Below are 57671 nucleotides of genomic sequence, written 5' to 3'. Positions count from 1 at the left end.
GAGTTTGTAATTGGTCTAATTTCTTCAAATGAAAGGTCAATTTTTCTAATAGAGTTTATCGTATTTTTATTATCAGTGTAAAATCCATAATCACCTTCTGCCATTCTAAATAACCAACTATTTAGTTCATTATTTTTATCATTAATTTTTACTTTATAATTACCTTTCAATAATATATCAACTAAGTAATTAGGAATATACATGTAAGAATTTCTCTGCAAATCACAGATTGTACTCCTCTTGAAACCTTTTACAGGAATGCAACATGAGTATAAACAAAAATATTTTGCTGAATTCATCTAATTCTTGCTTAAAATTTAAAAATTATTCCCCTGTAATTTTACACTTATCTAAATCAAAAGTTCTTGAAATATACTTATTGAATAGATAAATATCCATCCTATCATCATTGTAAATTGAACACTTTACTAATTCGTTTTCTCTATTGTGATACTCTTCCAATTTAGAAAGGGTGTCTTGGTATTCTGTTTCATCAAATGGTAAAAAATCGGCTAATAGAATATTCACTGAGTGAATTTCATGTATTGAGGGATCAATACTATCTATATACATGTTATCCATTGTCAAATTTGATTAAAGTTTGTGCTACTTTTTTGTGAAGTCCATAATTGCAACTAAAGTCAATCATACCAAACTGACCAGCTGGATTTATTTCTAAAAAGTAATATTTCCCATCTTCTCCACGCATAAAATCTATTGAACCAGTATTTAAATTTAGAGATTTCATAAGTTTCTTTATTTTCATTTCTATTTCACGAGGTAATTTATATGGAATAAATCTGTTTGGATTAGCCCATTCATACCTACGAAAGTCTAGTTCAGTTTGCTTAGATTTTTGTGAAAAAATGGACATACTATAACAAGTGTCAATTAAAAAAAAGGTTCTTATTTCATACATTTTTTTAACTTCTACTTGAAGTAGAGAGGGGAAAAAATCATCAGGGACTTTCTTGAAAAAGACTTCGCTTAATCGGTTTGTATACATTGAATATAAACCATTTAATCTTTTTAAAAAAATTACCTCATATACTGATTTAGAAATCAAAGGGGTTTTTGCATGTATATTTTTTATATCCAGTTTATTACTTAGTATGAAAGTTTCTGGAATATCTAAACCTATTTTAAAAGCCATATTCAAAACATCAATTTTATTAATATTTGTAGATAAAGCATTTAATAACCATTTTTTATCTTTAAATAGTCTAACAAATCCAGATACAATTGATGCGTTTTCTCTCAAAATTTGCTCTGCAACATCATAACCTGATGATTCAACTAACAATTTAAATTGTGGAGTGTAAGAAAAAAAACCAATTTTTCTATTCCAGATAGCATTTATTTCATCAATTTTTATTGTTTTATCACCAATAATTAATATTTGTTCTTTGAGAGAAAAAAAAACTTTTTTTTCAACTATCTCCAAGGGATTAAGTCGAATATAAGGATGTCCATAAAATTTCAACCAGTTAATCACAACATCAGTTGATAAATCTCCATCAATAGATAAAATTAGTATCATTAGAGTTTTATTTAAAAATTAATGTTGGGAGATTACTCCCAACATTACCAACAAAAAGACTACTGTTCTCCTGGATAAGAATCACTACCGTCATTTGATGTCGTGTTTGTTTTCTTCTTTTTACTGTAAGTTACTGTTGTAGTACTACCCGTCGCTCCTCCAAAAAGAAGTGCTAACTTACGATTCTCAATTACATTAAACATCGAATCATCAATACTGGATAATTTATTACGTGTCTTCATAGTTTTTTTGCCTTTCCTTAAAACACTCTTGCACCTGCAGAGCTTGGAATAGCGAAACAAATTTTATCACTTATTCTTATACATCCAATCTGAATTCAGATAGTTTCTATCTATTTTTAGATATTTTGAAAATTTATAGTTTTTCCTTGTAAAATACAATAAACACGCATAATTTTGGTTTATCCAAAATATACGTCACTATTGTAATTAATAGGCTCTTACAACTAAACAAATACCTCAATGTCAACCTTAGGGAAAACTATCAGAAATCTCCGTCTGAAAAATCGCCTTTCGCAAGCAGCTTTAGCTGATTTAATTAACATTCCTTCACAAAGTAAAATATCAGCATGGGAAAGTGACCAGAGTCTTCCTGACGTATTCGAAGCTCAAAAACTTAGTCAGGTATTCGGAGTATCTCTAGATGAGTTATTGAATAAATAATCACGATGATTATTTATTCAATAACTCATAAAAAAATCTAGCCGTTTATCGCAATGCAACAAACGGCTAGATTTCAGCTAAAGTATATAATCAACTAATTCTTATTAATCACCACTGGAACTACTTTTACCGCATTTTCAGCAATAATTCTCAAAAAATACGTACCTGAATTTTGTTTTGATACATCGAATTCAGCACTATACTTACCATCATTTTTCACTAATTCTTTAGAAGAAACCGTTACTCCCATGATGTTTATCATTTCTGCATAAACATATTTTGGATTATTGGGCGTGCTAAATTCTACTTTGAATGATTCTGGTGCTGGGTTTGGATAAATCCTTGCAGTTTCTACCGAATTTATTTCTTCATCAGTGGCTGTTACTGTGAACGTATAGCCTTCAGAGAAAACAGAACAACCGTTTACATCCGTTACTTTTGCCATGTAAACTCCTGTTTGAAGTGGAACAATGGTATTAGTTGTTGCATCAGTAATAATATTCCCGCTCAAGTACCAAACAGGATTTGAACCTGACGATAAGCTTAATGTTGTGCCATCTAATTTTATGGCTGGAATTACTGGCGTAATTACTGTACCCGTAATTGCCGTAGAAGTAGCCGAGCAAAAGCCATTCTCTGTAACTTTTACACTGTAATTACCTGTTTTCCCTACTGAATAAGTTGTTGATGTTGCACCAGTAATATTTTGTCCATTCAATAACCATTGATAGGTATAATTTGTACCTGTGCTGGCTGTTAATAATTTTGAATCATCCTGACAAATACTGAATGAACTTGAAGGCGTAATGCTTACTTTCGGAGCAGCTTGCGTTGTAATTGGCACTTCTACTCTGTTACTCGGACAACCATAAGATTTCACTTTCATATCGTACAAATAATAATAACCCGTCTTAATCGTCGAACCATTGAATACTGCACCAGTAATACTGATTACGTTAGGAATCGTGAATGGATAACCAGTAATGTCAGCCCCAGAAACAGTTGAATTGGCATTTAGGTTTGTTCTGTAAATTGATGCTCCGTCTGTACATTCTTGTGATAAAATATAAGTTCCCGCTGCTGGAATTGATAAATTCAAAGGCAAGACAACCCCTTGGTCTGTTGAATCATCTATCAACTGATTATTCGAACGTGTTGAATTGGCGGTAGTACGAGTTGGCGTTACATCTAACGTTACTGACGAAATTGGACTCGAATCCGACTGACGATAAATTGTAAAAGTAATTTTTCCAGCTGTTCCGATATATACTCTAGCACTTTCAATTACCAAAGGAGTTTGTGTAACGATAATTGGTTCTGGTCCAAAGGTTTCATAATAAGTACCTCCACCAAAAACATATTTATCTTTAGCTCCCACCGAACCCGAAATATCATTTACTCCAACATAAATTTTAGAGGCTGTAGTCGGCTTATTAAATGTACCAGTATTTCCTGTGAATAATAAATTTCCAGCCGTTTGGGCATCATACCAAAGCAAAGTAGAAGTTTCCGTTCCTTTTACATTCAAAGCCGTTGCACCTTCACAAACAATTGCTTGGGCTGTTGTTGGTGCTGTTGAAGCGGTTACTTGTCGCACAAAACTTTTGCTATTATTAGTAATATCTTGGTCGGTTGATAAATTTACTTTTACCTCAAAAGTATAGCTAGCACCCACTTTTGCCGTGAAACTTCCATCTAATACAAGCGTTCCTTCGCTAAAGGTACTTAGTTGATTTTTGTATGTACCTGTAAGTGTTGCTACAATACTTGTTCCATCTAAAACATTTACTGTAACAGGAATATTTTGTTGAGCCGTTGTTCCGATATTTCTCAAAGAAACAGAAACCGTACCAGACGATGAAGCACAGAAAGTATTTGTTTCAGGTTTGATTAAATCAACTAAGGCAATATCAATACTTGGGCGAATAAATTCAATTTTATAATCTTGCGTAACTCCTTGAGAGTAAGTTCCGCAGCTACTAATATTGGTAGTTCCTGAGTTTTCAGCAACAATCACTCTTACAAGTGTACTGTTTCCAACGGTCAAACCCGAAGGGGCAGTTATTGTTGATTTGAAAGTAGTTACTCCTACAAGTTGTCCAGAACTTGTCGCTAATTCTGTAGCTTCTTCAAATGTCCCGTTGGCATTCCAGTCAACATAAACATTTACTTTTTTTGTTGAAGTGCCTTTTAAATTAATTTCTAAAGGAATACTTTGTGAAGAAGCAATTTTATAATCAGCCGTCAAGTCGCCTAATTTTACACTTTCAATATTGTTTTGAATCGTTGTTGGTGTAGAAGCACAGTATTCTGTACCACCAATCCCGCTGAGAATCAAAGCATAATCTTGTGTATTATTTTTTAAAGTACTTTTATGACTAACAGTAATGGTATAACTTTTTCCAGGAATCGCATTTGTAATCAGAATTTGTTCAACGTTATCTCTGATGTTATCTCCTCTTGTAGCCACCGCACTTGGCTGGTCGGGATTTAAAATAAAAGGCAAAGAAGTATTCGTTCCATCCGAAATTCTAATGTCTAAATCATTAATCAATTTTGGCGTACGATTATTCAAATTAGCAACACTTGCAGCGGTAATTGTTCCTTCTGGGTCTGTCCAACAAATAGTTGCTGTTAATGCTCCTTTTCCAGAAGCTGTTACTTTTTGTGTAAAAGTAGCTCCATTCGCCAATGTTCTTTCTGAAATATCATAAGATTTATCAGTATTCAGAATTACTTTCGCTGCTTTTTCCATGTTCAACAAACCCCAACCATAAATATAATCTGGACCAGCATTTCCAGCATCATCAGCCGTGTGCAATACTAAACCCTTTAATGTTGAAGAACGCATTACTAATCCATCATTTTTCTGTGCATATAATTCTTGTAGCAATAAAATACTTCCAGCAGCTTGTGGTGAAGACATTGAAGTACCACTTAAAATAGTATAACTTGAATTAGAAGCATTAGAACTTGAAAGCAGATTTACACCAACCGCTACAATATCAGGTTTAATTCTTCCATCATCTGTTGGCCCCCAACTACTAAAAGATGAGATTTTTATTTCAGAAGATTGCTGAGGTGCTTTTCCATTTGTTCCACTAACAGCACCAACAGTTAAAATATTTTTAGCTGTACTGGTTGTTGCTAAAATATCATATCCATCATTCTTACTTCTTGCTACAGAACTCGTATCACTTGAAGTGCCTAAATAATAATATTCTCCCGCAGAAGGGCCTGTTTCATTACGATTATTTCCTGCTGATTTTACGATAAGATAATAGGGAGCACTATTAGCAATTTTATCCCATGACTGTGTATTGCTGTCGTAAAATCCAAATTTATAATCTTCTGTTTGGCTAATGCTTGTGTTACCATACCATGACCAACGACTACGAGTATCATCATAACTCCAACCTGCTAAAAAACCATAAGAGTGATTAGACACTAATAATCCTGTAGCAGCAGCAGTCATTTCAGCGTTATCACTGGTAAAATCCCAAGCTTTTAAACTTGCTCCAAAAGACATTCCTCTGGCAAGTGGCGAAACTCCCTGTGCAATCAACGTACCCGCTACGTGTGTAGCATGAATATTCGTACCTGTTGTTTTATCTTGTTGAGTTACCCTCGATGTTAACTCTTGATGGGTTGAAAGTACTCCACCACCATCCCAAATACCTAATTTATTTTTTACAGAAGCACTGCTTCCATTCAAGGATAAGCCCAAAGAACCTCCTGAATAAAGCTGGTCGGTACGAGTAGTGGTTGCTGCTTGAGCATTACTTTCTGTTGCTAAGTAAAGTGGGTGACCCGTTTCATCAATTCCATACAATTTAAAAAAACGGTTGTTCTTTAAATTACCACTCAACTGCCATTTCTTTTCTGTAGCTATTTTTACGGCTTTTTGGTAGTTATTCTCTTGAACTGTAGATAATTCCGAAGATAAACTTTGTAGTCTTTTTTGTTGAGAACTATTGTACAATTCTCTTTCTTGCCCGAAGGAAGTAAACGCTAAAAGCAAGAGTGTCAGTGTAAGCAGTTGTTTCATGATATTTACTTGTTAATGGATAGGTAACGATTTGCCGAAAATAAGGATTCTGTGTTGTTAGACAACCACAATCTGCGAAGCGTTGCGTTGTTGTTAGATTATCTTTTACTTAATCTTTATAAACCTACGATTATCAAGTGATTATAGCTTTATGGATGAAAATGTATAAAAACAAAAAGGAAATTACTCTTTTTTTGGTAAAGTAAAAACTACATAAAAACAAAGCTGTACCAAGAAGCCCAAAAATAGGGTTTCCTTGTACAGCTTCATAAATAAAAAAATCATCAATCCTTAGCTAAACAACTAAGACCTGATGATTTTCTTTATAGTTTCTCGAATACGCAAGAACATTGTCTATGCTTCTTTCGGAAGGTTGTTGAAGGCTTTTATCCAGACCTGCTTTCACATCAAGCATATCTAAATAAAATTCCAGCATCTCAGAATCATGGACTAGTCCGTCCTGAATCATAAGATTTTCTTCTTCCGTTGTTTCTTGATAGACGTAACGGATAACGTCATGCTGCGTAAAGGTTTGTATCATAGCTCGGAGAATGTTTACTCATCATTTTGCGTAGATTTATCAACGCATAACGCATTCTTCCTAGTGCCGTGTTAATGCTTACGCCTGTAGCGTCTGCAATTTCCTGAAAACTCATATCTTCGTAATGACGCATCACAAGCACTTCTCTTTGCGTGTCAGGAAGACGTTTAATCAGATCTCTTAGATGTGCGTGCGATTCTTCACGAATTTGCAAATCTTCATAAGAATCTTCTGCAAAATCTAATGTATTAAACACACTGCTACCATCTTCGAATACGACATTTGGATAGCGTTTATCACGACGGAAATAGTCAATTGCCATGTTGTGTGCAATTCTAAGCACCCAAGGCAAAAACTTTCCTTCATCATTGTATTTCCCCGAACGAAGCACATCAACAGCTTTAATGAAAGTATCTTGCATTAAATCTTCGGCTACGAAGGTGTCTTTAACAATTAAGTAAATCGTAGTATAAACTTTGGATTTGTATCGGCGAACAAGAGTTTCAAATGCCTTTTCGTCACTGTTTTTTATATAGCGTGATACAAGCTCGCTGTCGTTAACATGGATTTTTTCCATTTTGATAAATCTATTTAGTTAACGTAAAGCTTTATATCATATTATATCTCCTATATTTTTATTTTAGTGAATTTTAGAAACTCTTTCTAGTAGTTAGAAAGAAAGGGTAATTCAAAGATAGTTGTTGTAATATTAATTCCAAAAAAAATGCTAAAATTTTTAAAAGCGTTAACAAATATTAACAACATGGTTTTCGTTTAGGCATTCTTTCTTGATTATGTTATAAATATATACAAAATTAAAATATTGCTGGCAGTTTTTTGACAAAATTTTATTCATTTGAGCAAAAATGCCTACTTTATCACTAACTAGTATCTCTTAAATTTTGTTAAAAAATATAGCTTTTTTCTTTTCTAATATCATCAAAACAATTCCGTTTCTCTCGTCAGAAAGGTACTGTCCTGAGCCTTCACCAATATTTTTTGTGTAAATTGCAGTATCAACTAATCTTAATTTCTGTATGAAAAAATTCAGCTTCATCACTTTTATACTTTTCCTTTCTCTGATTTCTCAACTTAAAGCCCAAAATCTTTTCCCAAATGCCAATCAGCGTTGGGTGGATTCTGTTTTCAATAAACTTTCTGTTGATGAAAAAATCGGACAATTAATGATGCCTCGTGGCAATTATAGTTATGAATACGATACAGCTCGTTTATATAAAATTGTAAGAGATTATCATGTAGGTGGCTTTGTGTTGTTTCGTAACCGCCCAACAGCACAAGCCTTACTTGTAAATAAACTACAATCTATGTCTAAAGTACCTTTGATGATTGGAATGGATTTGGAATGGGGACTAGAAATGCGTTTAGACAGCACAGTTCGTTTCCCATATCAAATGACTTTGGGTGCAATGCAAGGTAACGAGCAATTATTAGAAGAAATGGGCTTGCAAATTGCCCAACAATGCAAGCGAATGGGCGTACATGTAAATTATGCCCCAGTAGTTGATGTCAATAATAATCCTAATAATCCTGTTATCAATTTCCGCTCTTTTGGCGAGAATCGTGAAAAAGTTACCTCAAAAGCTTTAGCTTATATGCGTGGTTTGCAAAAAGGAGGTATCATTACTTCTGCCAAGCATTTCCCAGGGCATGGCGATACAGGCGTTGATTCACATACAGATTTACCCGTTATTCCTCACAATCGTACTCGTTTAGATTCTTTAGAACTTTTTCCTTACAGAACATTAATCGAAAATGGTTTGCAAGGAGTAATGGTGGCACATTTAAGTATTCCTTCATTGGATACAACTAAAAACCTTGCTTCTACTTTATCTAAAAATATTGTTACCGATTTATTACGAAAAGATTTAGGCTTCAAAGGATTGGTTTTTACGGATGCTATGGATATGCAAGGAGCCGTAAAATTTTTTCCCGAAGGCACTGCGAATGTAAAAGCTATTTTAGCTGGTAATGATGTTTTAGAAACTTTTGTTGATGTCCCTGCCGCTTTTAATGCCATCAAAAAAGCCTTAGAAAAAGGAGAAATCTCACAAGCTGATATTGATTTAAGAGTAAAAAGAATTTTGACAGCCAAAGCTTGGGCTGGTTTAGACCAGTACAAACCTATAGAAATAAAAAATCTGATTACGGATTTGAATCCTAAAAAATCAGAAGTATTGAACCGTACTTTTGCCGAAGAAACTATCACATTGTTGAAAAATGATGAGAATATTATTCCATTAAGAAATTTAGATACTTTAAAAATTGCATCATTGAATATTGGAAATCCTACTTTCGGTAGTAAAAAACCTACTGATTTTCAGAAAATGCTTTCAAATTATACAGATGTTCAGCATTTTAATTTAGACGAAAACTCAAGTAATGAAGCCATTCAAGCGGTTAGAGATTCTTTAAAGAACTACAATTTGGTATTAATGGCTGTAAATGGGCAATCGGTTCGTCCTGCCAAAAATTACAGTATTCATCCTAAAATAGAGGAATTGGTAAAAGAGTTTGCCAATTCGACTAAAACCATCGTTTCGCTTTTCTCAAATGCTTATACATTATCTAAATTTGAGAATCTTGATAAAGCCAAAGCTTTAATGATTACCTATCAGGAAAGCCCACAAATGCACGAGTCTGTAGCAATAGCCGAATTAATTTTTGGAGCGATCGGTGCTAAAGGAAAATTGCCTGTAGGTGTAAGCATGGCATTCAGATATAACGATGGTATCAAAACGGAACCTTTGAAACGTTTTCAATATGCTGTACCTGAAGCGGTAGGAATTGACACAAAATTCTTAACAAGCAAAGTTGATTCAATTGTTAATGAAGCTATCAGACAAAAAGCTACTCCAGGGGCAGTAGTATTAGTGGCAAAAAATGGCAAGGTAATTTTGCATAAAGCCTACGGAAAACAAACTTACGAAGGCACAGCAGTTACAACCAACGATTTATACGATTTAGCTTCTATTACCAAAATTAGTACTTCTGTACCTTCGATGATGAAAATGGAAGACGAAGGAAAATTTACCTTGAATACTACCATGGGGGAATTGATTCCAGAATGGGCAAATTCAAACAAAGCTCCTTTAGTGTATAAAGATGTCTTTACACATCAGTCTCGTTTAAAAGCTTGGATTCCATTTTGGATGGACTGTCTGGATTCTACCAAAATGGTATTAGCCAGTAAAATTTATAAAGAAAAATATTCTGATAAATATGCGATTACTTTCTGGGATAAATTATTCCGTCGTAAAAAGGCTTTAGCCAGAATGTGCCAAATTATTCAAACTGATAAAGCACTTTGGAAAGATTGTATCAATTTGGTAAAAGCCCCAACCATTTGGAAACCAAAGACGTTCTCTTATACCAAATCGGGCGATTATTCTGTACAAGTAGCCGATAATTTGTGGTTGCATAAAGACTACAACAAAACCGTTTATAAAGCCATTGAGGATTCACCTCTCAGAGAGAAAAAGGAATACGTTTATTCAGATTTATCTTATTATATGTATCCAAAAATTATTCCTCGCCTAACAGGAAAAGATTTTGAATCATTCTTGAAAGATACTTTCTATAAACCTTTGGGGGCAACTACACTGACTTATAATGCTCGTGAGCATTTTCCATTGTCAAGAATTGTTCCTTCTGAGTATGATTCGCTATACCGTAAAACACTTATTCATGGACGTGTACACGATGAAGGAGCATCTATGCTGAATGGTATTTCGGGACATGCGGGGCTTTTTGGTACTGCACAAGATTTGGCTAAATTGATGCAGATGTATCTTCAAAATGGATTTTATGGCGGTACACAATTTATCAAAGAATCTACCATGAAAGAATGGACTGCTTATCCTTTTTCGGTAGAAGAAAATAGTAGAAGAGGCGTAGGTTTTGATAAACCAGACCGTAAACGTGCTGGTATTAGTGCAGCAGCCAGTGCTAGTCCGTCGAGCTTTGGACATTCTGGCTTTACAGGTACTTATACTTGGGTAGATCCTGAGCATCAATTGGTTTATGTTTTCCTTTGTAATAGGGTGTATCCAACCAGAAACAATTCTAAACTTTCTGACTTGAATGTAAGAACAAATATCAACGAAGTAATTTATCAGGCGATTAAGAGAGGGATATAATTGATTTGAAAATTTGAAGATGAGCTGATTTGAAGATTGATATTTTCAAATCAGCTCATCTTTTTAGTATTTACAGATTTTTCAATTTGATAATTAATATTTTTAAATCAAGGCATCTTTCAAGCATCTTCTGAAGATTTGGTGATTTCAAAATTAACATTTTGAAATCACCAAATCTTCAAATTTTCAAATTACATACTTTACAGCTTCATTAAAATATCTTTAATTTCTGCTCTTTTCTGATAGTTTTCGTCGAAGTGAACGAACTCTATTTTGCCATTCTTGCCAATCACATAAGTAGCAGGAACGGGCAACATCCAATCTCCTTGTTGTTTTTGTAAATCTAAACCATAGCCTTTATATTTTGTCTGTAAATCTGGAGACATTTCATAAGCCACTTTCCATTCCTTCATAATACTTCTTTCTTTATCGTAAATGATAGAGAAAGTGGCTTTTGTTTTTCCAACGGCTTTGCTGATAGATTCTTCTGGTTCAGGCGTTATAGCAACTACAGTGGCATTTTTCGCAGAAAAATCTGGTAAGGCTTGTTCTATCTCACTCATGTACTTATTACAGTACGGACACCATGCTCCACGATAGAACATCACGACTACCTTTCCTTTTTTAGTTAATTCTTTTAAACTAACGATATTTCCTGCATGATCTTTCGCTTGAAAGTCTGGAGCTTTATCTCCAATCTTTAAGGCTGTTGGGGCATCTTGTGCTAAAACTGATAATACACTGATTGTTAGCAGAATTGTCAATAACTTTTTCATTTATGCTGTTGATTTTAGTTGAATTTTCATCACAAATTTCAAAGATTTTACTTTATTGAAAGGTAAGCTTGCTGACATTTAGAAAAATGTTTTTACAATCCATTTTTAAGCAGTATTTTTACCGATAAATTATCACATTGTTGATGAATTTATAACAATTTGTTGATTTTCTTTAACAGAACCAACCATGTACGGCTTAAAATTCGTGCAATCTTCTAATAAAATGGCAACAGCAACTTTCACGCTCGAAAGAGATACCGAAATTTTCAACTTGATTAATCAAGAAGCTCACCGTCAGGAGTACGGTATCGAATTGATTGCTTCAGAAAACTTTACTTCAAAGCAAGTAATGGAAGCTCAAGGCTCAGTTTTGACAAACAAGTATGCAGAAGGACTACCGGGCAAACGTTATTATGGCGGCTGCGAAGTAGTAGATCAAGTAGAAACAATTGCAATCGAGCGTGCAAAAGCATTGTTCGGTGCTACTTGGGCAAATGTTCAACCTCACTCTGGTGCACAAGCAAACGCAGCGGTTTTCTTATCTTTCTTGAATCCTGGCGATAAAATTTTAGGTTTCAACCTTTCGCACGGTGGTCACTTATCGCATGGTTCTCCAGTAAACTTTTCTGGTAAATACTTCCAAGCGTTTTTCTACGGTGTAGAACAAGAAACAGGTTTAATTGATTGGGATAAAGTAGAAGCTACTGCTTTGAAAGAACAACCTAAATTGATTATCTGTGGTGCTTCAGCTTACTCTCGTGATTGGGACTATGTACGTTTACGTGCTATTGCTGACCAAGTAGGAGCAATTTTATTAGCAGATATTTCTCACCCATCAGCTTTGATTGCTAAAGGTTTGTTGAACAATCCAATGCAACATTGCCATATCGTAACGACTACCACTCACAAAACTTTAAGAGGCCCTCGTGGTGGTTTGATTATGATGGGACAAGATTTTGAAAACCCATTCGGTTTAAAAACCTTGAAAGGTGAATTAAAAACAATGTCAGCTTTATTAGATGGCGGTGTTTTCCCAGGAACGCAAGGTGGTCCATTAGAACACGTAATTGCTGCTAAAGCAATTGCTTTCGGAGAAGCCCTTACAGACGACTTCCAAATTTATGCTGAACAATTGCAGAAAAATGCCAAAGTAATGGCTCAGGCTTTTGTTGATAAAGGTTATAAAATTATTTCTGGTGGAACTGATAACCACTTAATGCTTATCGACTTACGTCCAAAAGGTTTGACTGGTAAATTAGCTGAAAATACTTTGATTAAAGCTGATATTACTATCAACAAAAACATGGTTCCATTTGATGACAAATCTCCATTTGTTACTTCTGGTATGCGTGTTGGTACGGCAGCGATGACTACTCGTGGTATGAAAGAAGCAGAGATGTTACATATCGTAGAATTAATCGACAGTGTATTGATGAATCACGATAACGATACTTATTTAGGTTCGGTAAAAACAGAAGTAAACAAATGGATGGAAGCATTTCCATTATATGTTTAATTCCAATATTGAATAAAAACAAAACCCTGATAGTTTTAAAATTATCAGGGTTTTGTTTTTATTTGTTTAGTATTTTCATTTTAATCTTGGATAAGGGAAACTGAAAATCTATCTCTAAATCATTCCTCTTGATTTTAGTTCTAAATACTTATTTACGGTATTCACAGTTAAATTTTGCGGAGCAGTTAATAATGCTTGAATACCATATTGAGCCAATTCTCTTACAATTTGCTGTTTTTCATAAAAGTACTTTTCCGCAATCGTTTTATGATATATTTCTTCTGTTGTTTCGGCTGGTTTATCTAACAATGTTTTCAAGGCTGTATTTTCAAAGAAAACAACCATCAGTAAATGGTCTTTCGCTAATTTTCTGAAATAAGGTAATTGCCTCCGCATAGAAGCCACAGTTTCAAAATTTGTGAATAGTAACAAAAGACTTCGTTGGCGAATATGTGTTTTGGCATGAATATACAAAGCCTCATAGTCTGTTTCCATATAACGAGTTTTTTGTTTATACAATAAATCCAAGATTTTGGTCATTTGCCCAGTCTTTTTATCGGCTGGTAAAATTTGACCGATTCTATCCGAAAAAGTAATTACACCAGCTTTATCTTGTTTATTGATTGCAATGTTCGAGAGAATAAGCGTGGCATTGATGGCATAATCAAGTAAAGAAAGTCCATCGAAAGGCATTTGCATTACTCTTCCTTTATCAATCAAACAATAAACATTTTGTGATTTTTCTTCTTGATAAGCATTCACCATTATATCATTCCGACGAGCGGTAGCTTTCCAGTTGATACTCCGAACATCATCACCTTGAACATACTGACGAATTTGTTCAAACTCTTGGCTTTGTCCAATTCTACGAATTTTCTTGATGCCCAATGCCGTCAATCGGTTTGATATTGCCATCAATTCGTAAGCTCTCATTTGTAAAAATGATGGATACACTGCCACCATTTTATCTTGAGAAAACTGAAAACGACGTTGTAACAAACGAATGGGACTTTTTACATAAACATTTACGGCACCAAAACTATACTCACCTCTTTTGGTAGGACGAAGTTGATATTCAATAATTTGTTGTTCCGCAGATTTTAGGGAAGTGTAAAAGAGTAAATCTCGTTTCTGAAATTGAAAAGGAATTTCATCTATGATTTCAAGTAAGATTGAGAAGCTGTAATGATTTTCAATAAAAATTGAAATCGGGTTTTCATCACCATTTGAAAGCCTTTCGGGAACATCTCTTCTACAAAAAATACTTTTTTTAGCCATGAAAAGAATAATGCCATCTGCCAACAAGAGCAATATAAAAATCATAAAACACAATTGTGCTATTCCCAACAACCAAGGAAACACAAAAGCAAAAACAAATAAAATGACAATCCCGACAACGAAGTGGAATACCACTTTTGAAAAATACAAGGATTTAAAAAGATGGATCATGGTTGTTTTATAGATTGACTAGCGGGTGCTTTCTTTAGCGTATCACTTTTAGCCACTTTAGGTTTCACTGTTTGTACAGCTTTGCGTCGGTTTTCTAATATTATTTTTACATCCTCGTACATACTTTTAAAAGCAGGTGGATGCGTAACATAATATTTCAAACTCACTCTAAATGTAGCAGTATCAGTTTGATGTTGCTTCATGATTTTCCATCGCAAACGTTGATATGCCAACAAGGAAGAATCTTGTCCGCCCAAGTGCATATTATTGACACGAGCTTCCGCTTCATGAACATCTGCCAAGATTTTTGACATTTTATCTTGCTCTATCAAATTTGCGGGCTTATCTTCCGAACCGCAAGCTATCAACAAAGTTGCTAACAACAGAATTATTAATCTCATATTTCAAATTTACAGGGAATTTGGGTAGTTTTAAACTTGTGAAAGTTTTTTAAGTAAAATTATGAAATGATTTTTGTTTGAAGGAAGCTTCGACGAATGAAACAATAGATGACTCCCAACGAATTTTTAGCCAAACTTTACAAATATGAAATTAAAATCCGCAAGGCTGTTACTTCGCAGATGCGGGGAAATTTTCATTCTATTTTCAAAGGTTCTGGGCTAGAGTTTAGCGATTTGCGTCAATATCAATATGGTGACGACGTTCGTTTGATTGATTGGAATACTTCAGCCAAAGGACATGGAACTTATGTTAAAATTTTCAAGGAAGAAAAAGAACAATCGGTCTTTTTTGTGATTGATGTAAGTGCTTCGCAAGATGTAGGTCGATCTGACCGTTCTAAACTAGATACTACCAAAGAAATCTGTGGTGTGTTGGCTTTATCGGCAATTAAAGAAGCCAGCCATGTTGGTTTACTTTGTTTTTCTGACCAAAAAGAAAAATATATTAAACCAGCTAATACTTTAAAACATGGCTATCAAACCATTTTAGAATTATTCAAACTCAAAACAGAATCTACAGGTACAAATTTGAAGAAAATGATTCTTTTTACTTTAGATGTTTTAAAAAGAAGAAGTTTGGTCATTTTAGTCTCTGATTTTATTGATACAGGTTATGAAGAAAACCTGAAAGCCTTGGCTCGAAAACATGATTTAATCGTGATTCACTTATTCGACCAACGAGAAACGAATCTTCCACGCTTGGGAATTATTCCTGTTTATGATACCGAAACCCGAAAAACAATTTGGGTAAATGCTTCATCAAGTTGGTTTAGAAATCGCATGAAGATTTTATTCGATAAAAATTCACAACAAGTAGAACAAGTATGTAAACAACATCGAGCCAATTATTTAGCCATTGATGCTTCGGAAGATTATGTTCCTAAATTGATAAAGTTATTTAAAGTAAGAAAGTAAGAAGCTATTGCTCATAATATTCATGAACCCTTTTTTAATGAAGTCCACCATCATCAAATTTTCTGATTCATTAAAAGAAATATCAGTACAGTTTCATTCCTGCAAAGTTTCAACAACATTACAGGCAAAAATCTACAGCTTAAAAACTAGGATTGGACTACATTCAAACGTTTATAACTCAAATCTCTTTTCTGTTAGTCCTTTATCTTTTAGTCGAGAATCTTCTCGTCCTGTTTCTTCAAGTCTTGTGTCCTCAAGTCTTGTATCTTCAAGTCTTGTATCTTTTGTCTTACTTTTTGCTTCTTTACTTTTCTTTCCATCCAATACTAATGCACAAAACCAGAATTGGCGACCACCGAAAGGACAATTTTTGAGTGATAGTTTAAAAGTGGGTTTACCGATAAAGTATGCTTTGAGTTACAGACACAAACCGACTGCAGATATTTTCTTTCCAGATTCAACCTATAATTTTGCACCATTTGAACTTGTTTCGAGAGAATACTTTCCGACAATTACCAATCCCAAAGGCAGCCTTGATAGTGCCATTTATACTTTAATTTCGTTTGAAGTATTACCAGTTCAAGAACTTAGTTTGCCTGTTTTTGTAAGAGATAATCTTGATTGTACTCGTGTTTTTGCACCGATAGATTATGTTCGCTTACAAGGTACGATTTCTGCAAATGGCAACATCGACACGATGTCGTTGAAAAAAGATACTCAAGTAATTCCGCTATCGCAACAGCCAAACTATCCTTTAATTTTTTTATTCCTTGTTGGTTTTAGTTTTTTAGGAGTATTGACTTTCTGGTTTTTTGGTACGCCTATTAAAAGGCAAATTAAATTATTCAGGTTTAAACGTCGTTACGATGAATATCTAAGGCTTTTCCAAAGGTTAAGCAGAGCAACCGATGATAAGAAAAGGGGTTTAGAAAATGTAGAAAAAGCGGTAATTCTCTGGAAAAAATATGTGGAACGTCTTGAAAACAAGCCATTTACTACTTTTACCACAAAAGAGATTTTAGACAATTTACAAGACAATCGTTTGTCTGAAGCACTCAGAGAAATAGATGCCACAGTTTATGGCGGAATTTATTCTAAAACAACAGCAAGCTCCTTGAATATTCTTCAAGAACTCGCTGAAAGCCTTTACAAAAAACACAGACAAATATTAGTACAAAGCACTTGATGGCTGTTAAATATTTTTTTTATGGAAGATTGGTTTTCAAAATATTGGTTTTTACCCTCTACCCTTTCAAGTTTCGACTGGGCAAATCCTTTCTTTTTGTACAGTTTACCCATCATCCCGCTATTGTTTTTAGTCAGAAGTTGGTTGCGTGGCAATGCGATTCAAAAATTAAATATTGCTTTTCCAGCCAATGATATTCAATCTAACTGGATTAGTTATTTACGATTTGTCCCTGCTGTATTTTTGTTGTTATCAATTACGATGATGCTTTTAGCCTTGGCTCGTCCGCAAAGAGTAGTTTCGGAAACAGAAGAATTTTCGGATGGCATTGATATTATGTTGGCTTTGGATATTTCAAAATCAATGGACAGCAAAGATATTCCGCCATCAAGGCTGGTTGTTGCACAAAATGTAGCTAAGAAATTTATCAGTGGCAGATTATACGATAGAATCGGAATGGTTATTTTTTCAGGAGAACCTCGCTCATTATGTCCATTAACTACCGACTATGAAATGTTAAATGAGCTTGTAGATGAAGTTTCTTCTGATTTGATTAAAACATCAGGAACAGCCATTGGTAATGCTTTGGGATTGTGTATTAATCGTTTAAGAGAAATTGACTCTAAAAGTAAAGTAGCCATTCTGATTTCTGATGGTGATAATACTGCTGGAAATCTCGACCCAGTAATCTCGGCACTATTAGCCAAAACATTTGGTGTTCGGGTTTACACGATTGCAGTAGGAAGTAACAAAAACGTAACCGAAAAAGTAGATGAAGGAACGCTTAGAGAAATTGCAAGAGTAGGGGAAGGAAAATTCTTTAGGGCGAAAGATGCTAAATCTTTAGAGACGATTTTTGAAGAAATTAACCTTTTAGAAAAAGTTGAAATCAAGCAAAATAAATCTAGAAATGTTCGTGATTTTTATCATTCATATTTAAGATTATCAATCGCTTTTTTGTTAATATCCTTTGCTTTTAAGAATACCTTTATGGGAAATATTTTAGAAGATTAAGCTAATCAATTCATAATCATCACAATACACAACATCAAAGTGCTATAAAAACTATGATAAGTATAAGTATTGTCGATTATTATTTACAAAAATCAGATTTAATAATTCCTTAACATTGCGGTAACTAAGTATTTATACCTTTGTGGCGAAATTACCAATATGAAAAACCACGATAATTGAAGATTTACTTATTACTGTAAAAGTTTTTGTAAATTTTCATATTAACATTAGAGTGATTCCTCGCTCTTCAAATCAATAAAAATAATGTTCGGATTAGAAACTTCACTATTCATTTTACTTTTCCTATGTTTGTTTTTGGCTTGTGCCTTTGAGTTCGTCAATGGCTTTCATGATACAGCAAATGCCGTAGCTACTGTAATTTATACAAATTCACTAAAACCTACACAAGCAGTAGTTTGGTCTGGATTAATGAATTTCTTAGGATTACTTACCGGTGGTGTTGGTGTAACGATGTCGATTATTGGTTTACTGCCTACAGAACTCCTCATAGACCCCAATGTTTATCATTCTATGGCAACGGCATTAGCGATGTTAATTACTGCCATTCTTTGGAACTTGGGAACTTGGTATTTTGGTATTCCAGCTTCTTCTTCTCATACTTTAATTGGTTCTATTATCGGTATTGGTGTAGGTTATGCTCTTTTACCTGAAAACAAAGCGGGTTTAGAAACCGTAAACTGGGACAAAGCCATTGAAATTGGTAGAGCACTTTTACTTTCACCATTATTTGGTTTTGCAGTAGCAATCGTATTGATGTATATCATGAAAAAAGGTATCTCTAATAAAGATATTTTCAAAGAGCCTAAAAAAGATACCCCTCCCCCAATGTGGATTCGTGCTATATTATTTACGACTTGTACTTTAGTAAGTTTCTTTCACGGACGTAACGATGGGCAAAAAGGAATTGGTTTAGTAATGATGATTTTAATTGCTTTTTTACCAGGTTATTTCGCCATCAATACAGACGTTGACCCATTCAAACTGCAAGCAGAAGTAAATACTGTACAACGAGTAATTACTAAAATTGATACCACAAAATTATCAGCGACAGAGAAGGAAGGTTATCATAAAATCATTAAAGCAACTACTGGTTTAACCGCTATATTAGAAGATAAAACACTTACAAACGATAATTTATCTGTAGAGAAAAAATTAGAAATTCGTAAAGATGTTTTATCAATCAATAAATTCGCTAAAAAACTTTCTGAAAGTGATGCTGTGACTTTGAGCAAAGACGATAAAAGTGCTTTGAAAAAAGCTACTGCTGGTTCTTCGCCTGCTTTCTTTACTTTTGGAAATTCTGGTTCTGGTTTATCATCTTTAACAGACTTTGCACCGACTTGGGTAATGTGGATGATTGCACTTTCTTTAGGTTTAGGAACAATGATAGGTTGGAAACGTATTGTAGTAACAGTAGGTGAAAAAATCGGGAAACAACATTTGTCGTATGCACAAGGTGCTTCTGCGGAATTAGTTGCGTCGTTTACCATCGCATTGTCAACAATTTATAAATGGCCTGTATCAACTACTCACGTACTTTCTTCGGGTATTGCAGGTTCGATGGTAGCTTCAAAAGGTATTAAAAACTTACAAGGTGGTACTGTAAAAAGTATTGTAATGGCATGGATACTTACTTTGCCAGTTACAATTTTAGTATCTGCTACAATATTCTATTTACTCCGTACAATTATCGGATAATATTAAAGATTTCAGAAGAGCGTATGGGAATAATTTCATACGCTCTTTAAGTATCCACTTACATTGCAATTACCCCAACTACCAATATAGAAAATCCATAAATTAATGAAAACTTTCAAGGGACTTTTTGTTCTGGTGACTTTGTGTGTCGTCAGCTCCCAAACTATTGCCCAAAATCCAATAAATGAGCCTAAAAAAGAAGCTCAAGCCCCCAAAAAATGGTATGATAAAATCTCATTAAGAGGTTATGCACAAGTTCGATATAATCGTTTACTAGAAACAAATGAAAAATTGAAGTGCGAACAATGTGATAGGTCTTGGGGCGAAAATGGTGGATTTTTTATCCGTCGTGGACGATTAATTTTTTCAGGAGATATTTCAGATAGGTTATATATTTACGTTCAACCAGATTTTGCGTCGAATGTCAGTAATTCTTTTCAACACTCTTTTCAAATTCGTGATGCTTATTTTGATTTAGCACTTGATGCTAAAAAGGAATCTCGCCTTCGTATTGGGCAAAGTAAAGTACCTTATGGTTTTGAAAACATGCAATCTTCACAAAACCGTTTAGCTTTAGACCGTGCTGACCCAACAAACAGCCCAGTTTCAAATGAACGAGATTTAGGAATATTCTTTTATTGGGCAAAAGCCGAAATCCGTAAGCGTTTCGCTTACTTGGTTAGTTCAGGTTTGAAAGGAAGCGGTGATTATGGCGTTTTTGCTTTTGGACTTTATAACGGACAAAATGCTAACAAAGCTGAACAAAATAACGAACCACATGTTGTGTCGAGAATTACTTATCCGTTTCAACTAAAATCAGGTCAAATCATTGAAACAGGGATTCAAGCTTATACTGGAAAATTTGTCATTGAAAAAAATACTAAAAACAAAGCTGCTGAATCTTCTTTTATCGACCGTCGTGTAGCGGCTACTTTGGTAGTCTATCCTCAACCTTTTGGTTTTCAAGCAGAATATAATGTTGGAGAAGGGCCAGAGTTTAATCCAAGTACGATGACTACAGAAGTAAAAAAGCTAAATGGTGGTTATGCTCAGGTAATGTATCGACAAAAAATTAGAGAAAATCATATTACACCATTTATCAAGTATCAATATTATAATGGTGGGAAAAAACATGAAATTGATGCTAGAAGATACATTGTAAAAGATTTAGAAATTGGTGCAGAATGGCAATTGAAAGATTACTTTGAACTTACAGCAATCTATACCATTTCAGATAGAACATTTGAAGATGTGGCTTTACCTGTGAACAGACAAACAGGTAATTTACTTCGCCTTCAAGCACAGTTTAATTTCTAATAAACATGAGTCATCCCGAATTTTCTCCTAGAATAGCGAGTTTTAGAAGATTTAAAAGTTTTTTGGATTTGTTCTCGTCCTTACTTTTTGTCTTGATACAAAAAGTAACCGTAGCGACGGCCGCAAAAAAATCAAGAATTCCTAATCGGAGTGGCGAACCACCTCGCTTCGCTCAAACAGTAGGAATTCGTTACCCATCAATCACAAAAAAGCGGTCGAAATTAGTTTTTCGACCGCTTTTTTGTGATTTTAAAATTCGGGATGACTCATGTTATTTTATGCTCTCTTTAATTCAAAAACGGTAATTTCTGGTGGCATTCCAATTCTGCCTGGATAACCGATGTAACCGTAACCACGGTTTACATATAATTTTTGGTCACCTTCCTCATACAAACCTCCCCATTGTTTATAAACATATTGTGCTGGCGACCATGTTTCGTTACCAATCGTAATGCCAAACTGTGTTCCGTGCGTATGCCCCGAAAACATCACGTCAATATCTTTGAATTTAGTATTTACTTCCTTATCCCAATGTGTTGGGTCATGCGAGAGTAAAAGTTTAACAGGAGCTTCTTCTGTACCTTTTACGGCTTTTGATAAATTGCCATAAGTATGAAAACGATTTTGTCCGCTGATATTTTGAACACCAATGATAGCTAACTTTTCCCCTCCTTGTTCAATGAATCGGTTTTCGTCCATTAATAAATCGTAACCCATAACTTTGTGTGCACGCTGAAGGTCACTTAAATTTTTCTGTTTTCCTATCATATCATTTCCCCAATTCACATAATCGGCATAATCATGATTCCCCAAAGTACTATAAACACCCAAAGGAGCTTTCACTTTATTGAAAATATCAATATACTCTTGTACTTCTGAGGCTAAATTATTCACTAAATCACCCGTAAAGAAAACCGCATCTGGTTTTTCCTTCATCAACATCTCGATACCGCCTTTCACAGCAACACGATTGAAAAAAGAACCAGAGTGAATATCTGAAATTTGGGCGATAGTCATTCCATCAAATTGCTTTGGTAAGTTTTTTAAAGCCAACTTTACTCTACGCACTCTATAATCATGCGCTCCCGAAATAATTCCCCATGTTAAGCCTAAAGCAGGAACAGCACCTGCAATGACAGCCGTTTTCATCAAAAACTCGCTTCTTGTAATAGGAGTATTCAGTGCTGAAGGTTGGCTAGTTGTAGCAACTGAAATTTCAGAAGTACTTGAAAATTTAGAAACAACCAAGCGGAATAAACGAATGATATCGTCTATTAATAAAAAAAGTACAACAAATATTTTAGAAAAGTAATTAACAAAAACGCCTACCATAATAATGGTTCTGAGGTTTTTACCTAGCCATTCTGGAGGCGTAAAATTATAAAGCCACATGCCAAGCATAGTGATTGAAGTAAGTCCCCAAAAAATATATTTTGTAATGTTCTGAGTATTAGCTGAAGTATTTTGAATAGATACTTTTACGGCTTGCCAAACGTACCAATCAATCAGTAAAAGTATAATTGATACAATTGGAATAATAATTAATTTATTCATTGAAGTATGATGATATTTTTATCAGAAAAGAGTATTCAATAGTTTAACTATTTGATTAAACCCTAATTCAACGACTTGGGTTCTGGATGAACTTGTTTTTATGATAAACGGCAAAAACCTTTCAGATTTTTACTTTTGTCGATATAACCTTTGATAAGCCTGTGGTTTCATTTGCATCAAAGACTTAAAAGAACGATTGAAGTGTGAAAGATTATTAAAGCCACTTTCAAAGGCTACTTGCGAAATACTGAGTTTCTCGCCAGCCAATAATTTACAGGCGTGACCAATCCTGAGTTCTTGTAAAAACTGGAAATAAGTTTTTCGAGTATGCGTCTTGAAGTAACGACAGAATGAGTTTACGCTAATATTGGCTACTTCGGCTACTTCCTCTAAAGTGATTTCTCGGGCAAAATTATTTAATGAAAAAGAGTAAATCATGTCAATTCTTCTAGTATTATACTCATCTAAAGAAACATTAAATTCTGTTTTTGATAAGTCTGTAACATCTTCGGAACTGGCTATATAACTCAATATATTCAACAATTGGATTACTTTGTCGATACCCGTTGTATGAAGCATTTCCTCCATTAATACACCAACTTTTTCACGAACTGGCCCACCAACCAATAATCCTTTTTTAGCTTTTTGGAATAATTCATTCAAAGAAATTGATTCAGGTATTTTCATAAACCCATCTCCCAAAAAGTTTGGGTTGAAGTGAATAACAACTGAACGAGACATTAGCGTAGAATTTTGCTCAAAGTAATGTGGGTCACTTCTAAAAAAATGTGGCACATTTGGCCCAATCATGATTAAATCATTTTCTTTAAAACTCCTCACCCCGTTTCCAACCAGAAGCGTTCCCGTTCCTTCGAAAATATGAACAATCTCAATTTCAGGATGATAATGCCAGTGATTATAAAAAAACGGGACGAAATCTTTATTTACACTGAACGATTGTTCAGGCATTATCTGAACTTTTCTGAATAATGGCTTCATTGTATGTAAATTATTACCGAAATAGTGTATTCATTAAAATTAATGCTAATATAGTATTAAAATGTACTAATAACGGAAAAGTTTATGTAAGAAAAATACACTCTCTTTGTAATGAAGTTTTTTAATAATTTATTGTAATAAAAATAGATTTAAAGATGATTAAGCGTCAGCATTACGATAATTTTGAGCTTTGGCAAAGATTTAAGAAAGGAGATCAGCAGGCTTTTCACTTGATTTATAAATTAAATCATAAAATTTTAGTCAATTATGGTAGTAAAATAACACAGGACATAGAGCTTGTGAGAGATACTGTACAAGATTTGTTCGTAAACTTATGGCTTAGAAAACACAATCTTGCTGATACAGACAATATTGAACCTTATTTAAAAACTTCTTTGCGTCACGATTTAGTCAGAAAAATTACTGAAGCAAGAAATGGCGTTCCGTTCGATAATATTTCAGAACTTGCTCATCAGCTTGAGAAGTATCATTTTTCGTATATCCATGAAAATGAAGAGCGTGAAGAAATGTTCGTAAAACTTGAAAATGCATTATTATCGTTGCCAAGTAGAGTATCACAGGCTTTAAAGATGAGATATTTCGATAAAATGGGGAATCAAGAAATTGCTACAAAAATGTCCATCAATTATCAATCGGTCAATAACAATATTCATAGAGGTGTAGAAACCCTAAGAATCGCCATGACTCAGTAATATAATACTTGTCTGTCTATTTATTAAACACTTATTAACAAAATAGACCGACAAGTATCATTTCAATTTACCTACTTCCCTCGCCATCATTTTCCAGCCTCAGCAAATTTATTTTCCTTTTTTTATTGCTATTACATTTATTTCTACAGATTCTATCTCCATTTTCTGTCAAATAAATCCAAAATCCATCACTGATTGAATATTTATCTTATTTATTTTGTTATCCTTTGATAATACGTGTTCATACACATATATTTGTCTCAATAAATAACTAATCACAATTACCCACTAAATTACTGTATCAATTATTCAATCGATATAGTATATTAAATAATTACTAAACTCCTGAATTTTAATCTTCTAAGTCTCAAAAATCATAGTGGCGGCTTTGGTTTTTCTGACAAAGATTATCACAGGAGTTTTTTTATTCTTTGGTTCCAACTAATTCTTGTCCTTGAACCAGCACTTTGATGCCAGTCACTAAGCCATCCGTACGTACAAAAAATATTTGAGCACCAAAATTACCTTCTTCAAATTCATCTTCTTTTTTTCGAATTAACTTTGTTTCAGGATAGTCCGAAGCTTGACCAAAAAGCTCCCCTGCTTTGAAGTAAACTTTCATTTTTTGAACATAAGGATTATCAGCCATTTTATAGCTTCCATAATAATCTTTAAAGTCTAAAGAATCTACTAGACTTACACGTACTTCTGATTTTAATACTTCTTTCCCTGAAGTTTTTGCCTGAGCAACAAAACAAAACGCCGACAACATCATGCCGATTAATAAACTCTTTTTCATAATCATCTGTGTGCTTTAAAAGTGATAAATCTACTACATTAACTTTTGTAAATTGTTAATGTTTGATTTTTCAAATTTAATCTAAATATTTTACCGAAATAGTATGCAAGCATAATGAATTTATTAAATTCGTAATAACATTATGAACATTTATTAAATCATCTTCAACATGAATGTAGCCTATATTTATGATGCCGTTCGTACTCCTCGTGGGCGAGGAAAATCAGACGGTTCATTGCATGATATTCAACCTGTTCAACTGGCACAACAAGTATTACAACAACTCCGAGAACGAAATCAATTAGATACTTCGCTGGTCGATGATGTGATTCTTGGTTGTGTTACACCCATCGGCGAGCAAGGTGCAGACATCGCTCGCACAGCAGTTTTGGCTGCTGGTTACGACCAAAGCGTAGCAGGCGTACAAATCAATCGCTTTTGTTCTTCGGGACTTGAAGCCGTAAATATGGCAGCTGCTTACATCATGTCGGGACAACAAGAGTTGATTATTGCGGGAGGAATCGAGTCAATGTCGAGAGTTGCCATGGGTAGTGACGGTGGAGCGATGATGATGAATCCAGCATTAATTGCTGAACATAAATTTGTACCTCAAGGTATTTCTGCCGATTTAATTGCCACAAAATATGGCTACTCTCGTGAATTCTTAGATAGCTATGCCGTAGCTTCTCAACAAAAAGCTGCTTTTGCACAGCAGAATCAACGTTTTTCAAAATCTATGTTTGCGGTAAAGGACGACATCGGACAAGAAGTGTTGACTTTCGACGAAGGTATGCGACCAGATACTTCCCTCGACTCTTTGGCGAAATTAAAACCTGCTTTTGAAACCATAGGACAAATGGGCTTAGACCATCTGGCTCTGATGAAATATCCAGAACTGAATGAAATTAAACATTTGCATCATGCAGGAAATTCTTCTCAAATCGTAGATGGTGCGGCTGGTATTTTAATTGGGAATAAAGCGATTGGTGAAAAACTGGGCTTGAAACCAAGAGCTAAAATTACTGCTTTTGGCGTTTCGGGTTCTGAGCCAACAATTATGCTGACAGGGCCAATTCCTGCAACTCAGAAAGTACTCAAACGCAATGGTATGAATATTAGTGATATTGATTTATTTGAAATCAATGAGGCTTTTGCTGCCATTCCTTTGTTGTTTATGGACGTTCTAAAGGTTGATGCTTCTAAAGTAAACGTCAATGGCGGAGCAATTGCCCTCGGTCATCCACTTGGTGCGACGGGTGCAATTATTTTAATGACGCTTTTGGATGAATTAGAAAGAACTGGCAAAAGTACTGGTTTAGCAAGTTTATGTATCGGTGGAGGAATGGGAATTGCTACGGTTATTGAAAGAGTTTGATTTGGGACTTGAGGATGTTGGACTTTAGGATTTTAAGACTTTAGGACTGGAAGACATTGGATTTGAGGATTAAAAGATTAATTCAAATCAGTTTTATTCCTAACTCCTCAATAAAGTCACAGAGTCCAGTAATATCATAAATCCTAAATTCTTTTAATCGTCAAATCTTAAAGTCCAATATCCTAAAGTCATTTAGTCCTCCAATCTTAAAGTCCAACCCCCTAAAGTCCCCCTAAAAAAAATGCTCTCATACAATCTCTTACATAACGTCGCCATTTTAAGTATTAATGTTGCGAATCAAGCAATGAATGTCTTGAATGACGAATCAATTCCTGCTCTTGCTAGGGCATTAGAGCAGGCATACGCAGACCCAGAAGCCAAAGGAATCATCATTACTTCTGAACGACCAGAGTTTATCGCTGGTGCAGATTTACGCATGATTCTCAATAATAATGGTAAAGCTCCCGAAGAACTCTATCAGCTTTCAAGGTCATTGAATACCATTTTCCGAAAAATGGAAACCAATGGAAAACCCATTGTAGCCGCCATCAACGGCACAGCTTTGGGCGGTGGCTATGAAGTATGCTTGGCTTGTCATCATCGAGTAGCCATTAATAATCCTAAAGCCTTGATTGGTTTGCCAGAAGTAACGATTGGTTTACTGCCCGGCGGTGGCGGTACGCAGCGTTTACCACGAATGATAGGCTTAGAAATGGCCGCTCCACTTTTATTAGAAGGCAAAAAAGTATCGCCCAAAGAAGCTCTTTCCCTTGGCATGATAGACGAATTAGTGGATTCATACGAAGAAATGATGGAAAAGGCTTTTGCATGGATTAACGCTAATCCAATTGCGATACAACCTTGGGACGAAATCAATCAGAAAACTGGAAAAATTCAGGCAAAAGAAAATTATAAAGTACCCAATGGGAATATCCTAAGTCCTAAAGGAGTACAATTAATGATGGGCGGTACAGCTCTTACAATGACTAAAACTAATGAAAATTATCCTTCGCCCATTGCTATTATGTCTTGCGTGTATGAAGGACTATTAGTGAATATCGACCGTGGACTTATCATCGAAGCTCGTCATTTTGTAAAAGTTGCCAATTCTTCTGTGGCAAAAAACCTGATTCGTACCATGTTTTTTGGGCTGAATGAAGTAAATAAAGGTGTAAACAGACCCAAAAATATTGAAAAAACCGAAGTGAAAAAACTGGGGATTTTGGGTGCTGGCATGATGGGTTCGGGCATTGCTTACGTTTCGGCAATGGCAGGCATTGAAGTTATATTAAAAGATGTATCGCTCGAAGCCGCCGAAAAAGGAAAACAATATTCACAGAATTTACTCGAAAAAGCCATTAGTAAAGGTAAAATGAGTCCTGAAAAAGCAGAAGGTATTTTAAGTCTTATCAAAACTACTGATAATTATGCCGAGCTTGAGGGAGCAGATTTAATCATCGAAGCAGTTTTTGAAAACCCTCAATTAAAAGCAGAAGTATCTAAAGCAGCAGAGGTTTTCTTGAAAAAAGATTCGGGTGTTTTTGCTTCAAATACTTCTACTTTGCCTATTTCAAACTTAGCCAAGGCGACCATTCAGCCTGATAAATTTATTGGCATTCATTTCTTTTCGCCAGTTGATAGAATGCAATTGGTAGAAATCATCATGGGCAAAGAAACTTCCGACTACGCCCTTACTGTGGCAATGGATTTTGTCAAGAAGATTCGTAAAACACCGATTGTTGTAAACGATTCTCAAGGTTTTTATACTTCCAGAGTATTCTTTACTTATACTTCCGAAGGCATCGAATTATTAAAAGATGGCGTAAATCCTGTGGTTATCGAAAACATCGCCAAACAAATGGGAATGCCCGTTGGGCCTTTGGCAGTTTCCGACGAAGTAGCCTTAGACTTGGCTTATAAAATTGCGAAAGAAGCCGTTGAAAATGGTATTTTATCTGCAACAGATACAGCTTATCAAGTCAGTAAACAGTTTACTGAAATGGGACGTTTGGGCAAAAAAGCCAAAGCAGGCTTTTATACTTATCCTGAAAATGGCAAAAAGTATTTATGGGAAGGCTTGGCGGAATTTTTCCCTTTGAAAGAAGAAAAAATAGCCGTAGAAGAAATCAAGAAAAGATTATTGTACCGACAAGCTTTAGAAACCGTAAAATGTGTTGAAGAAGGCGTAATTCGTAAGTATTTGGATGCTGATTTGGGTTCTATCTTTGCTTGGGGTTTCCCTGCTTATTTGGGTGGAACACTTTCCTTTGTAGATACTGTGGGCATCAAAAATTTTGTCGCAGAAGCCGACCGTCTGGCTGATACTTATGGCGAAAGATTCAGACCAACAGAAAAACTCAGGGCTATGGCAGAAGCTGGCAAAGGTTTTTATGAGTAAAATAAAAAGAATTACTTACCTTTATGTAAACCCCAAACCCCTTGTACGTCCGCAAGACTTACAAGGGGTTTTTTATGGTGATAATGTTAACGCAAGAACAAAAGTTTGAAGGCTTAATAGAAGGAATATTGGCCAATGGCTACGGGGTTTGTGATGATTTTCTAAGTACTGAAGAAGTGGCGAGTTTATCAACAAGATTTACTGAAAGATTTGATGATGGTAATTTTAAAGAAGCTGGTATAGGAAAGCAAAGTGAAGTACATCAAGCCAAAGAAATTAGAGGAGATAAAATACTTTGGTTGGAAAGCAATTCTGTTGACTCTTCAGAAAGAATACTCTTAGATAAAAATCAAGCATTTGTAGATTACCTCAATCAAACTTGTTATTTAGGCATTATTGATGCCGAAATACACTTTGCTAAATATGACATCGGTAAATTTTATCGTCGTCATAGAGATACTTTTCAAGCTCAAAAAGGGAGAATACTTTCTGTGATTTACTATTTAAACAGCAATTGGCTCCCCGAAAATGGTGGCAACTTATTGATTTATACCCAAGAAAACAATATTGAAAAAACAATCAGCATCGCACCAATAGCAGGAAGATTAGTCTGTTTTGAAAGCGATAAACTAGACCACGAAGTAAGTGAAACCTTTAGAGAAAGATTAAGTATTACGGGTTGGTTGTTGAATGGTTAGATTTTAGTTTTGACAACTTTTAAAAGTTATCAAAACTCATCGACTAGATAAATACTTTTTTTAAGTTGGAAGAAACTTTTAAAATTTATTTAATTTCTCTTTCCATTTTTCTATAACTGGATAGTGTCTTATTACTGCTTATTTACTCAATATTAAAATTCAACGCTGTGAAAGGCGATAAAGCTGCTAAAGAATTAGCATCATTTGCATAAGCTTTTTTCAATTGGTCTAGCGTTAAGCCCCAAGTTAGTTTAGTACCAACTACAGTAAACGAATATATTTGCAAAGCTGTTTTTTGTGTGGTAGCATCCGTATAGGTTAGTGTAAGCTCATTGCCTGATATTACATACTTATCAGAAATAGGCTCATTCGCTAGTGGTTCATTGCTATCCCAAAAGTCAATTTGCCCGTTACCTTTAAATGTTCCATCTGATTTAAATTCATAAAAATAGTTTTGTGAACTTAAATCGTCATCATAGTTTCCAGGAGTCCCTAAAAATGTAGCAGTTTCTTTAACGGTAGATACTTTCCATTTGCCAACGACAGCACTGTTTGAGGCAACAATTTCATCGTTATCGTCTTTACAAGAGGTGATAAGGAAAAGTGATAGGAAGAGAAATAAGGGGTTTTGTGAATTTTCATAAATGTTTTGAATGTATGTGAGTCTAATAAATTTTCAGGAGTAAATATATTAGACTATACGTTTGAGTGAGAAAGAAAATAAATTTTGTTATAAAATTTATTAATTGGAAATTTCAGCCTTCTCTAATTTAAACGAAAAAGTCGTTCCTTTCTCTGGCTTTGAGGCTACTGAAATTTTGGTTCTGTGGGCGTTCAAAATATGTTTTACAATGGCCAAACCTAAGCCTGATGAACCATCCGAACGACTTCTGGCCTTATCTACTCTATAAAATCTTTCAAAAATTCTGTTAAGGTGTTCTGGTGCAATACCTGGGCCGTTGTCTTTGATAGCAACTTTCCAGTCTTTTTTGTCTTCTTCAAAATTTACAATTACCGTTCCGTTTTCGTTGCCATATTTGATGGCATTTTCTACGAGATTCGTCACTACTTGTCCGATTCTTTGGGCATCTGCTTTTACCCAAACTTGCAATTGTGGCGACTTAATCTGTAAAGTAGTATTCTTGGCTTTCGCTTTTCCTTCCAGTTGTTCAAATACTTCTTTGGTGATTTGCTTAATGTCAACCTTCGCCCGATTCATCTTAATATCGCCCGTTTCCATTTGCGAGAGCGTCAATAAATCTTTCACCAAAATATCCAGTCCATCTAAACTTTTAGCTGCTTTTATCAAAAAGCGTTCACGAACATTTTCATCGTCCATCGCTCCATCCAATAAAGTATGTACAAAACCTTGTGCTGCAAAAATGGGGGTTTTCAATTCATGTGAAACATTGGCTAGAAATTCACGACGATACTTTTCTAAGCGTTTCAGCTCTGTTACTTCTTGTTCCTTTTTAGAAACATAGACAAACAATTCATCATTCAGTTTCTTGAGCGGATTATTGTTCTTGTATAATTTCTTTCTGGTTACACCGAAATCTTTGATTTTTAGTCGGTTAATTGAATCATACATTTTGTTGATTTCTTGAAAAACCAAGTAATCTAACACAAAATAAATGAGAATTCCCGCCACAATCAGCGTAGCAATAAAGCTGACGAACAGCACATTGGCATTCGATTCGGGCAGAAAAGAAAGAAAAGAAGTAATAAAAGCGGCAATGACAATAGCCAACAAAGTGGCTAACAATTTGGGATTCAGAAGCATGAGAAAACCGTATTCGTTTTTGATAAAAGGGATTTTTACTTTCCTAAAAGTGTAAAGCCGAACAATCCTTGTGCAAGTTTCACGTTTTTTGGCGATATTTTGTATTAAATTTAGGAAAATGAATATGAAAATGATTTCCTAAATCGTAGCTCAATAATTCTTTTGTACCTTTGTTCTTTCCTTAAACATATTGAAGCATTGAATTTTGAGTTAGAATCGTCACTCAATCGTTCAATTACTCAATCACTCATTAAAAATGCAACTCAATCAATTAACCGCAATCTCTCCCATCGATGGGCGTTACCGCAAGCAAGTAGAAAGTCTTGCTCCTTTTTTCTCTGAATTTGGGCTTATCAAATATCGTGTTCGTATTGAAATAGAGTACTTCATCGCTCTTTGCGAAATACCTTTACCTCAATTAGAATCGATTAATAAAGATTTGTTTACTGCTTTAAGAGACATTTATCTTAATTTCTCTGAAGAAGATGCCCTTTGGATCAAGGAAACTGAAAAAGTAACCAATCATGATGTGAAAGCGGTTGAGTATTTTATCAAACATAAATTAGATAAGTTTGGTATTAACGATTCTTTAGAGTTCATTCACTTTGGTCTTACTTCTCAAGATGTTAACAATACTGCCATTCCTTTGTCTTTATTAGAAGCAATGAACGAAGTATTAGTGCCAAAATTAGAAGAAGTAATTGCTAAAATTGAAGCTTTGGCTGAAGAATGGAAAGACATTCCTTTATTAGCACATACGCATGGTCAGCCAGCGTCACCAACTCGTTTAGGTAAAGAATTTATGGTGTTTGTTGAAAGAATGGAACGCCAAATGGATTTATTGAAAACCATTCCATACTCTGCTAAATTCGGTGGAGCAACTGGTAATTTCAATGCACATAACGTAGCTTATCCAGAAAATAATTGGGTTGAATTCGGAAACTCATTTGTAAAATCTTTAGGATTGGTTCGCAGCAAATACACTACTCAGATTGAACATTACGATAATATGGCGGCTTTGATGGATAATTTAAAACGTTTAAATAGTATCGTTTTAGATTTAGACCGTGACATTTGGACTTACGTTTCGATGGGTTACTTCAAACAAAAAATCAAAGCAGGCGAAGTTGGGTCATCAGCCATGCCACATAAAGTAAACCCAATTGATTTTGAAAATTCAGAAGGAAACGTGGGTATTGCCAACGCTTTGTATGAATTCTTAGCGGCAAAATTACCAGTATCTCGTTTACAAAGAGATTTAACAGATTCAACCGTACTTAGAAATTTGGGCGTACCGATTGGTCATCAGTTAATAGCTTTAACCGCTTTATTGCGTGGTTTGAATAAATTAGAATTGAACCAAGAAGCTATCAATGCAGATTTGGAAGATAACTGGGCAGTTGTAGCAGAAGCCATTCAGACTATTTTGAGAAGAGAAGGTTATCCACAACCTTATGAAGCCTTAAAAGCCTTGACCCGTAAAAACGATAAAATCACTGAAAAAACCATTGCAGAATTTATCGACGGTTTAGAAATCAGTGATAAAGTAAAATATGAACTAAAGAGAATCACGCCATTCAATTATGTGGGTGTGGTAGAGTAATTCGTGATAAAATTGTTTTGAAGAGGCAATCGCTTGCGGTTGCCTCTTTGTATTGTAAAAATAAGGTTCATAAAAAACGGTAACCGCAAGGTTACCATTACCTATATTTTGTAATAAGTTTGATTTGTCAAAATATTCATTCAATTTACTTACTTCACCCATCTTTCAGCTACAACCAAAGCATAATCAATAAATGCTTTTACAGTACTTTCGTACACATGATTTCCTGTTGAATCTGCCTGTTCATCCAAATTCTTAGCCGTTTCATGTGATTCATAAATTCTTGGAGAAACTACAGAATATTGATTTGTGAAATTGATGATTTTATTAATAACTGTCGTCAATTCTAAACAAGGTACTTTTCCACCACGTCCGTTAGAAACCCCTGCCAAAGCAAATACTTTGTTATTGAAAAGATGTAAAAAATCTTTTGAACCTAATTGATGCAAAGCATTCAGTAAATCTCCGTTTACCGTCCAATTATATTCTGGAGTCACGAAAAATACTAAATCTGCTTTTTCCCAAGCATGGATTAACTCCGCTTGAAAAAGGCTTAAATCATCTTTTTTGATGATTCCTCTACCTACCGAAGGAATATCAAAATGATGAAAATCTACAACAGTACTATTTTCAAATCCAGAAGTGGCTAATACTTTTTGTAAATACTTCGAAAAACGTAAGGAGTTACTATCTTTTCTGGGCGAAGTGGCAATAATGGCGATATTCATATTTTGTGTTTTAGGGGAATTTTTAATAAGTAAACCTCAAATATATAAAAATGTTTAGTCGATAGAGTAACCGAAATTTTGAATAAATTAGTTCACAGATATTTCATGATAGACTTCCGCTAAGAAAAGATATATTTGTTGTTTGTACGCTTCAAAAAAGGCATAAAATTAAAATCTCGAATAAAATCATGCAAAAATCATCCAGAAGACAATTTTTAGAAAATTCAGCAACGGCTTTAGCCACAGGAACAATCATGACAAGTATCGTAACGACAGATTCAAACGCAGCACCAAAAGGTGAAAAACTTTCTTTTATTCACCACGTATATTTTTGGTTAAAAGACCCTAACAACAAAAAAGATCATGACCAATTATTGGCAGCCTTGAAAGCTTTGGGTAAAATAGAAGTGATAAAGTCAGCACACATTGGTTTGCCTTCAATCAATGACTTTGATAAACCAGTTACTGATGCTTCTTACTCTTTCTCTGTTTTATTGATTTTTGATAGTAAAGAAGATGAGGAGAAATATCTGGTTCATCCATTGCACAAAAAATTCGGAGCAGAGAATCATCACTTGTGGTCGAAAGTACTAGTTTATGATTCAGCGGATATTTACGTTCAATAAGGTACAGTTTTAATGCTTTTGAAGTATAATCGGTAATATAGGTAAAGACTCTGGTATTTTATCAATATAATTTTGACGAAACAATTAAAAAGTATTAGCTTTAAAGTAAAATTATCCTTTTTAATCAGTCTAAAAAATAACCCTAAAACACGTTTTCAATGACCACACAATCCAATCAGAAGTCCCATCTTTATACACTTATGACAGTATGGTTCTTCTGGAGTTTCGTTGCTGCCTCAAACGGTATTTTAATTCCTTTATTTAAAGAGAAGTTTGGTTTAGAACAATGGCAAGCACAATTAGTTGATTTTGCCTTTTACATTGCTTACACAGTTGGTTCAATTTTATACTTTATTGTTTCAAGTGTAATCAAGAGTGATATTTTGAACAAAATCGGCTACAAAAACGGAATTGTGTACGGTTTAATTATTTCGGCTTTAGGAACATTGTTATTCTATCCAGCCGCAGAAATGAAGTCTTTCCCTTTATTACTTTCAGCTTTATTTATTGTTGGTTTAGGTTTTTCTTTACAACAAACAGCTACCCAACCATTCATGATTGCCCTTGGACCACCAGAAACAGGTTCACACAGAATTAACTTGGGCGGTGCTGTCAATAACTTAGGTGGTACAATTGGACCAGTAATTATCAGCTTTGCCATTTTTGGTTCAATCGCTGCTGATGCTGCCAAAAATGCCACTATAGAATCTGTAAAATTACCTTATTTGATTCTAGGAGCACTTTTTGTATTATTAGCGATTTTCTTTAAAGTATCTAAATTACCAAGAATTACCAACGACGAAGAAGTAGAAATCGGAACAGGTGTATTAAAATACCCACAATTAGTATTGGGTATGTTTGCCATTTTTATGTACGTGGGCGTTGAAGTAACCATCGGAAGTAATTTAGGGGAATATTTAAAAGTAACGCAAGGTTTAGATTCTTCACAAATTTCACATTACGTTTCGATGTTCTGGGGAAGTATGATGATTGGTCGTTGGACGGCGGCATTGAGTAACTTTGATGTAGCACCAGCTACTAAAAAGATATTAACCGTTGTTGTTCCATTTGTTGCTTTCGGCATTGTTTTAGGCGTAAATACTTTACACGGAAGCGATATGAGTGATTTATACGCTTATGCCATTTGTGTATTAATCATGATTGGGGCTTTCTTCTATTGCGATGAAAAACCTGTTAGAACACTTTTAGTTTTCTCTGGAATGGGTGCTTTGGCAATGGTGATTGGCGTATTAGGTACTGGTGATGTTACTCTTTTTGCGTTCATTAGTGGAGGTTTGTTCTGCTCGGTTTTATGGCCATGTATTTTCTCTTTGGGAACGGCTGGTTTGGGCAAATATACCAACCAAGGTTCAGCATATATGATTATGATGATTTGTGGTGGTGCAGTAGTACCAGTACTTCAAGGTATTGCGGCGGATACAATCGGTATTCAACAATCATACTTTGTACCAATCATCTGTTTTGCGTATTTGGTATTCTTTGGTATAAGAGTACAAACGGTATTGAAAAACCAAGGAATTGATTTCGACAATGCCGTACTAAAAGGCGGTAAAGGTCATTAATCATTCATGAAATTATATTTTCAAAAAATCGGAAACGGACAAAAAATCCTGCTCGCCTTTCATGGAATTGGGCAGGATTTTTTGTGTTTCCAACATTTTGCCGAAACCTTTGGCGACGTTTATACAATCTATGCTTTTGATTTACCTTTTCATGGGAAAAGTATTGTTGAGAATGCTAATCAATTGCTAACAAATCAAGTACTTACAAAATCTATTTGGAAAGATTTTCTCATAACATTCCTTACAGAAAATCAAATTAAAACCTTTTCAGTCATTGGCTTTAGCATGGGTGGAAGATTCGCTCTGGCTACTGTAGAGGCTTTTCCCAAACAGATTGAAAGCATGACTTTAGTTTCACCTGATGGTATTTCAGAACATCTAATTTATTCTTTTGCAACACGTTTTAGACTTACTCGGAAAGTCTTCAAATATGTTCTTTTTCAAGAAGAAAAGCTTTTATCTTTCACGAAGTTTTTTGCTAAAATGCACATTGTTCCAGAAAGTTCAATCCGTTTCGCTCATCGAATGTTAGATACACAAACAAAGAAAAAACAAGTATTTCAATCATGGACGGGCTTTAGGTTTTTGAAATTTAATATTCGGAAGCTAGCACAATTAATCAACGACGAAAAAATTAAGGTAAACATTTTCACAGGGAAATATGATACCATTCTGCCTTCTGAAAAAGTATTACCTTTAGCGACGAAACTTCCAAATGCACATTTAATTACGCTTGAAGCTGGACATACCAAAATACTTGAAAAAGTAATAGAATATTTAAAAAAGACGAATAAAATCCTATAATTTGACATCTTCCTGACAGACGGAAAACAATTTTCATAAGTATTTCGTATATCAATTAGAATACTACTTAAAATACTTAGCTTTCGCTATCAATAAACGGTAAACCCGCAATCATTCATGAGTTTTATCAATGCAATAGGTACGGCAGTTCCTGAAAACTGTTTTCCACAAAAGCAAATTGCGGAATTCATGGCTTCAGCCTTACAAATGGATGAGTATGAGCAGAGAAAACTCAAAGCCTTGTATCGTTCTACCAAAATAAATCAGCGTTATTCTGTATTGTCTGATTATGGAAAATCCTTTTCTGAATACGAATTTTACCCTCAAACTCCTGATTTAGAGCCATTTCCAAGTATTTCACAAAGAATGCTTGCCTACAAGCAATATGCTCTGCCGCTTTGTTTAAAAGCGATTGCTGACTTAGGCGAATTGCCCAACATCACGCATGTCATCACAGTAAGTTGTACAGGAATGTACGCCCCCGGACTTGATATTGAAATTATTTCTTCTTTAGGACTAAGTACTAACATTCAACGAACAGCCATTAATTTTATGGGTTGCTACGGTGCTTTTAATGGCTTAAAAATGGCAGATACCATTTGTAAAGCCAATGCCGAAGCAAAAGTGCTATTGGTTTGTGTGGAATTATGTACACTTCATTTTCAGAAGAAAATGGATGAAGACTTCCTACTCTCAAATGCACTTTTTGCGGATGGTGCAGCAGCAGTACTAATAGAAGCTACTCCAACTGAAGAGGTTCAGTCTTTGGCAATGAAATCTTTCTTTTGTGATTTGTATTTTGAGGGGAAAAACGACATGGCTTGGCAAGTAGCAGATTTTGGTTTTGAAATGACGCTTACTTCGTATATTCCGAAATTAGTAAAATCAGGCATCAAAGCACTGACTGATAAACTTTTTACTTCTTCAGGAATCACGAAGCAAGACATCTCTTTATATGCAATTCACCCAGGCGGAAAAGCCATTTTAGAAGCCATTGAAACGGCTTTGGAAATCAGTGCGACAGATAATCGGTATGCTTATCAAGTACTAGGTAACTATGGCAATATGTCGTCGGCGACGGTACTTTTTGTGTTAAAGGAGATTTTGAAAGACACAGAGAATATACATAAAAATCAAAATATTTTAAGCTGTGCATTTGGCCCTGGCTTAACTTTAGAATCAATGATTTTAACGATTGTGTAATACTTTAAAAGCCATACTTCAAAGAAAATAAAACGCCACTACTGTAGAGATTTACTTTTCCTCTTCCTACTTCTTTTAATGGAGCTTTCAAATAAGGTTCTGCTTGAATAGAAATATGTTGGTTAATCTTTTTCTCGAAACCGAATGAAATATTCAAGATACTTGTGAAATAATCATTGTCTCTTTTCCAAGTTACATATCTCGGGAAATTTATTGGTACAGTTGCCGTTTCTGGATAATAATATTCGTATCCTTCTGTTAACATCAAATAAGAAGAAACACCAGCACTTACAAACCAAGTACTTTTGGGTTGCAATAATAAGTTATATCGAATGTTGATTGGAATATCTAAAATTTCACAATCGCCTTCTACACTGGTTGGTAGAACTGGACGAGTAGCCCAGTTTTTCGCCCAAGCATGATAATTTTCGATTCCTGTGTTATACTTTTTGTAAGTATAAATTGCACCCGTTTGAAGTACAAATCGCTTTGTTAAATTATATTCAAATAAAATTCCTGCTGATTTTCCAAAAGCAAATTTTTCTAGTTTTTCAATAGCATTGGCATCTGGTGCAATGGCTAGTCGGATGCCAAAACGATTGAATCTTTTTATAGGAACAAGTGGACGTACATCAGATGCCTTTTCGGACTCTTGTTCAAATGCTGGAAGAATTACTTCAAAATTTGTTTTTAAAGGCTTTAGCTCTTTACTTTTTAACAAAGCCAAAGTTGTGTTGCCGTTTAGCTGTTGACTTTTTGTTAAAATAGTATTTACTGCTACAGGTATTATGGTTTCACCATTATCAAATGTTGAAATATTTCTATTTGATTGCTGTATGAATGTTTTTTTACTTTCAGCAGATTTATTTTTGATAGTTTTCTCTTCTACTGTTCTTTCTTTGAGTTTACTGATGGAAATATTTTTATGATTACCTTCTAAAGTTTGTGTTGTTTCAGTTATTGATGAGGTAGTCTTTTGTACTTTATTTAGTTTTTTTGCTTTATTTTCTTCAGATTTATTGCTTACTAATTCCGTTTCAACTACTTCTTTTGATTGTATATTAGTCTTAGTTGGTAACGTATTGATTAGCTCAGATTTTTGAGTAACTATTTTTTTATCCTCATAATTTTTTCTGAGATAAAAACCTATTCCTCCTCCAACAAAAACCAATAATAAAAGTAATAGTAAACCTCTCTCGTATTTAAAACGAGAACCAGTCAATGGTTTGGTGGCTATTTTTGCATTTAACTTATCCAGCGACGATTGGTCAAACGGAATCTGCACCTTATCAGAGGCTTCTCTGAAAAGGTCATCCAGTTCGTCATCGGACATATCCCACCACTTATCTGACATCTTTTTTGTTAAGATTCTATCACAGAATCTTGATTTATCTTTGTTATTTTAAATTTTAAAACCGTTTACTAAGCATTTCTCTCAAATTAACCCTTGCACGAGCTAAATTTGATTTCGACGCACTTACAGAAAAACCTAACATTTTGGCTATTTCATCATGTGAATAACCATCAATTGCATACAAACTAAAAACTGTGCGATAGGTTGGCGATAATCTTTGTACCAGCGACAATAATTCTTCATAAGATAGATTCGCAGACGCATCGTCATTTCTATCACTTATGTGAGCTGCATATTCTATATCGTCTTGTTCATAATGTTTATGGTTTTGGCGATAAAAATCTAAGGCCGTATTTACCATAATTCTTCTGAACCAATTTTTGAAAGACCGACTCAAATCAACTTTATCAGCATTATTAAACACTTTAATAAACCCATCATTAATTACTTCAACTGCCTCGTCCCTTGTTTTTGTATAACGTAAACAAACACTCATAGCATAGCCATAAAACTGCTTATAAAGCAGTTCTTGACTTTTAGAATCACCATTACGGCACCCTTCAAGTATGGTTTGGAGGCTATTGTTTTGGTCTGTAATAATGGGCATTTTGGAAACGTTTCAACAACAATACGAGTTTTTTGAAAAAAGGTTGCGTTAAAATATTTATAAAAAGTATTTTATTTGAGAGAGTAGCCATTCAACAATTAAGATAACTATCCAAAACCAAGAATTCATGATTTTCAAAGATTTTAATTAACTTTGTTTGAATATTCCCCTTAAACACATGACTATCCACAGAGAAAGCAAAGGTACTATTTTAGTTTCGACCATTTTTTTAATCATTTTAAATAGTGCTGTTGCTTATTTTTTTGAAGAAAATGAGATTTTACGCAAAATTGTTATCGCATTTAGCGTCGTTTTTGCATTAATTATTTTACAATTTTTCCGTGTACCTGTCCGTACAACGGTCAAAAATCCTAAGCATATCATTGCTCCAGCTGATGGTAAAGTCGTAGTAATTGAAGAAGTTGTGGAAACTGAGTACTTCAAAGAACCACGTCGTCAAGTTTCTATTTTTATGTCACCAATCAATGTGCATATCAATTTTAATCCAATTTCAGGCATCGTTTCTTATTTCAAATATCATCCAGGAAAATACTTGGTAGCTTGGCATCCAAAATCAAGTACTGATAATGAAAGAACGACGGTTGTGGTAAAACACAATAATGGTACTGAAGTATTGTTCCGTCAAATTGCTGGTGCTTTAGCTCGTAGAATTTGTTGGTATGTAAAAGAAGGACAGGCTGTAGAACAAGGTACTGAATTTGGTTTTATCAAGTTTGGTTCAAGAATAGATATTTACCTTCCTTTAGATGCTAAAATTTTAGTAAACTTAGACGATAGACCAGTCGGCGGCGAAACTGTTATTGCAGAACTGGCTTGATATTTATAGATAATATTGCATATTCAAAAGGTAAATTAAAAATTGTAAGTATTTTTAATTTACCTTTTTTTTGTTGATAACCATTTTTTATAATAATCTTAGAAATGTTAAATCGTTTATTCCTTTTGGTTTTAGCGGGTTTATTATGGAATTGCTCAAATTCAAATAAATCAGAAATTTATACTCCACCAGTTCCTTCTAATAAAAGCGGAAAAGAATTAGCCGCAATATATTGTGGTAGTTGCCATCAATTTCCTAGTCCAGTGTTAGTTGATAAAACTACTTGGGAGAAAAGTATTCTACCCAAAATGTCACATCGACTAGGCTTAGAATCAGATATTTTCAAAGTATATGGTGGGATGAATCCAGAAGAATTACAGTTTCTTACCGTAGCAGGAGTATTTCCAGAAAAGCCTATTATTGCTAAAGAAGACTGGGCGAAAATTATCAAATATTATGTTGATAATGCTCCAGAAAAAGCAATTCCTCAAGCCAAAAAAGAAAAGATTTCTATAGGATTAAGTAATTTTTCGGTAAAAAAAATAGAAGGAATTGCCAATAAAACACCTTATGTTACTTTCGTTAAGTTTAATACTGCCCAAAAAAGTATTTATGCCGCTTGGCGTGGAGAACAAAGTTTCTTGAAAAAATACGATTTGAATGGTATGTTGAAAGATTCTGTGGCAGTACCAAGCCCAATTGCTGATGTAGATTTCTCGAAAAAAAATCTTAGAGTATTGACGCTAGGCATAATGGATCCTAATGATTTTAGAAAAGGAAGTCTTTTAGAAATCACGCCACAAAAGCAATCAAAACCTATTTTAGAATTTCTTCAAAGACCAGTTCAAGCTTCTTTTGGAGATTTGAATCAAGATGGAAAAGAAGATTTTGTACTCTGTAATTTTGGAAATGAATTAGGGAAATTGGCTTGGTACGATGGCGTAAATAGGAGAGAACATATTTTAAAAGAATTGCCAGGTGCCAGAAATACTTTTATCAAAGATATGAATGGCGATAATTTACCAGATATTGTAGTGCTAATGACACAAGCCCGTGAAGGTGTTTTCATCTTTTATAATACAGGTCACGGTACTTTTGAAGAGAAACAAGTACTTTCTTTTCCTTCTGTGTATGGTTCTAGTTATATGGATTTAGCCGATTTTAATAAAGATGGTTTCTTAGATATACTTTATACCAATGGTGATAATGCAGATTTATCTATTTCCTTAAAAAGTTATCATGGCATCAGGATTTTTATGAATGATGGCAAAGGCAATTTTAAGCAAAGTTATTTTTATCCAATGTTTGGTGCCTCAAAAGCAATGGCAGCCGATTTTGATTTAGATGGAGATTTAGACATTGCCGCTATTTCTTTCTTTACTGACCCAAAACAAAAGCCACACGAAGGTTTTTTATTACTCGATAATCAAGGAAACAATCAGTTTAAAGTATCAACCTTTCCAGAAGCCAATCAAGGCAAATGGATGGTGATGGATGTAGCCGATATGGATCAAGACGGTGATGCCGATATTCTACTAGGTTCGTTTTTAAGAAGAGGAATGGCAGATGTTGAAGAATTGCAGATGGGAAGAAAATTACCACCATCTTTGATTGTTTTGGAGAATAAGAAAAGAACTCTGAAATAGCGAACAAAAATAAAAAGCCGAGATAAGAATCTCGGCTTTCATTTTACTATCAAACAAACCTGTAAACTACTACTAAATAAGATTGTTTTTAGCCAAATACTCTACAATTTGCACAGCGTTTGTAGCAGCTCCTTTACGAAGGTTGTCAGCTACAATCCACATATTGATGGTGTTTGGTTGAGTTTCATCACGACGAATACGTCCAACAAAAACTTCATCCTTACCATGTGCATTGATTGGCATTGGATACACAAAATTCTTAGGGTCATCTTGTAAAATGATTCCCTCTTCATTTGCTAAAATATTTTTTACTTCTTCTACGTCGAAGTCGTTTTCAAATTCAATATTTACTGCTTCAGAGTGTCCACCAATTGTTGGGATACGTACAGTTGTTGCTGTTACTGCAATCGAATCATCCAACATAATTTTCTTGGTTTCATTCACCATTTTCATCTCTTCTTTGGTATAACCATTATCCAAGAATACATCAATGTGTGGTAAAACGTTCAAGTCGATTTTGTGTGGATATACCGCAGGTACATCTGTACGTCCTTCACGTTCTGCAAATAATTGGTCAACCGCTGCTTTTCCTGTTCCAGTTACTGATTGGTACGTAGAAACAACTACACGCTTGATTTTATATTTTTTGTGCAAAGGATTCATTACTACAACCATTTGAATCGTAGAACAATTCGGGTTGGCAATAATTTTATCTTCTGATGTTAAAGTAAACGCATTTATTTCTGGTACTACTAATTTCTTAGTAGGATCCATTCTCCAAGCTGAAGAGTTATCTACCACTGTAATGCCTGCCGCCGCAAATTTAGGAGCTAATTCCAAAGAAGTACTTCCACCTGCCGAGAAAATCGCCACGTTTGGTTGCATCTTAATAGCATCATCAAAACCTACAACGGTGTACTGTTTACCCTTAAATTCTACCTGTTTACCTACTGAACGCTCAGAAGCTACTGGTATGATTTCTGTTACTGGGAAATTACGTTCCGCTAACACTTTAAGGATTTCGCCACCGACCAAACCTGTGGCTCCGACTACTGCTACTTTCATTTTTAAAATTGATTATGAATTAATTTATATAAAAAAATGCTTAAAAATTATGCTTCAATCCTATTCCAACTACTGCCTGCTGAAGGGGTGTTGTTTGAATATTTAGCCCAATTTGGTTACTACTGATTACTTCATTATAACGATTAATCGCCTTTGATAAATGTATGTTTGACTTTACATTTAAGTAAGAAGAAATCAACAAAGTACCTCCTACGGTTGACCAGTAAAAACCACTTGATACTTTATCTCTATTGAAAATCGTATAAAGTGATAAACCAGCTGGAACAATATTTATCAGTTTTACTAACCTTTGTTGTTGCTTATAAGTCAAAAACTCTACATTTACTTTTGAGTCTCTTGCTTGCAACAACGGTATTTGTAAAGCCGAAGCATTGTCAATTATTTGTCGGTCATAAATAAATTTTACGCCGAATAATTGCCTTTTTACTGCAATCGGATACAAAGTTCTTTTATCTTCCTGAGCAAAGGTTTTGAAACCTACAAACATCAAAAAGCCTATTAAAATCTTAGTTTTCATGGTTTCTTTCTAATGATTTATCGTTGAAATAAATCACAGGTTTGAATACTCTTCTGAATCGTTGAAATTTAATTTCCTTTAGAAGTCAGGGAAAATAAAAAGTTTGCAAAATTACTTGATAAAATTGGAAGAGAAAAGGAATATCTTGGGAATAGTAGAGTGAATATGTAGGAAATGTTGTTTTTTATTGAAATTTTGCTTTTATCCGAGCGAATAAAGCCGATTAGGCGTAATACAATAGTCTAATTTTATATCAAACTCATTTATATCTTCAATTTTATCAATCGGTTCTTCAAGACATAAACCGATTTTAATAAGCTCTGAAGAACACTCTTGAAGGAAACGATCATAGAATCCTTTTCCATAACCAACACGATTTCCTTGCTCGTCGAAAATCAACAAAGGAACAAGTACTATCGACATTTCAGAAGGAGCAATTAATTCACCAGAAACAGGTTCTGGAATTCCCCATTTATTTTCAACAAGCTTTTCTTCGTCATACAGAAAATGTTCCATTTCGTATGTTTCAGGAATACTCTTGGGTACAACAATTTGTACTTGTGGAAATTCAGCTTGGAGTCTTTCAATCAATAAAAAAGTATTGATTTCATTATGTTTGATAATTGGCAGAAAAGTATGAAGGTATTTCACCTCCGAAAGATTAAAGTGTTGAAAAAAAAGCTCAACAATCGCCTGACTTTGGTCAAGTATTTCTGCTTGAGAAAGTGCTTTTCGTTTGGAAAGATAATATTTTCTGAGGGCTGGTTTGTTCATCATAAAAGCTTTGAGTATTGAGCGATGAGCTTTTGTATTTCAATAAAATTAAATCTAAGAAGCCCTTAAATTTCTAAACCACAAGTGAAGAAATTTAAGGGCTAAATTGGTAATAAATCTCAATTTTTCAAAAACTCCTCAGTCAACACTCCAAACTCATCAATTTTTAGTCTTCCTCTCCGCCACGGACTCCTGAAAGTATCGTTGAGCCAAAGAAAATAGCATTCAAAAACAATTTGTTTGTACCGTACCAGAATGCTCTGAAATTTGGATTATCAGTCATCACAATTACTTTTCCTGCTCCAAAAGACGTTGCCACTACCGAAGGCGTATTTTTCATCAATTTCTTGTTTCTTTCTGTTACGTAGCCACTCACCAATGGTTCGTTTGTATAAATCAATGGAGCATTATATGGGTCTTTGATTTTTTCTAAGTAAATATTATTATCTCTGAAAACACTTAAAGTTTGGTCTTTGTAGCCATAACCAATCGGGTGAGTAGGGTCTAATTTTACTTGAAAAATTGCACCACTTGTTTGTTGAGCTCCTTTGTAGCGTTCAGCCAAAGCATAAGGTTTAAACGAAGCAGTGTCAGCAGGAATCGTTTTGATTTTTACAGGCGATAATCCTTTGGCAACAGCCCATTCTACCGCATCTGTCAACGTAATCAATGTTCCGCCGTTGCGTACCCATGTTTTGATTTTCTCTTCGTTCAAAGTACTGTAATCGCCACTTGAGAGAATCAAGGTATTATACTTCTCTAAACTCATGCGGTTTACTTGCGTAATTTCCGACATCGTGAGAGGAATATTTACTCTGGTATCCAACAAATGCCAAATTTCGCCAGCATCGTTTGGATTCACGCCTGCACCCGTCAGCATTAATACTTTTGGCTGACGCATTGCTGCAAAGTAACTACTTCCTAAATCAATTCCAGAAGGCGTTAGTCCCGTTTGTAAAGCATAAAAATCAATACCATCACGCTCGGCAAGTGTTTGAAGAAGGGTTTTCAAAGCCGCAAAATCTGCTTGCTGATTTGAGCCAAAAGTGACTTCAACCGTGCCATAGCTAAAGTTTTTCGTTCCGCCTTCAAAAACACCCGTGAAAGGTTCTGTCGATACTTTTAGTTTGTAACCTTTTTTCTGTAATTCATAAGCTGCTCTAGGAGCGAAGTATCCATCCCATTCAAACACATAACCATAAGTAGTATTGCCAATAATTTTTCCTTTCGGGAAATCATTTTTGGTCAATTTATCGCCTAAAGTAAGTGCAATTTTTGCTTCTGAATAAGGTACATTAAAACAATGTGGCATCGACCAAGCCGAAATATCATAAAAAAGTGAATCTTCAAAAGTAGTTCGCTTTTCAAAAATCCCTTGAACCAAACGATATTGTGGTTGGCTTAATGGCACAACGAATGCTTCTCCTTTTTTGAAAGTTTTTCCGTCCAATACTTCATCTTTTGATACATTGAAAACGTCAATTTCATGCTGACGAAGAATGTTAATCATTTCCCACACTTTTACTTTATCATTTCCACCGCCAAAAACGAATGCTTTTGTTGCAGAAGTAGATTTTTCTTGATAGAAACTTCTTTGATAATCTAACAAATCCTGACGCAAAGCTTTAGCTGCACGCAAAGTAGAAAGTGTTGTTACAAACTGGTTTCTTACCGTAAAAGCAAAGCTCATATTTCCATTTTGCGTTTCCTGTAAATGTCCACGAGAACTGGCTTGCTCAAACAAAATTCCGATACTTCCTTGAACGTCTGGAAAAGTAGAACCTTTTCCGTAATAAAAATCGTCATAACCTTCTTTTGTGAAGTATAATGAACCGATTTTATCTAAAGCCGTAGCATGGAATTTGCCGATTAATTCTGTTATATCAATATTCTTTTTGGGAGTAAGAGGATGCGTTCGGGCAGGAATGCCCGGTTGGAAAAAGAAAGAAGAATTAGGTCCCATTTCATGGTGGTCGGTCAGAATATTTGGTTTCCATTCATGGAATTTCTGAATTCTACCTTTACTTTCTGGATGTTGCGTATAAAGCCAATCACGGTTTAAGTCGAACCAATAATGGTTGAAACGACCACCTGGCCACATTTCATTCAATTCACGGCTATTTGGGTCAGATACTAAATTATTACTTTTATTGGCATTTACCCAGCTTGAAAAACGCTCGCCACCGTCAGGATTAATTCTTGGGTCAAGTAAAATTACCGATTCATTCAAAATAGAATCTATTTCAGCACCTTGCGCAGCAGCCAAGTAATACAAAGCTAGTACCGAAGCATTCGTTCCGCTGGCTTCGTTTCCATGTACAGAATAGCCCATCCAAACTACGATAGGCATATTTTTAGTATCTAAACTGGAAGATTTATCGGGTTCAACTAATTTGTGGTGGTCGGCTTTTATTTTATCAACATTCGCAAGATTCTTTGGAGAAGAAATCGTCAGGAGTAATAATTGACGGTTTTCATAAGTACGTCCGTATTCGCTAACTTCTACTCTGTCTGAAAGTTCAGCTACTTTTTTCATGTAGCCCAAAAGTTGTTCGTGCTGAATGTGCCAGTCGCCTACTTGATAGCCCAAATATTGTTGTGGCGTAGGAATTTTTGGGTCGTAGCTAATATTTTGCGGTAAATAGTAGCTGTTGGGAACTTGTGCAAAAGCAGTTTGAACAAGCATAAAAAACAAAAAAGCGGCTAACCGCTTTCTCATTGAAATGTTGATAGGAGAATTGTGATTCATATTTATTAGTTTGAAGATGATAATGCAGGATTGTAAAGAAGCTATGTTGTACAAAGCTTAAAACTATTTTTTAATTTTTGAAGAGTAAAACAAACGACACAAGAAATTTTGTTGAAGAGATTTTATAAAACCCTACAATCTTTAATGCTAAACTTGCTTATCAAAAACTAACGTTGTTTCATCAACTTAGCTTCAATTGTTTGTTGTGTATGAGGAACTGCTCTCAAACGTTCTTTTGGAATCAATTTTCCAGTATCAATACATACACCATAAGTACCATTTTTGATACGAATCAAAGCATTTTCTAATTGCGTAGAAAATTTTTGTAAACGTGCTGCTAATTGACTCATACTTTCTTTTTCTGAAGTATCTGCACCATCTTCCATTGGTTTCGAGCTGCCCGCAGTAACATCAGTCCCTGGATCATTGCGTTTGTGCAATGCTTCACGAATATAGTTTAGCTCTCCACGTGCGTCTTCAAGTTTACTCGTGATAAGTACTTCAAATTCTTTTAGCTCTTCCTCAGAGTAACGAGTTTTTTCTTCTACAATAGTGTTCATATTCTAATAAGGCTATGTGGGTTGAAGATTTTTATTAGTAGCGTTTAAAATTTACGCAAAGATAAATAGTTCAAACTTAAATTTGCAATATTTCAAGAATAAATAAAATTTTTCTAAAATTTTATAATTCCTTAATTTTTGAAATAAACCAATGAATATTTGGTAAATGAACCTATCTTCCATAAAGTTAAAAAGCAAAACGCAAAAAAACCTTAAAATTATGTTTTTTGATTGAAAATCAGGTATTTCTACTTACACTAAAAGTACTTGTTTTTGTTGTTTGAAGAGTGTTATGTTTGTGCATTATCAACAAAAACTAATCTCAAGCATTGATTACCATTCATTTAGAAAAAAACAGGAAATAGCATTTTCTTAATATTGTTGTTTTCAGAAGGTTGGTAGTCGATGATACAAAGACAATGACTTACATAGAACCAGCTCCGATTAAGGACAAGGAAAATCCGCTAGAATCAATGATGCAACGCTTTGATAAAGCCGTTGAATTATTGGGAATCTCTGATGAAATGTATTACATCTTAAAAGTACCTGCTCGTCAGGTTACTGTAGGTTTGCCTATTACGATGGATGATGGAAGCATCAAAGTATTTGAAGGTTATAGAGTTATTCATTCTAACATTTTAGGGCCATCGAAAGGTGGAATTCGTTTTGACCCTGCTGTAAATATTGATGAAGTACGAGCTTTGGCTGCTTGGATGACTTGGAAATGTGCCGTGGTGGATATTCCTTATGGAGGAGCAAAGGGTGGCATTGCTTGTAATCCAAGAGAAATGTCTGCTGGCGAAATGGAACGTTTGATGCGTGCTTATACTGTTTCGATGTTAGATGTTTTTGGACCCGACAGAGATATTCCTGCACCAGACATGGGAACTGGGCCTAGAGAAATGGCATGGCTAATGGATGAGTACTCTAAAGCAAAAGGAATGACTGTAAATGCCGTTGTAACAGGAAAACCACTGGTTTTGGGTGGTTCACTGGGTAGAACTGAAGCAACTGGACGTGGAGTAATGGTGTCGGCTTTGGCTGGGATGGATAAATTGAAAATTAATCCTTATAAATCTTCTGCGGCTGTTCAAGGTTTTGGGAATGTTGGTTCGCACGCTGCCAATTTATTGCATGAACGTGGCGTAATGGTAAAAGCGATTTCTGATATTTCAGGAGCTTATTACAATCAAAATGGTATTGATATTGAAGGGGCAATTAAATTCAGAGATTTGAATAAAGGTACTTTAGAGAATTTTCCGGGTGCTGAAAGAATAAGTCACGAAGAATTATTGACGTTGGATGTTGACGTACTTGTGCCTGCTGCCAAAGAAGATGTGATTAACAACGAAAATGCTCCTTATATTCAAGCGAAATTAATCGTAGAAGGGGCTAATGGCCCAACATCAGCATCTGCTGACGATATTATTAATGACAAAGGAATTTTGGTTGTACCAGATATTTTGGCAAATGCGGGTGGAGTAACGGTTTCGTACTTTGAATGGGTTCAAAATAGAATGGGTTATAAATGGAATTTAGACCGTATTAATCGCCGTTCTGATAGAATTATGAAAGATGCTTTTGATAAAGTATTCTTAACTTCTCAACAATATAAAGTACCGATGCGAATTGCAGCTTATATTGTTGCAATTAAAAAAGTGGCTGATACTTATAAATTCCGTGGTGGTTATTGATAAATGTTTAGGATTGTCAGCTTTTAAAAAGTTGACAATCCTTTAAGTTTAAGAGTTCACAAAACGCTCGTTAAACCCTCTTACGGTTTTGGCTATTTCTTTAATTAAATCTACTCGTTCTTCAATTGCGTTACCAACCACGATAACGTCTGCACCAGCTTTTAGGGCATCTTGGGCTTTCTTTGCGGTATTAATTCCTCCGCCAACAATTAAAGGTACTTCAATAGATTGTTGAACAGCAGCTATCATTTCTGGTGAAACTGCATTATAAGCACCAGAACCAGCATCCATATAAATCAATTTCAATCCTAACATTTCACCAGCCATTGCCGTACAAGCTGCAATACTTGGTTTATCGTGTGGAATTGGCGTTGTATTTGAAATATACGAAACCGTTGTTTGGCGACCACTGTCAATAATCATGTAGCCCGTTGGTAATACTTCTATGCCGCTTCTTTTGAGAATTGGAGCGGAAATTACTTGTTGTCCAATCAAATAATCAGGATTTCTTCCTGAAATTAGAGATAAAAACAAAACGCCATCTACTTGATTAGTAAGATGTAAACTATTTCCTGGAAATAAAATAACAGGAATGTCGCTACTTTTTTTAATTTCGATAATAACCTTTTCCATAATATGGCTGGTAATTAAACTACCGCCTACAAAAAAGAAATCTACTGCTTGTTCTTTACTCAAGGCTATTAAATGCGAAAAGCTGTCTTCATTGACTTTGTCGGGGTCAATCAAGACAGCAAATGCTTTTTTGCCTTGGGCTTTTAGCTCATAAAATTTATTGAGAAGATTTCTCTGCATGATTTTCTTTTAAAATCGAAAGCACTTCCATGACTTTATCTTTGGCAATTGCCATTAAAAATGACAGCATGTAGCCTTTGATAGATGAAATAATCCAAGATTCTTCCTTTTTTTCTTTTTTAACGATAACAGGCAAATTATTGCTTTCAGCTACCGCTACTTTTACTTTTTCTTTTTTATCAGAATCAGAACTCAAAAAGTTAAATACAAGGTAAGTAGTAGCCAAAACGCCACCAATGATTAAAGCCGTAGTTCCAATACGAGTTGCTTCAGTTTTGAGGTTACTTACTTGTCCGTCAATCGTTTTTTTATATTCTTTTGCTTCTAAATGTAATGCTTGCTTACGTTCAGAAATTTTTTTGGGGCTTACTACTGGAAACATAATTTTCACGTTAATCTGTTATTGTACAAGTAATATTTACTTCAAGTGTTGCTCTCACAATAACTGTGTACGAATCTAAAACTATTCAAAAGTAATAAAAATTGCTTTTTTGAGTGAAAATTTAACGAAAGAATTCATTTTTAATTTTCTGGAGAAATCAATTCGGATTCTTCTTCTGTATTTTCTGTAATTGTATCAGGTTCTAGTAGTTTTTTTCCAAGATAAAAAACATAAACTACTACAAGTGCTAATAAAATTGTAACTAAAAGAAAACCAAGATAATCGCTTTTGAAAACATGGTTTAGGAATAAAGCCAAAGTAAGTAACGAAAATATTAAAAGCATCGAAGCTGCAAGAATGAGTATCGCCCCAATTATTAATTTTTTAATCGTTTCTTGAACACGCTCTTCTACTTCAAGTTTGGCAATTTCTATATGCGTTTGAACGTACTTATAAATATTTTCAATCAATCCGTTTGTCTCTGGTATTTTCATGCCTTAGCTATTTTTTCAATACAAATAACTAAAAAATAGTATCCCAAAGCAAATATCCATTCAAGGCAATGATGATAATTGCTACAATCCAAGCACAAATTTTCATCAATTTTGAATTCACAAATTCACCCATTTGAGTTTTATCGCTTGTGAAAACAATCAAAGGAACTACCGCAAAACTAAGTTGTAAGGATAAAATTACTTGACTCAATACCAATAAATCTCCCGTGCCTTTTTCGCCATAAATAATTGTAACAATCAAGGCTGGAATTACTGCTATTAAACGAGTAATAAGTCTTCTCAACCAAGGTTTTAATCTTAAATTCAAAAAACCTTCCATTACAATTTGTCCAGCCAAAGTACCTGTTAAAGTAGAGTTCTGACCAGAAGCTAATAAGGCTACAGCAAAAAATATACCAGCGAATTTTACACCCAAAACGGGGTCAAGTAAATGATAAGCATCGTTGATATCCGCCACATTTTGATTGCCCGTATTGTGGAAAGTAGCCGCAGCGATAATTAAAATGGCTGCATTGATAAAAAAGGCAAGTGATAAAGACAAGTTAGAATCAATCGTTGCAAAAAAGATAGCGGAACGTTTGCCTTCGCTGTTTTTTTCAAAATTACGAGTTTGTACAATGCTAGAATGCAAATATAAATTATGAGGCATGACGGTTGCACCCAAAATCCCGATGGCAACATAAAGCATTTCTGGATTGGTAATGATTTGAGTTGTAGGTAAAATACCTCCCAAAATTTCCTTTACAGATGGTTGGGAAACAAAAATTTCATAACCAAAACAACAGAAAATCATAAAAATCAAACCTGCAACGATACATTCCAAAGCCCTAAAGCCTTTTCCTTGAAAGTATAAAAGTACTAAAACATCTAAAACCGTAATGACAACGCCTACTGTTAGGGGCAAGCCAAAAAGTAAATTAATGGCAATGGCAGAACCAATTACTTCTGCTAAGTCGCAGGCGGCAATGGCAATTTCACACAAAATCCATAAAGTAATAGCAACAGGTTTTGAATAAGCATAGCGACAAGCTTGTGCTAAATCTCGTCCAGATGCAATGCCTAATTTTAATGAAAGATGCTGAAGGAGCATCGCAAAAAGATTTGAAATCAGAATAACAGAAAGTAACGTATAACCAAATTTTGAGCCTCCAGCAATATCTGTTGCCCAGTTCCCAGGATCCATATAACCAACAGCTACCATTAAGCCTGGCCCTGTAAAAGCCCATAATTTTTTATAAAAAGAGCCTGTTTTAGGCACATTTATTGAACCATATACTTCTGGTAATGAATGATTAAAAATTGTGTTTTTTATATTCATATTAAATATGCGATGTAATTGTAAGGTTTGTTGAATACAATAATCAATATTTCCTTTTATAACCTGATGAAATGATTTACAATGAATGCTTCATGATTACCGCTACATAAGTAATGTAAATTTATTTTTTGTTAAGTACAATTCAAAATATTTTTTTAGATTAATCTAAAATTTAATTATTCGCTTATAAAATAATATCTTTGTTCAGCTAATAAAGCTATTATTATCCCTAAAAATTGCCATCATGACTTCATTCACGGAAGAAAACTACCTTAAAATAATTTATAAGCTTTCTGCGGAAACCGACAGTGAAGTCAGTACGAATGCTGTTGCAGAACTGACACTTACTAAAGCGGCATCTGTTTCAGATATGCTTAGGAAACTCTCAGAAAAACAATTAGTTAATTATCAAAAATATCAAGGTGTTAGGTTAACAGAACTCGGCGAAGCCGTGGCCTTGAAAGTTATCAGAAAGCACCGTTTATGGGAAGTGTTTTTGGTAGAAAAGTTAGGTTTTAATTGGGACGAAGTACACGAAATTGCAGAACAATTAGAACATATTGATTCGGAAGAGTTGGTTGAAAGATTAGACGAGTTTTTAGGTTTTCCAAAATTTGACCCACACGGAGACCCTATTCCAGATACTTTCGGAATTATGCCTGAATTGAGGTATCAAAATCTTTCAGAAATTACTGTTGGGCAAAGCGTTGTGATGGTGGGCGTTTCTGAGCATTCAGCAACTTTTTTACAGTACTTAGCCAAAATGGGCTTGACCTTGGGTTGCCATATTGTTGTGAAAGAGCTAAACGATTTTGATAAATCACTTAATGTAAAGCTTGGCGATTTATCAAATCATTTCATTAGCCACGAAGTAGCCAAAAATTTACTAGTAAAAAGTGTTAAAAACTAAGAATATAAAAAAAACCTAACAACGCCGCCACGTTGCTAGGTCAAAAAATTTACGTTAAAATAACGCATTGCAAAAATATAAAAAATGGAGTTTAAATCAAACATCTATTAAGATTTAGTCATAATAAAAGTGAAACGCTATTCCAATTATCTTCTTTCTTTAAAAATTATGCTATTAAAATAGTATTTAGCTTTAGCTCATACATTTTCTTTTCCTAGTTAAAAATCAAAATTAATGCTATTGATTTATCTTGGACTTATGTAAAATTTGGAAAAATTCATAAGTAGGATACTTATATTTTGTTCAAAAAATAAGTATTTAACTAAATTTTAGCCCATTTATGACAACTTTATTTTTAAATAATCGTTAATATTTACCTAGAGATAAATACTCAGATTTTTAAAGTATTTGTTTGTCATTCATTTCATCTTTTAACTGTACTCCGCTGATTTTTTTTACTTTTATTTCATTAAGTAAATAGAAGATTTTTTCTGAAGCCAATTCATAATTTAATCCTTCTGGGCGAATATTTGAAACACAATTTCTACTTTCATCGGTTAGACCTAATTTAGGTTGATAAGTAATATAAGCTCCCATGCTGTCGGGAGATGTTAGTCCTGGGCGTTCGCCAATTAAAATGATTACGATACTTGCCTTGAGTAAAAAGCCAATTTCATCGGCAATGGCTACTCGTCCTTGTTCAACAATACAAATCGGAGCGATTTCCCAGTTTTCGGCTTGAAGTTTAGGAATTAAATGATTCAAAAAGGAAAAAGCGTGTTCATTGATAGCACTTGCCGAAAGTCCATCGGCAACCACAAAGCAAATGTCTGATTCGCTGGCATCTTCTTCCAATAAAATTTTTCTGGATGCTTGGTTGATTGTTCTTCCTAAATCGGGTCTTTGTAAATATTGTGAACGAGATTTTACTTCGCTTTGTAACCGTAATACTTCCAGATTAAAAGTACTTAGTAAAGCTTGAAATAAGTCTAAAACTTTTAATTCAGAATACACCGCATCACGAGCTTGGGCATGGTCTGCTTGGAATTTCAACAATTCAGCCGTAGGTAAACTATGCCCAGCCCGACCACGAGCAATGCGAGCGGGAGTATAATTTTGCAAAAATTGCCATTGGTCGGCTTTGTTGATTTCCATGTTGTGATTCATTGAGTGATTTAATGAATGAGTGATTTAGTGATTAATCATTGAATTAAGAAATTATTGTCTAATGCTATTTATGTATCAATGAGGGGGGGGATTTATTCCAACTAATTGATGAATATTTTTAAAATTCAATTTACACCCAATCAATCAATTGGGAATAAATATTTTATAATCCCATTAATGCTAAATTAATATGAATGACGGGAATAAATTCCCGCCCTATTGAAAAAAAACTCCTCACTCCGCACTCCAAACTCTACACTCAATCCACTCCATATTTCTTCTTTATCTCCTCATCCAAAGGCAAGAGGTATTTATCTCCAAAAACCTTTATCCATTCTTGTATTTCCTCATATTTATAATCCAACTCTTCGCCATCGCCGTAACTCATTAAATTACCCTGCTGTGTTTGTAAATCTGTTTTTACAATGGCTTTACCAACTGTGACATAGAGATAGCGATTGTCTATAATATCTACCTGCGTTGGTACTTTATTTAACCATAAAGTTTGGATTAATTTGCCTGTGGCAATTTCGTAGATTTTTACTTTATGTTTATCAAAGCATCTGATAAATATATATTTACTATCTTGCGAAAAAGTAGCGTAGCGTAGCATTTCTTCATCTTTTAAAAAGTCTGGATATTTTCCTGTTTCTACAGACCAGACTTTGGAATTATAATTCACATCTCTTGTGATGAGCCATTTACTATCTTGCGAAAAAGTAGCGTAGCGAATATTTTTTTCATTTTTTAAAAAGTCATAATATTTTCCTGTTTCTACAGACCAGACTTTGGCATTACGATTAAAATCTATTGTGATGAGCCATTTACTATCTTGGGAAAAAGTAGCTGTGTAAATATTTTTTTCATCTTTTAAAAAGTCATAATATTTTCCTGTTTCAACAGACCAGACTTTGGCATTACGATTAAAATCTCTTGTGATGAGCCATTTACTATCTTGCGAAAAAGTAGCGTAGCGAATATTTTTTTCATTTTTTAAAAAGTCATAATATTTTCCTGTTTCTACAGACCAGACTTTGGAATTATAATTCACATCTCTTGTGATGAGCCATTTACTATCTTGCGAAAAAGTAGCGTAGCTAATATTTTTTTCATCTTTTAAAAAGTCATAATATTTTCCTGTTTCAACAGACCAGACTTTGTAATTAAAATTCAGATCTGTTGTGATGAGCCATTTACTATCTTGGGAAAAAGTAGGTGTGTAAATATTTTTTTCATCTTTTAAAAAGTCATAATATTTTCCCGTTGCTACTGACCAGACTTTGTAATTATATTTATCATCTCTTGTTATGAGCCATTGACTATCTTGCGAAAAAGTAGCGTCGCTAATCGTTTTTTCATCTTTTAAAAAGTCAGCTTGTTTTTCCTTTTCCAATGACCAGACTTTGGCAATATCATTATACTTCCTTGTTACGAGCCATTTACTATCTGGGGAAAAAGTAACATCACTAATAGTTGCCTCGTCTTTTAAAAAGTCAGCTTGTTTTTCCTTTTCTAATGACCAGACTTTGGCATTTCGATTGATATTTAATGTTATGAGCCATTTACTATCATGGGAAAAAGTAGCATCACTAATAGTTGTCTCGTCTTTTAAAAAATCATTAAGTACTCCCTTTTCCATAGACCATACTTTGTATTTATTATTTCCATAATATGTTATGAGCCATTTACTATCAGGGGAAAAAGTAGCATCACTAATAATTGCCTCGTCTTTTAAAAAATCATCAGGTATTCCATTTTCCACAGACCAGACTTTGACATTTAGATTGTGATCTTTTGTTATAAGCCATTTGCTATCTGGAGAAAAAGTAGCAGAACGAATATTATTCTCTTTTTCTAAAAAGTCATACAGTATTCCTTTTTCCACAGACCAGAATTTATATTTATTATTTCCATTATTTGTTATGAGCCATTTACTATCTGGGGAAAAAGTAGCATCACTAATAGTTGCCTCGTCTTTTAAAAAGTCATTAGGTATTCCCTTCTCCACAGACCAGACTTTGACATTTAGATTTTGATCTTTTGTTATAAGCCATTTGCTATCTGGAGAAAAAGTAGCAGAACGAATATTTTTTTCTTCATTTAAAAAGTCAGCTTGTTTCCCTTTTTCCACTAACCAGACTTTGGCATTTAGATTCACATCTTCTGTTACGAGCCATTTACTATCTTGAGAAAAAATAGGATAACCAAAAATTTTCTCTTCTTTTAAAAAGTCATACAATATTCCATTTTCCACAGACCAGACTTTGGCAATACGATTAGTATCTTTGGTTATTAGCCATTTACTATCTGGGGAAAAAGTAGCAGAACGAATATTTTTTTCTTCATTTAAAAAGTCAGCTTGTTTCCCTTTTTCCACTAACCAGACTTTGGTATTTAGATTCACATCTTCTGTTACGAGCCATTTACTATCTGGGGAAAAAGTAGCAGAAAATATCTTTTTTTCTTCATTTAAAAAGTCAGCTTGTTTCCCTTTTTCCACTAACCAGACTTTGGTATTTAGATTCACATCTTCTGTTACGAGCCATTTACTAT

The 57671-nt window shown here is 34.5% G+C and carries 50 protein-coding genes (1 of these 50 only partly in view); 21 read left to right on the top strand and 29 right to left on the bottom strand.

Annotated features, from left to right (window positions below):
• The 4 genes in view from gwsS to HNP25_RS04200 are tightly spaced (at most 59 nt apart) and all read right to left on the bottom strand, a layout consistent with a single transcriptional unit that may run on beyond the window.
• A protein-coding gene (gwsS, locus tag HNP25_RS04215) for a grasp-with-spasm system SPASM domain peptide maturase (RefSeq protein ID WP_184130792.1) crosses the window boundary here: on the bottom strand, window positions 1–299 show its start. The gene continues 706 nt to the left of window position 1, outside the view; 299 of the gene's 1005 nt are visible here — the first part of the coding sequence; it begins with the start codon at window positions 297–299; the stop codon falls past the left edge of the window.
• Window positions 300–324: 25 nt separating this feature from the next.
• Window positions 325–528: a hypothetical protein gene (locus HNP25_RS04210; RefSeq protein ID WP_184130789.1), complete on the bottom strand. Its 204-nt coding sequence runs from the start codon at window positions 526–528 to the stop codon at window positions 325–327.
• 46 nt (window positions 529–574) lie between these two features.
• Entirely contained in the window at window positions 575–1540 is a 966-nt protein-coding gene (gene gwsG / locus HNP25_RS04205; protein WP_184130786.1) for a grasp-with-spasm system ATP-grasp peptide maturase, read from the bottom strand.
• 59 nt (window positions 1541–1599) lie between these two features.
• Window positions 1600–1782 (bottom strand): hypothetical protein, encoded by a 183-nt coding sequence (locus HNP25_RS04200; RefSeq protein ID WP_184130783.1) that lies wholly within the window; start codon window positions 1780–1782, stop codon window positions 1600–1602.
• 240 nt (window positions 1783–2022) lie between these two features.
• On the opposite strand from HNP25_RS04200, the gene HNP25_RS04195 reads away from it, so the two are divergent.
• A complete protein-coding gene (locus HNP25_RS04195; RefSeq protein ID WP_184130780.1) occupies window positions 2023–2223 on the top strand; it encodes a helix-turn-helix domain-containing protein in 201 nt (66 codons plus the stop codon).
• Window positions 2224–2317: 94 nt separating this feature from the next.
• Here the strand turns inward: HNP25_RS04195 and HNP25_RS04190 are convergent, their stop codons facing one another.
• From HNP25_RS04190 to HNP25_RS04180, 3 genes are all read right to left on the bottom strand, one after another.
• Window positions 2318–6271, bottom strand: coding sequence for a S8 family serine peptidase (locus HNP25_RS04190; RefSeq protein ID WP_184130777.1), 3954 nt, complete (start codon window positions 6269–6271; stop codon window positions 2318–2320).
• A gap of 295 nt (window positions 6272–6566) precedes the next feature.
• Window positions 6567–6812, bottom strand: a complete 246-nt coding sequence (locus HNP25_RS04185) for a hypothetical protein (RefSeq protein WP_184130774.1) — start codon at window positions 6810–6812, stop codon at window positions 6567–6569.
• A complete protein-coding gene (locus tag HNP25_RS04180; RefSeq protein ID WP_184130771.1) occupies window positions 6787–7389 on the bottom strand; it encodes an RNA polymerase sigma factor in 603 nt (200 codons plus the stop codon). The genes HNP25_RS04185 and HNP25_RS04180 overlap by 26 nt, the downstream gene beginning before the upstream one ends.
• A gap of 460 nt (window positions 7390–7849) precedes the next feature.
• Between HNP25_RS04180 and HNP25_RS04175 the strand changes: the two genes are divergently transcribed.
• A complete protein-coding gene (locus HNP25_RS04175) occupies window positions 7850–10969 on the top strand; it encodes a serine hydrolase domain-containing protein (protein WP_184130768.1) in 3120 nt (1039 codons plus the stop codon).
• A 200-nt stretch (window positions 10970–11169) separates the two neighbouring features.
• On the opposite strand, the gene HNP25_RS04170 is transcribed toward HNP25_RS04175, so the two are convergent.
• Window positions 11170–11745: a peroxiredoxin-like family protein gene (locus HNP25_RS04170; RefSeq protein WP_184130765.1), complete on the bottom strand. Its 576-nt coding sequence runs from the start codon at window positions 11743–11745 to the stop codon at window positions 11170–11172.
• Between the two features lie 223 nt (window positions 11746–11968).
• On the opposite strand from HNP25_RS04170, the gene HNP25_RS04165 reads away from it, so the two are divergent.
• Complete coding sequence (locus HNP25_RS04165) at window positions 11969–13261, top strand: serine hydroxymethyltransferase (RefSeq protein WP_184131041.1); 1293 nt, start codon at window positions 11969–11971, stop codon at window positions 13259–13261.
• 114 nt (window positions 13262–13375) lie between these two features.
• Here HNP25_RS04165 and HNP25_RS04160 read toward each other — a convergent pair whose 3' ends face one another.
• Window positions 13376–14707 (bottom strand): DUF58 domain-containing protein, encoded by a 1332-nt coding sequence (locus HNP25_RS04160; RefSeq protein WP_409012497.1) that lies wholly within the window; start codon window positions 14705–14707, stop codon window positions 13376–13378.
• A complete protein-coding gene (locus tag HNP25_RS04155) occupies window positions 14707–15111 on the bottom strand; it encodes a DUF4296 domain-containing protein (RefSeq protein ID WP_184130759.1) in 405 nt (134 codons plus the stop codon). The genes HNP25_RS04160 and HNP25_RS04155 overlap by 1 nt, the downstream gene beginning before the upstream one ends.
• A gap of 108 nt (window positions 15112–15219) precedes the next feature.
• Here HNP25_RS04155 and HNP25_RS04150 point away from each other — a divergent pair, with 108 nt between their 5' ends.
• From HNP25_RS04150 to HNP25_RS04130, 5 genes are all read left to right on the top strand, one after another.
• Entirely contained in the window at window positions 15220–16086 is an 867-nt protein-coding gene (locus tag HNP25_RS04150) for a DUF58 domain-containing protein (RefSeq protein ID WP_184130756.1), read from the top strand.
• Between the two features lie 22 nt (window positions 16087–16108).
• Window positions 16109–17272 carry a hypothetical protein gene (locus HNP25_RS04145; protein WP_184130753.1) on the top strand — a complete coding sequence of 388 codons (1164 nt, stop codon included), beginning with the start codon at window positions 16109–16111 and terminating at the stop codon, window positions 17270–17272.
• Between the two features lie 21 nt (window positions 17273–17293).
• Window positions 17294–18286 (top strand): VWA domain-containing protein, encoded by a 993-nt coding sequence (locus HNP25_RS04140; RefSeq protein WP_184130750.1) that lies wholly within the window; start codon window positions 17294–17296, stop codon window positions 18284–18286.
• Between the two features lie 264 nt (window positions 18287–18550).
• The gene (locus HNP25_RS04135; protein ID WP_184130747.1) at window positions 18551–20005 is read left to right on the top strand and encodes an inorganic phosphate transporter; all 1455 of its coding nucleotides are present in this window, start codon (window positions 18551–18553) and stop codon (window positions 20003–20005) included.
• A gap of 105 nt (window positions 20006–20110) precedes the next feature.
• Window positions 20111–21322: a porin gene (locus tag HNP25_RS04130; RefSeq protein ID WP_184130744.1), complete on the top strand. Its 1212-nt coding sequence runs from the start codon at window positions 20111–20113 to the stop codon at window positions 21320–21322.
• A gap of 276 nt (window positions 21323–21598) precedes the next feature.
• Here the strand turns inward: HNP25_RS04130 and HNP25_RS04125 are convergent, their stop codons facing one another.
• Both HNP25_RS04125 and HNP25_RS04120 read right to left on the bottom strand, forming a co-directional pair.
• Window positions 21599–22876 carry a metallophosphoesterase gene (locus HNP25_RS04125; protein WP_184130740.1) on the bottom strand — a complete coding sequence of 426 codons (1278 nt, stop codon included), beginning with the start codon at window positions 22874–22876 and terminating at the stop codon, window positions 21599–21601.
• 129 nt (window positions 22877–23005) lie between these two features.
• On the bottom strand, window positions 23006–23875 hold the full coding sequence (locus tag HNP25_RS04120) for an AraC family transcriptional regulator (RefSeq protein ID WP_184130737.1): 870 nt from the start codon (window positions 23873–23875) through the stop codon (window positions 23006–23008).
• A 155-nt stretch (window positions 23876–24030) separates the two neighbouring features.
• Between HNP25_RS04120 and HNP25_RS04115 the strand changes: the two genes are divergently transcribed.
• Complete coding sequence (locus HNP25_RS04115; RefSeq protein ID WP_184130734.1) at window positions 24031–24588, top strand: RNA polymerase sigma factor; 558 nt, start codon at window positions 24031–24033, stop codon at window positions 24586–24588.
• Between the two features lie 424 nt (window positions 24589–25012).
• Here the strand turns inward: HNP25_RS04115 and HNP25_RS04110 are convergent, their stop codons facing one another.
• Window positions 25013–25387 carry a hypothetical protein gene (locus tag HNP25_RS04110; protein WP_184130731.1) on the bottom strand — a complete coding sequence of 125 codons (375 nt, stop codon included), beginning with the start codon at window positions 25385–25387 and terminating at the stop codon, window positions 25013–25015.
• A gap of 169 nt (window positions 25388–25556) precedes the next feature.
• Between HNP25_RS04110 and HNP25_RS04105 the strand changes: the two genes are divergently transcribed.
• From HNP25_RS04105 to HNP25_RS04095, 3 genes are all read left to right on the top strand, one after another.
• Window positions 25557–26762, top strand: a complete 1206-nt coding sequence (locus tag HNP25_RS04105; RefSeq protein ID WP_184130728.1) for an acetyl-CoA C-acetyltransferase — start codon at window positions 25557–25559, stop codon at window positions 26760–26762.
• A gap of 241 nt (window positions 26763–27003) precedes the next feature.
• A complete protein-coding gene (locus HNP25_RS04100) occupies window positions 27004–29160 on the top strand; it encodes a 3-hydroxyacyl-CoA dehydrogenase NAD-binding domain-containing protein (protein ID WP_184130725.1) in 2157 nt (718 codons plus the stop codon).
• Window positions 29161–29234: 74 nt separating this feature from the next.
• Window positions 29235–29858: a 2OG-Fe(II) oxygenase gene (locus HNP25_RS04095; RefSeq protein ID WP_229202788.1), complete on the top strand. Its 624-nt coding sequence runs from the start codon at window positions 29235–29237 to the stop codon at window positions 29856–29858.
• Window positions 29859–30000: 142 nt separating this feature from the next.
• Here the strand turns inward: HNP25_RS04095 and HNP25_RS21900 are convergent, their stop codons facing one another.
• The gene (locus tag HNP25_RS21900) at window positions 30001–30423 is read right to left on the bottom strand and encodes a lipocalin-like domain-containing protein (protein ID WP_310587155.1); all 423 of its coding nucleotides are present in this window, start codon (window positions 30421–30423) and stop codon (window positions 30001–30003) included.
• Window positions 30424–30600: 177 nt separating this feature from the next.
• Complete coding sequence (locus tag HNP25_RS04085; protein WP_184130719.1) at window positions 30601–31641, bottom strand: sensor histidine kinase; 1041 nt, start codon at window positions 31639–31641, stop codon at window positions 30601–30603.
• 256 nt (window positions 31642–31897) lie between these two features.
• On the opposite strand from HNP25_RS04085, the gene purB reads away from it, so the two are divergent.
• Window positions 31898–33244: an adenylosuccinate lyase gene (purB, locus tag HNP25_RS04080; RefSeq protein ID WP_184130716.1), complete on the top strand. Its 1347-nt coding sequence runs from the start codon at window positions 31898–31900 to the stop codon at window positions 33242–33244.
• Between the two features lie 149 nt (window positions 33245–33393).
• Here the strand turns inward: purB and HNP25_RS04075 are convergent, their stop codons facing one another.
• Window positions 33394–33972, bottom strand: a complete 579-nt coding sequence (locus tag HNP25_RS04075) for an NAD(P)H-dependent oxidoreductase (RefSeq protein WP_184130713.1) — start codon at window positions 33970–33972, stop codon at window positions 33394–33396.
• A 188-nt stretch (window positions 33973–34160) separates the two neighbouring features.
• Here HNP25_RS04075 and HNP25_RS04070 point away from each other — a divergent pair, with 188 nt between their 5' ends.
• The 4 genes from HNP25_RS04070 (at window position 34161) to HNP25_RS04055 (ending at window position 38188) form a co-directional block, all read left to right on the top strand.
• Window positions 34161–34598 (top strand): Dabb family protein, encoded by a 438-nt coding sequence (locus tag HNP25_RS04070; RefSeq protein ID WP_184130710.1) that lies wholly within the window; start codon window positions 34161–34163, stop codon window positions 34596–34598.
• A gap of 200 nt (window positions 34599–34798) precedes the next feature.
• The gene (locus HNP25_RS04065; protein WP_229202786.1) at window positions 34799–36181 is read left to right on the top strand and encodes an MFS transporter; all 1383 of its coding nucleotides are present in this window, start codon (window positions 34799–34801) and stop codon (window positions 36179–36181) included.
• Between the two features lie 6 nt (window positions 36182–36187).
• Complete coding sequence (locus HNP25_RS04060) at window positions 36188–36985, top strand: alpha/beta fold hydrolase (protein ID WP_184130704.1); 798 nt, start codon at window positions 36188–36190, stop codon at window positions 36983–36985.
• 117 nt (window positions 36986–37102) lie between these two features.
• The gene (locus HNP25_RS04055; RefSeq protein ID WP_184130701.1) at window positions 37103–38188 is read left to right on the top strand and encodes a type III polyketide synthase; all 1086 of its coding nucleotides are present in this window, start codon (window positions 37103–37105) and stop codon (window positions 38186–38188) included.
• Between the two features lie 4 nt (window positions 38189–38192).
• Here HNP25_RS04055 and HNP25_RS04050 read toward each other — a convergent pair whose 3' ends face one another.
• Both HNP25_RS04050 and HNP25_RS04045 read right to left on the bottom strand, forming a co-directional pair.
• Complete coding sequence (locus HNP25_RS04050) at window positions 38193–39542, bottom strand: hypothetical protein (protein WP_184130698.1); 1350 nt, start codon at window positions 39540–39542, stop codon at window positions 38193–38195.
• A gap of 55 nt (window positions 39543–39597) precedes the next feature.
• On the bottom strand, window positions 39598–40149 hold the full coding sequence (locus HNP25_RS04045; RefSeq protein WP_184130695.1) for an RNA polymerase sigma factor: 552 nt from the start codon (window positions 40147–40149) through the stop codon (window positions 39598–39600).
• A 178-nt stretch (window positions 40150–40327) separates the two neighbouring features.
• On the opposite strand from HNP25_RS04045, the gene HNP25_RS04040 reads away from it, so the two are divergent.
• Window positions 40328–40987, top strand: coding sequence for a phosphatidylserine decarboxylase family protein (locus HNP25_RS04040; RefSeq protein WP_184130692.1), 660 nt, complete (start codon window positions 40328–40330; stop codon window positions 40985–40987).
• A gap of 104 nt (window positions 40988–41091) precedes the next feature.
• Window positions 41092–42633 carry an FG-GAP repeat domain-containing protein gene (locus HNP25_RS04035; protein ID WP_184130690.1) on the top strand — a complete coding sequence of 514 codons (1542 nt, stop codon included), beginning with the start codon at window positions 41092–41094 and terminating at the stop codon, window positions 42631–42633.
• A 72-nt stretch (window positions 42634–42705) separates the two neighbouring features.
• On the opposite strand, the gene HNP25_RS04030 is transcribed toward HNP25_RS04035, so the two are convergent.
• From HNP25_RS04030 to HNP25_RS04010, 5 genes are all read right to left on the bottom strand, one after another.
• Window positions 42706–43698: an aspartate-semialdehyde dehydrogenase gene (locus HNP25_RS04030; RefSeq protein ID WP_184130688.1), complete on the bottom strand. Its 993-nt coding sequence runs from the start codon at window positions 43696–43698 to the stop codon at window positions 42706–42708.
• Between the two features lie 40 nt (window positions 43699–43738).
• Window positions 43739–44236 (bottom strand): hypothetical protein, encoded by a 498-nt coding sequence (locus HNP25_RS04025; protein ID WP_184130676.1) that lies wholly within the window; start codon window positions 44234–44236, stop codon window positions 43739–43741.
• A gap of 201 nt (window positions 44237–44437) precedes the next feature.
• Complete coding sequence (locus tag HNP25_RS04020) at window positions 44438–45013, bottom strand: 5-formyltetrahydrofolate cyclo-ligase (protein WP_229202785.1); 576 nt, start codon at window positions 45011–45013, stop codon at window positions 44438–44440.
• A 163-nt stretch (window positions 45014–45176) separates the two neighbouring features.
• Window positions 45177–47729: a M14 family metallopeptidase gene (locus HNP25_RS04015; protein WP_184130673.1), complete on the bottom strand. Its 2553-nt coding sequence runs from the start codon at window positions 47727–47729 to the stop codon at window positions 45177–45179.
• A 197-nt stretch (window positions 47730–47926) separates the two neighbouring features.
• Window positions 47927–48319, bottom strand: a complete 393-nt coding sequence (locus HNP25_RS04010) for a TraR/DksA family transcriptional regulator (protein ID WP_184130671.1) — start codon at window positions 48317–48319, stop codon at window positions 47927–47929.
• Between the two features lie 419 nt (window positions 48320–48738).
• Between HNP25_RS04010 and HNP25_RS04005 the strand changes: the two genes are divergently transcribed.
• The gene (locus HNP25_RS04005) at window positions 48739–50013 is read left to right on the top strand and encodes a Glu/Leu/Phe/Val family dehydrogenase (protein ID WP_184130668.1); all 1275 of its coding nucleotides are present in this window, start codon (window positions 48739–48741) and stop codon (window positions 50011–50013) included.
• 48 nt (window positions 50014–50061) lie between these two features.
• Here HNP25_RS04005 and HNP25_RS04000 read toward each other — a convergent pair whose 3' ends face one another.
• The 4 genes from HNP25_RS04000 to HNP25_RS03985 all read right to left on the bottom strand — a co-directional run bounded on the left by HNP25_RS04000 (window position 50062) and on the right by HNP25_RS03985 (window position 53041).
• The gene (locus HNP25_RS04000; protein ID WP_184130665.1) at window positions 50062–50826 is read right to left on the bottom strand and encodes a phosphoglycerol geranylgeranyltransferase; all 765 of its coding nucleotides are present in this window, start codon (window positions 50824–50826) and stop codon (window positions 50062–50064) included.
• Window positions 50804–51208: a hypothetical protein gene (locus HNP25_RS03995; RefSeq protein WP_184130662.1), complete on the bottom strand. Its 405-nt coding sequence runs from the start codon at window positions 51206–51208 to the stop codon at window positions 50804–50806. Before HNP25_RS03995 ends, HNP25_RS04000 begins: the two co-directional genes overlap by 23 nt.
• 140 nt (window positions 51209–51348) lie before the next feature.
• The gene (locus HNP25_RS03990; protein WP_184130659.1) at window positions 51349–51702 is read right to left on the bottom strand and encodes a phage holin family protein; all 354 of its coding nucleotides are present in this window, start codon (window positions 51700–51702) and stop codon (window positions 51349–51351) included.
• A gap of 28 nt (window positions 51703–51730) precedes the next feature.
• A complete protein-coding gene (locus HNP25_RS03985; RefSeq protein WP_184130656.1) occupies window positions 51731–53041 on the bottom strand; it encodes an Nramp family divalent metal transporter in 1311 nt (436 codons plus the stop codon).
• A gap of 244 nt (window positions 53042–53285) precedes the next feature.
• On the opposite strand from HNP25_RS03985, the gene HNP25_RS03980 reads away from it, so the two are divergent.
• Window positions 53286–53951 carry a metal-dependent transcriptional regulator gene (locus HNP25_RS03980; RefSeq protein ID WP_184130653.1) on the top strand — a complete coding sequence of 222 codons (666 nt, stop codon included), beginning with the start codon at window positions 53286–53288 and terminating at the stop codon, window positions 53949–53951.
• Window positions 53952–54350: 399 nt separating this feature from the next.
• On the opposite strand, the gene eutC is transcribed toward HNP25_RS03980, so the two are convergent.
• The gene (eutC, locus tag HNP25_RS03975; protein WP_221432397.1) at window positions 54351–55106 is read right to left on the bottom strand and encodes an ethanolamine ammonia-lyase subunit EutC; all 756 of its coding nucleotides are present in this window, start codon (window positions 55104–55106) and stop codon (window positions 54351–54353) included.
• Window positions 55107–55377: 271 nt separating this feature from the next.
• Window positions 55378–57671, bottom strand: a 2294-nt coding sequence (locus HNP25_RS03970; protein ID WP_221432396.1) for a WD40 repeat domain-containing protein, incomplete at its 5' end; no start/stop codon positions are given.

The organism is Arcicella rosea (assembly GCF_014204325.1).
Classification (GTDB): domain Bacteria; phylum Bacteroidota; class Bacteroidia; order Cytophagales; family Spirosomataceae; genus Arcicella; species Arcicella rosea_A.
The sequence above is the reverse complement of the archived record's forward strand: the minus strand, read 5'-3'. Positions and strand labels throughout refer to the sequence as shown.

Bases quoted from the DNA above. Each gene is read 5' to 3' on its own strand.
- HNP25_RS04040 (WP_184130692.1), top strand. From the start codon at position 40,328: ATGACTATCCACAGAGAAAGCAAAGGTACTATTTTAGTTTCGACCATT.
- HNP25_RS04120 (WP_184130737.1), bottom strand. From the start codon at position 23,875: ATGAAGCCATTATTCAGAAAAGTTCAGATAATGCCTGAACAATCGTTC.
- HNP25_RS04105 (WP_184130728.1), top strand. From the start codon at position 25,557: ATGAATGTAGCCTATATTTATGATGCCGTTCGTACTCCTCGTGGGCGA.
- HNP25_RS04140 (WP_184130750.1), top strand. From the start codon at position 17,294: ATGGAAGATTGGTTTTCAAAATATTGGTTTTTACCCTCTACCCTTTCA.
- HNP25_RS04135 (WP_184130747.1), top strand. From the start codon at position 18,551: ATGTTCGGATTAGAAACTTCACTATTCATTTTACTTTTCCTATGTTTG.
- HNP25_RS04065 (WP_229202786.1), top strand. From the start codon at position 34,799: ATGACAGTATGGTTCTTCTGGAGTTTCGTTGCTGCCTCAAACGGTATT.
- HNP25_RS04180 (WP_184130771.1), bottom strand. From the start codon at position 7,389: ATGGAAAAAATCCATGTTAACGACAGCGAGCTTGTATCACGCTATATA.
- HNP25_RS04030 (WP_184130688.1), bottom strand. From the start codon at position 43,698: ATGAAAGTAGCAGTAGTCGGAGCCACAGGTTTGGTCGGTGGCGAAATC.
- HNP25_RS04020 (WP_229202785.1), bottom strand. From the start codon at position 45,013: ATGATGAACAAACCAGCCCTCAGAAAATATTATCTTTCCAAACGAAAA.
- HNP25_RS04100 (WP_184130725.1), top strand. From the start codon at position 27,004: ATGCTCTCATACAATCTCTTACATAACGTCGCCATTTTAAGTATTAAT.
- HNP25_RS04035 (WP_184130690.1), top strand. From the start codon at position 41,092: ATGTTAAATCGTTTATTCCTTTTGGTTTTAGCGGGTTTATTATGGAAT.
- HNP25_RS04175 (WP_184130768.1), top strand. From the start codon at position 7,850: ATGAAAAAATTCAGCTTCATCACTTTTATACTTTTCCTTTCTCTGATT.
- HNP25_RS04005 (WP_184130668.1), top strand. From the start codon at position 48,739: ATGACTTACATAGAACCAGCTCCGATTAAGGACAAGGAAAATCCGCTA.
- HNP25_RS03990 (WP_184130659.1), bottom strand. From the start codon at position 51,702: ATGAAAATACCAGAGACAAACGGATTGATTGAAAATATTTATAAGTAC.
- HNP25_RS04110 (WP_184130731.1), bottom strand. From the start codon at position 25,387: ATGAAAAAGAGTTTATTAATCGGCATGATGTTGTCGGCGTTTTGTTTT.
- HNP25_RS04155 (WP_184130759.1), bottom strand. From the start codon at position 15,111: ATGAGATTAATAATTCTGTTGTTAGCAACTTTGTTGATAGCTTGCGGT.
- HNP25_RS04150 (WP_184130756.1), top strand. From the start codon at position 15,220: ATGACTCCCAACGAATTTTTAGCCAAACTTTACAAATATGAAATTAAA.
- HNP25_RS04025 (WP_184130676.1), bottom strand. From the start codon at position 44,236: ATGAAAACTAAGATTTTAATAGGCTTTTTGATGTTTGTAGGTTTCAAA.
- HNP25_RS03980 (WP_184130653.1), top strand. From the start codon at position 53,286: ATGACTTCATTCACGGAAGAAAACTACCTTAAAATAATTTATAAGCTT.
- purB (WP_184130716.1), top strand. From the start codon at position 31,898: ATGCAACTCAATCAATTAACCGCAATCTCTCCCATCGATGGGCGTTAC.
- HNP25_RS04145 (WP_184130753.1), top strand. From the start codon at position 16,109: ATGAACCCTTTTTTAATGAAGTCCACCATCATCAAATTTTCTGATTCA.
- HNP25_RS04075 (WP_184130713.1), bottom strand. From the start codon at position 33,972: ATGAATATCGCCATTATTGCCACTTCGCCCAGAAAAGATAGTAACTCC.
- eutC (WP_221432397.1), bottom strand. From the start codon at position 55,106: ATGGAAATCAACAAAGCCGACCAATGGCAATTTTTGCAAAATTATACT.
- HNP25_RS04045 (WP_184130695.1), bottom strand. From the start codon at position 40,149: ATGCCCATTATTACAGACCAAAACAATAGCCTCCAAACCATACTTGAA.
- HNP25_RS04070 (WP_184130710.1), top strand. From the start codon at position 34,161: ATGCAAAAATCATCCAGAAGACAATTTTTAGAAAATTCAGCAACGGCT.
- HNP25_RS04115 (WP_184130734.1), top strand. From the start codon at position 24,031: ATGATTAAGCGTCAGCATTACGATAATTTTGAGCTTTGGCAAAGATTT.
- HNP25_RS04060 (WP_184130704.1), top strand. From the start codon at position 36,188: ATGAAATTATATTTTCAAAAAATCGGAAACGGACAAAAAATCCTGCTC.
- HNP25_RS04195 (WP_184130780.1), top strand. From the start codon at position 2,023: ATGTCAACCTTAGGGAAAACTATCAGAAATCTCCGTCTGAAAAATCGC.
- HNP25_RS04125 (WP_184130740.1), bottom strand. From the start codon at position 22,876: ATGAATAAATTAATTATTATTCCAATTGTATCAATTATACTTTTACTG.
- HNP25_RS03995 (WP_184130662.1), bottom strand. From the start codon at position 51,208: ATGTTTCCAGTAGTAAGCCCCAAAAAAATTTCTGAACGTAAGCAAGCA.
- HNP25_RS04185 (WP_184130774.1), bottom strand. From the start codon at position 6,812: ATGATACAAACCTTTACGCAGCATGACGTTATCCGTTACGTCTATCAA.
- HNP25_RS04010 (WP_184130671.1), bottom strand. From the start codon at position 48,319: ATGAACACTATTGTAGAAGAAAAAACTCGTTACTCTGAGGAAGAGCTA.
- HNP25_RS04190 (WP_184130777.1), bottom strand. From the start codon at position 6,271: ATGAAACAACTGCTTACACTGACACTCTTGCTTTTAGCGTTTACTTCC.
- HNP25_RS04095 (WP_229202788.1), top strand. From the start codon at position 29,235: ATGGTGATAATGTTAACGCAAGAACAAAAGTTTGAAGGCTTAATAGAA.
- HNP25_RS04015 (WP_184130673.1), bottom strand. From the start codon at position 47,729: ATGAGAAAGCGGTTAGCCGCTTTTTTGTTTTTTATGCTTGTTCAAACT.
- HNP25_RS04055 (WP_184130701.1), top strand. From the start codon at position 37,103: ATGAGTTTTATCAATGCAATAGGTACGGCAGTTCCTGAAAACTGTTTT.
- HNP25_RS04165 (WP_184131041.1), top strand. From the start codon at position 11,969: ATGGCAACAGCAACTTTCACGCTCGAAAGAGATACCGAAATTTTCAAC.
- HNP25_RS03985 (WP_184130656.1), bottom strand. From the start codon at position 53,041: ATGAATATAAAAAACACAATTTTTAATCATTCATTACCAGAAGTATAT.
- HNP25_RS04000 (WP_184130665.1), bottom strand. From the start codon at position 50,826: ATGCAGAGAAATCTTCTCAATAAATTTTATGAGCTAAAAGCCCAAGGC.
- HNP25_RS04050 (WP_184130698.1), bottom strand. From the start codon at position 39,542: ATGTCAGATAAGTGGTGGGATATGTCCGATGACGAACTGGATGACCTT.
- HNP25_RS04130 (WP_184130744.1), top strand. From the start codon at position 20,111: ATGAAAACTTTCAAGGGACTTTTTGTTCTGGTGACTTTGTGTGTCGTC.
- HNP25_RS04200 (WP_184130783.1), bottom strand. From the start codon at position 1,782: ATGAAGACACGTAATAAATTATCCAGTATTGATGATTCGATGTTTAAT.
- HNP25_RS04085 (WP_184130719.1), bottom strand. From the start codon at position 31,641: ATGCTTCTGAATCCCAAATTGTTAGCCACTTTGTTGGCTATTGTCATT.
- gwsG (WP_184130786.1), bottom strand. From the start codon at position 1,540: ATGATACTAATTTTATCTATTGATGGAGATTTATCAACTGATGTTGTG.
- HNP25_RS04170 (WP_184130765.1), bottom strand. From the start codon at position 11,745: ATGAAAAAGTTATTGACAATTCTGCTAACAATCAGTGTATTATCAGTT.